48 protein-coding genes (2 of these 48 cut by a window edge) are annotated in these 57,671 nt (G+C 36.0%); 34 read left to right on the top strand and 14 right to left on the bottom strand.

What is annotated here, in order from left to right; all coding sequences use genetic code 11:
- The 4 genes from asd to H4J39_RS15580 form a co-directional block, all read left to right on the top strand.
- Positions 1–436, top strand: partial view of an archaetidylserine decarboxylase gene (asd, locus tag H4J39_RS15595; RefSeq protein WP_310649766.1) — the final stretch only. The gene continues 437 nt to the left of window position 1, outside the view; 436 of the gene's 873 nt are visible here — the last part of the coding sequence; the start codon falls outside the window, past its left edge; the stop codon is at positions 434–436.
- Between the two features lie 2 nt (positions 437–438).
- Positions 439–1,176: a glycerophosphodiester phosphodiesterase gene (locus H4J39_RS15590; RefSeq protein ID WP_182229308.1), complete on the top strand. Its 738-nt coding sequence runs from the start codon at positions 439–441 to the stop codon at positions 1,174–1,176.
- Positions 1,177–1,308: 132 nt separating this feature from the next.
- Positions 1,309–1,689: a BlaI/MecI/CopY family transcriptional regulator gene (locus H4J39_RS15585; RefSeq protein ID WP_182180635.1), complete on the top strand. Its 381-nt coding sequence runs from the start codon at positions 1,309–1,311 to the stop codon at positions 1,687–1,689.
- Between the two features lie 56 nt (positions 1,690–1,745).
- A complete protein-coding gene (locus H4J39_RS15580; protein WP_182229307.1) occupies positions 1,746–3,749 on the top strand; it encodes a M56 family metallopeptidase in 2,004 nt (667 codons plus the stop codon).
- A gap of 11 nt (positions 3,750–3,760) precedes the next feature.
- Here H4J39_RS15580 and H4J39_RS15575 read toward each other — a convergent pair whose 3' ends face one another.
- Positions 3,761–4,252 (bottom strand): Spy/CpxP family protein refolding chaperone, encoded by a 492-nt coding sequence (locus H4J39_RS15575; RefSeq protein WP_182229306.1) that lies wholly within the window; start codon positions 4,250–4,252, stop codon positions 3,761–3,763.
- Positions 4,253–4,488: 236 nt separating this feature from the next.
- On the opposite strand from H4J39_RS15575, the gene H4J39_RS15570 reads away from it, so the two are divergent.
- From H4J39_RS15570 to H4J39_RS15560, 3 genes are all read left to right on the top strand, one after another.
- Positions 4,489–5,202, top strand: coding sequence for a response regulator transcription factor (locus tag H4J39_RS15570; RefSeq protein ID WP_182229305.1), 714 nt, complete (start codon positions 4,489–4,491; stop codon positions 5,200–5,202).
- Entirely contained in the window at positions 5,202–6,593 is a 1,392-nt protein-coding gene (locus H4J39_RS15565) for an ATP-binding protein (RefSeq protein WP_182229304.1), read from the top strand. The genes H4J39_RS15570 and H4J39_RS15565 overlap by 1 nt, the downstream gene beginning before the upstream one ends.
- 70 nt (positions 6,594–6,663) lie before the next feature.
- Positions 6,664–7,704 carry an alpha/beta fold hydrolase gene (locus H4J39_RS15560; protein WP_182229303.1) on the top strand — a complete coding sequence of 347 codons (1,041 nt, stop codon included), beginning with the start codon at positions 6,664–6,666 and terminating at the stop codon, positions 7,702–7,704.
- A 14-nt stretch (positions 7,705–7,718) separates the two neighbouring features.
- Here the strand turns inward: H4J39_RS15560 and H4J39_RS15555 are convergent, their stop codons facing one another.
- Positions 7,719–8,615: a cation diffusion facilitator family transporter gene (locus H4J39_RS15555; RefSeq protein ID WP_182229302.1), complete on the bottom strand. Its 897-nt coding sequence runs from the start codon at positions 8,613–8,615 to the stop codon at positions 7,719–7,721.
- Positions 8,616–8,717: 102 nt separating this feature from the next.
- Here H4J39_RS15555 and trmL point away from each other — a divergent pair, with 102 nt between their 5' ends.
- A complete protein-coding gene (gene trmL / locus H4J39_RS15550) occupies positions 8,718–9,182 on the top strand; it encodes a tRNA (uridine(34)/cytosine(34)/5-carboxymethylaminomethyluridine(34)-2'-O)-methyltransferase TrmL (protein ID WP_182180649.1) in 465 nt (154 codons plus the stop codon).
- 47 nt (positions 9,183–9,229) lie between these two features.
- Here the strand turns inward: trmL and gpsA are convergent, their stop codons facing one another.
- The 4 genes from gpsA to H4J39_RS15530 are packed head-to-tail and all read right to left on the bottom strand — an operon-like array spanning position 9,230 to position 11,565.
- The gene (gene gpsA, locus H4J39_RS15545; RefSeq protein WP_182229301.1) at positions 9,230–10,237 is read right to left on the bottom strand and encodes an NAD(P)H-dependent glycerol-3-phosphate dehydrogenase; all 1,008 of its coding nucleotides are present in this window, start codon (positions 10,235–10,237) and stop codon (positions 9,230–9,232) included.
- 57 nt (positions 10,238–10,294) lie between these two features.
- Positions 10,295–10,810 (bottom strand): protein-export chaperone SecB, encoded by a 516-nt coding sequence (gene secB, locus H4J39_RS15540; RefSeq protein ID WP_182180653.1) that lies wholly within the window; start codon positions 10,808–10,810, stop codon positions 10,295–10,297.
- Positions 10,811–10,855: 45 nt separating this feature from the next.
- Entirely contained in the window at positions 10,856–11,110 is a 255-nt protein-coding gene (gene grxC, locus H4J39_RS15535) for a glutaredoxin 3 (protein WP_182180655.1), read from the bottom strand.
- Between the two features lie 26 nt (positions 11,111–11,136).
- On the bottom strand, positions 11,137–11,565 hold the full coding sequence (locus tag H4J39_RS15530) for a rhodanese-like domain-containing protein (RefSeq protein ID WP_182180657.1): 429 nt from the start codon (positions 11,563–11,565) through the stop codon (positions 11,137–11,139).
- A gap of 251 nt (positions 11,566–11,816) precedes the next feature.
- Between H4J39_RS15530 and gpmI the strand changes: the two genes are divergently transcribed.
- The 3 genes from gpmI (at position 11,817) to H4J39_RS15515 (ending at position 15,388) form a co-directional block, all read left to right on the top strand.
- On the top strand, positions 11,817–13,358 hold the full coding sequence (gene gpmI, locus H4J39_RS15525; RefSeq protein ID WP_182229300.1) for a 2,3-bisphosphoglycerate-independent phosphoglycerate mutase: 1,542 nt from the start codon (positions 11,817–11,819) through the stop codon (positions 13,356–13,358).
- Between the two features lie 22 nt (positions 13,359–13,380).
- Positions 13,381–14,532 (top strand): peptidoglycan DD-metalloendopeptidase family protein, encoded by a 1,152-nt coding sequence (locus H4J39_RS15520; RefSeq protein ID WP_182229299.1) that lies wholly within the window; start codon positions 13,381–13,383, stop codon positions 14,530–14,532.
- A 91-nt stretch (positions 14,533–14,623) separates the two neighbouring features.
- A complete protein-coding gene (locus H4J39_RS15515) occupies positions 14,624–15,388 on the top strand; it encodes a divergent polysaccharide deacetylase family protein (protein ID WP_182229298.1) in 765 nt (254 codons plus the stop codon).
- 13 nt (positions 15,389–15,401) lie between these two features.
- On the opposite strand, the gene H4J39_RS15510 is transcribed toward H4J39_RS15515, so the two are convergent.
- Positions 15,402–16,178: a serine protease gene (locus tag H4J39_RS15510; protein ID WP_182229297.1), complete on the bottom strand. Its 777-nt coding sequence runs from the start codon at positions 16,176–16,178 to the stop codon at positions 15,402–15,404.
- A gap of 151 nt (positions 16,179–16,329) precedes the next feature.
- Between H4J39_RS15510 and H4J39_RS15505 the strand changes: the two genes are divergently transcribed.
- The 4 genes from H4J39_RS15505 (at position 16,330) to H4J39_RS15490 (ending at position 19,991) form a co-directional block, all read left to right on the top strand.
- Positions 16,330–17,154, top strand: a complete 825-nt coding sequence (locus H4J39_RS15505) for a patatin-like phospholipase family protein (protein WP_182229296.1) — start codon at positions 16,330–16,332, stop codon at positions 17,152–17,154.
- A gap of 115 nt (positions 17,155–17,269) precedes the next feature.
- Positions 17,270–18,076, top strand: coding sequence for a PEP-CTERM/exosortase system-associated acyltransferase (locus H4J39_RS15500; RefSeq protein ID WP_182229295.1), 807 nt, complete (start codon positions 17,270–17,272; stop codon positions 18,074–18,076).
- A 220-nt stretch (positions 18,077–18,296) separates the two neighbouring features.
- Complete coding sequence (locus H4J39_RS15495) at positions 18,297–19,022, top strand: PEP-CTERM/exosortase system-associated acyltransferase (protein ID WP_182229294.1); 726 nt, start codon at positions 18,297–18,299, stop codon at positions 19,020–19,022.
- Between the two features lie 75 nt (positions 19,023–19,097).
- Positions 19,098–19,991 carry a ThiF family adenylyltransferase gene (locus tag H4J39_RS15490; RefSeq protein WP_182229293.1) on the top strand — a complete coding sequence of 298 codons (894 nt, stop codon included), beginning with the start codon at positions 19,098–19,100 and terminating at the stop codon, positions 19,989–19,991.
- A gap of 207 nt (positions 19,992–20,198) precedes the next feature.
- On the opposite strand, the gene H4J39_RS15485 is transcribed toward H4J39_RS15490, so the two are convergent.
- The 3 genes from H4J39_RS15485 to prsT (H4J39_RS15475) all read right to left on the bottom strand — a co-directional run bounded on the left by H4J39_RS15485 (position 20,199) and on the right by prsT (H4J39_RS15475) (position 26,906).
- Positions 20,199–21,050 (bottom strand): PEP-CTERM sorting domain-containing protein, encoded by an 852-nt coding sequence (locus H4J39_RS15485; RefSeq protein ID WP_182229292.1) that lies wholly within the window; start codon positions 21,048–21,050, stop codon positions 20,199–20,201.
- A gap of 228 nt (positions 21,051–21,278) precedes the next feature.
- Complete coding sequence (gene prsT / locus H4J39_RS15480) at positions 21,279–24,038, bottom strand: XrtA/PEP-CTERM system TPR-repeat protein PrsT (RefSeq protein ID WP_182229291.1); 2,760 nt, start codon at positions 24,036–24,038, stop codon at positions 21,279–21,281.
- Positions 24,039–24,137: 99 nt separating this feature from the next.
- On the bottom strand, positions 24,138–26,906 hold the full coding sequence (prsT, locus tag H4J39_RS15475; protein ID WP_182229290.1) for an XrtA/PEP-CTERM system TPR-repeat protein PrsT: 2,769 nt from the start codon (positions 26,904–26,906) through the stop codon (positions 24,138–24,140).
- A 197-nt stretch (positions 26,907–27,103) separates the two neighbouring features.
- Here prsT (H4J39_RS15475) and xrt point away from each other — a divergent pair, with 197 nt between their 5' ends.
- The gene (xrt, locus tag H4J39_RS15470; protein ID WP_182229289.1) at positions 27,104–28,498 is read left to right on the top strand and encodes an exosortase; all 1,395 of its coding nucleotides are present in this window, start codon (positions 27,104–27,106) and stop codon (positions 28,496–28,498) included.
- Between the two features lie 38 nt (positions 28,499–28,536).
- Here the strand turns inward: xrt and H4J39_RS15465 are convergent, their stop codons facing one another.
- Genes H4J39_RS15465 through H4J39_RS15455 form a run of 3 tightly spaced genes read right to left on the bottom strand, consistent with a single transcriptional unit; the run spans position 28,537 to position 32,147 of the window.
- Positions 28,537–30,081: a hypothetical protein gene (locus H4J39_RS15465; RefSeq protein ID WP_182229288.1), complete on the bottom strand. Its 1,545-nt coding sequence runs from the start codon at positions 30,079–30,081 to the stop codon at positions 28,537–28,539.
- A gap of 7 nt (positions 30,082–30,088) precedes the next feature.
- Entirely contained in the window at positions 30,089–31,087 is a 999-nt protein-coding gene (locus tag H4J39_RS15460; protein WP_182229287.1) for an endonuclease/exonuclease/phosphatase family protein, read from the bottom strand.
- Complete coding sequence (locus H4J39_RS15455) at positions 31,077–32,147, bottom strand: glycosyltransferase family 4 protein (protein ID WP_182229286.1); 1,071 nt, start codon at positions 32,145–32,147, stop codon at positions 31,077–31,079. The genes H4J39_RS15460 and H4J39_RS15455 overlap by 11 nt, the downstream gene beginning before the upstream one ends.
- Before the next feature lie 121 nt (positions 32,148–32,268).
- Between H4J39_RS15455 and H4J39_RS15450 the strand changes: the two genes are divergently transcribed.
- The 16 genes from H4J39_RS15450 (at position 32,269) to H4J39_RS15375 (ending at position 54,226) form a co-directional block, all read left to right on the top strand.
- Positions 32,269–33,366, top strand: coding sequence for a glycosyltransferase family 4 protein (locus tag H4J39_RS15450; RefSeq protein WP_182229285.1), 1,098 nt, complete (start codon positions 32,269–32,271; stop codon positions 33,364–33,366).
- Between the two features lie 34 nt (positions 33,367–33,400).
- Positions 33,401–34,396 (top strand): glycosyltransferase family 2 protein, encoded by a 996-nt coding sequence (locus H4J39_RS15445; RefSeq protein WP_182229284.1) that lies wholly within the window; start codon positions 33,401–33,403, stop codon positions 34,394–34,396.
- A gap of 297 nt (positions 34,397–34,693) precedes the next feature.
- On the top strand, positions 34,694–35,740 hold the full coding sequence (locus H4J39_RS15440) for an acyltransferase (RefSeq protein WP_182229283.1): 1,047 nt from the start codon (positions 34,694–34,696) through the stop codon (positions 35,738–35,740).
- 922 nt (positions 35,741–36,662) lie between these two features.
- The gene (locus tag H4J39_RS15435) at positions 36,663–38,177 is read left to right on the top strand and encodes an oligosaccharide flippase family protein (RefSeq protein WP_182229282.1); all 1,515 of its coding nucleotides are present in this window, start codon (positions 36,663–36,665) and stop codon (positions 38,175–38,177) included.
- Positions 38,178–38,203: 26 nt separating this feature from the next.
- Positions 38,204–39,283, top strand: coding sequence for a GNAT family N-acetyltransferase (locus H4J39_RS15430; RefSeq protein WP_182229281.1), 1,080 nt, complete (start codon positions 38,204–38,206; stop codon positions 39,281–39,283).
- Between the two features lie 45 nt (positions 39,284–39,328).
- Entirely contained in the window at positions 39,329–43,426 is a 4,098-nt protein-coding gene (locus H4J39_RS15425) for a VCBS repeat-containing protein (protein ID WP_182229280.1), read from the top strand.
- Between the two features lie 81 nt (positions 43,427–43,507).
- Entirely contained in the window at positions 43,508–44,836 is a 1,329-nt protein-coding gene (locus tag H4J39_RS15420; RefSeq protein ID WP_182229279.1) for an O-antigen ligase, read from the top strand.
- Positions 44,837–44,916: 80 nt separating this feature from the next.
- Positions 44,917–45,993, top strand: coding sequence for an acyltransferase family protein (locus H4J39_RS19355; protein ID WP_404842696.1), 1,077 nt, complete (start codon positions 44,917–44,919; stop codon positions 45,991–45,993).
- 4 nt (positions 45,994–45,997) lie between these two features.
- Positions 45,998–47,338: a phenylacetate--CoA ligase family protein gene (locus tag H4J39_RS15410; RefSeq protein WP_182229277.1), complete on the top strand. Its 1,341-nt coding sequence runs from the start codon at positions 45,998–46,000 to the stop codon at positions 47,336–47,338.
- Positions 47,328–48,449: a glycosyltransferase gene (locus H4J39_RS15405; RefSeq protein ID WP_310649765.1), complete on the top strand. Its 1,122-nt coding sequence runs from the start codon at positions 47,328–47,330 to the stop codon at positions 48,447–48,449. The genes H4J39_RS15410 and H4J39_RS15405 overlap by 11 nt, the downstream gene beginning before the upstream one ends.
- 88 nt (positions 48,450–48,537) lie before the next feature.
- A complete protein-coding gene (locus tag H4J39_RS15400) occupies positions 48,538–49,176 on the top strand; it encodes a polysaccharide deacetylase family protein (protein WP_182229276.1) in 639 nt (212 codons plus the stop codon).
- Positions 49,176–50,378 carry a glycosyltransferase family 4 protein gene (locus tag H4J39_RS15395; RefSeq protein ID WP_182229275.1) on the top strand — a complete coding sequence of 401 codons (1,203 nt, stop codon included), beginning with the start codon at positions 49,176–49,178 and terminating at the stop codon, positions 50,376–50,378. Before H4J39_RS15400 ends, H4J39_RS15395 begins: the two co-directional genes overlap by 1 nt.
- Before the next feature lie 2 nt (positions 50,379–50,380).
- Positions 50,381–50,905 (top strand): serine O-acetyltransferase, encoded by a 525-nt coding sequence (locus H4J39_RS15390; RefSeq protein ID WP_182229274.1) that lies wholly within the window; start codon positions 50,381–50,383, stop codon positions 50,903–50,905.
- The gene (locus H4J39_RS15385) at positions 50,905–52,077 is read left to right on the top strand and encodes a glycosyltransferase family 2 protein (protein ID WP_182229273.1); all 1,173 of its coding nucleotides are present in this window, start codon (positions 50,905–50,907) and stop codon (positions 52,075–52,077) included. Before H4J39_RS15390 ends, H4J39_RS15385 begins: the two co-directional genes overlap by 1 nt.
- The gene (locus H4J39_RS15380) at positions 52,077–53,240 is read left to right on the top strand and encodes a hypothetical protein (protein ID WP_310649764.1); all 1,164 of its coding nucleotides are present in this window, start codon (positions 52,077–52,079) and stop codon (positions 53,238–53,240) included. The genes H4J39_RS15385 and H4J39_RS15380 overlap by 1 nt, the downstream gene beginning before the upstream one ends.
- Positions 53,240–54,226 (top strand): polysaccharide deacetylase family protein, encoded by a 987-nt coding sequence (locus H4J39_RS15375; RefSeq protein WP_182229272.1) that lies wholly within the window; start codon positions 53,240–53,242, stop codon positions 54,224–54,226. The genes H4J39_RS15380 and H4J39_RS15375 overlap by 1 nt, the downstream gene beginning before the upstream one ends.
- A gap of 181 nt (positions 54,227–54,407) precedes the next feature.
- On the opposite strand, the gene H4J39_RS15370 is transcribed toward H4J39_RS15375, so the two are convergent.
- On the bottom strand, positions 54,408–55,811 hold the full coding sequence (locus H4J39_RS15370) for a TIGR03013 family XrtA/PEP-CTERM system glycosyltransferase (RefSeq protein ID WP_182229271.1): 1,404 nt from the start codon (positions 55,809–55,811) through the stop codon (positions 54,408–54,410).
- Between the two features lie 226 nt (positions 55,812–56,037).
- Here H4J39_RS15370 and H4J39_RS15365 point away from each other — a divergent pair, with 226 nt between their 5' ends.
- Positions 56,038–56,673, top strand: coding sequence for an XrtA/PEP-CTERM system exopolysaccharide export protein (locus H4J39_RS15365; protein ID WP_182229270.1), 636 nt, complete (start codon positions 56,038–56,040; stop codon positions 56,671–56,673).
- 63 nt (positions 56,674–56,736) lie between these two features.
- Positions 56,737–57,671 carry the 5' portion of an XrtA system polysaccharide chain length determinant gene (locus H4J39_RS15360; protein ID WP_182229269.1) on the top strand. The gene runs 664 nt beyond the window's last position, so 935 of the gene's 1,599 nt are visible here — the first part of the coding sequence; it begins with the start codon at positions 56,737–56,739; its stop codon lies beyond the right edge, outside the window.

Raw genomic sequence — 57,671 nt, 5'->3', positions numbered from 1 at the left:
TATTCATATGCCAATGGCGGCAACATTACGAGAAATGATTTTTGTGCCTGGTGATTTATTTTCTGTTAACCCATTAACGGCGAATAACGTGCCTAACTTGTTTTCTCGTAATGAACGTGTCGTTGCTATTTTTGATACAAAAGCAGGTCCAATGGCAATGGTACTGGTAGGTGCAACAATTGTTGCCAGCATAGAAACAACTTGGGCAGGCACGATTACCTCACCCAAAAAGAAAGGTATTTTTAGAGAAAGTTATCCTGCTGATGGCACTGACGCGATCACTTTTGAAAAAGGTGACGAGATGGGACGTTTCAAACTTGGCTCTACGGTAGTTTCGACCTTTGCGCCTAATATGATTGAGTTTAGTGTCGATGCTGGTGCTGGAACTGTTACGCGTTTAGGTGAGCATTACGCAAATATCGTTAACGCTGATTAGCCATGAAAATAATTGCTCATCGAGGCGCTAGTGGAGAATTTCCTGAAAATACACTATTGGCTTTTGAGCAAGCAATAAAACAGCAAGCCGATGGTATTGAGCTTGATGCTCAATACCATCGATCGTCAGGTCAGTTTGTTTTATTGCACGACGCCTTCGTCATCAATAACGCTGGGCAAGCTTTATCTTTTGAAGACTTTTCACTTGAAGCCCTTTTAGCTATCACACACAATAATCAAGCCACCACAACATTAGATAAAGCATTGGCAACGATTAACGGTCAGTGTTTAGTTAATATTGAATTAAAGGCAACGACTAGTGATAAAACACTCATAACAACGATTGTTGATGCATTAAAAAAACTGTTAAATGGCTTTATTGAGCGTAAGCAATTTACCTATTCACAATTAGTTATATCTGCTTTTAATCACCCGCTATTATTAAAAATCAAACGAGATATCCCGCAAGTAAGTACTGCTGCACTTATTGCACACTGCCCATTAACCTTTGATGAATTTAAACAGACATTGCAGGTAAAATCAGTAAACCCGTCTATACATTGCTTAAACCAAAACTTAGTCAATAGTATTCATCAGCAAGGCTTAGCTGTTTGGGTTTATACCGTAGACCGAGAACAAGACATACAACAATGTATGCAACTAGGCGTTGATGCTATTTTCACTAACTATCCAACTCGTACTAGGTTAATCGTTAACAAAAAACAAAAAAATAATAATTAAAAAACCTTTGTTATCAGCACTCTATTTCAAAAGATCATCAATAACTCGAAAAGTAGTTGCTCATTTTATCAACACAAGATACGATTACATTCGTATTTAACTCATAATTATTCACAGCATTAAGGAATTTCAATGGCTCGAGATAATACAAATATCAAGCCTACAGAAGCAGAGTTAACTTTGCTTAATGTTCTCTGGAAAGTTGGTCCAGCAACTGTTCGTCAGGTACATGACGTTGTTAGTAAAACTCAAAAAACGGGTTACACTACTGTTTTGAAAATTTTACAAATTATGCATGAAAAAACGTTGGTCATTCGTGACGAAAGTAATCGTGCGCATGTATACGCCCCCTCGAACAGTGAAACATTCACTCAGTCATCGTTATTAAAAGACTTGGCGACAAAAGCTTTTGGTGGTTCTACATCAAAGTTAGTTATGCGAGCTTTAGATGAGTCTACGAGTAAAGAAGAAATTGCCGATATTCGTCAATTACTCAACGAGCTAGAAAAATAATAGATAAAATAACCAGTATAGTCGTACGTTAAAATGTACATAAACACGGAAGGATAATGCCCGATAATTTAATGAGTAGTCCATTTTTATACAATTTATCGTTGACTCTTATCCATTTTATTTGGCAAGGGCTTTTTGTTGCGCTTGCCTTAAAGTTAGCATTAACATTTACGTCTTATAAAAAACCACAGTGGCGGTATGTATTTTCGTCACTGGCGATGGTTGCAAATCTATTACTGCCCTTCTTCACCTTCTACATCATTTCGCAGGCTGACTTTCAACAATTTAGCCCTTTGCTAAACAACAGCATATTATTAGCTGACATTATTAATGGTGATGCGCAAAGCACGGCGACTTGGTATGCAAATACTATTGAATATTTACCTTACTTATCATTAACATGGATAGTAATTAGTTTTGCTTTAGCGGTTAAACTATTTATTGAATTGTATAATGTTAATCAGCTTCCCAAAACAGGTACATCTCCAGCAGAACCTGAACTTGAAGCAAGGTTTCACCGATTAGTTCAGCAAGTAAAGTTAACATGTACACCACAAATTTTAATTTCACTAAAAAATGATGTACCTATGGCTATTGGTTGGATAAAGCCTGTAGTCCTTATTCCAGTATCTATGCTTTCAGGGCTAACACCAGCACAACTAGATATGCTTATTCTTCACGAACTAGCTCATATTCGTCGCCACGATTACTTAGTGAATTTTATACAAACCTTAGTTGAAATATTCTTGTTCTTCCATCCAGGTGTTCGTTGGGTTTCTAAGCAAATGCGTAATGAACGTGAGTATTGTAGTGATGATATCGCCGTTCAACATTGTGGCAACCCTGTTGCTTATGCGCATACTCTAGCGGATACAGCGTCGATATGTAACAGTCATCGACATCACTCTATTCCTGCAATGGCAATGGCAGCGTCTGGTGGCGATTTAAAACAGCGAGTGGTACGTTTAATTGATCAAAACCAGCATTGCTCAACGACGAATAATTCAGGAAAATGGTTAGCCTCTATTGCGGTTGTGCTTTCAATTATCGCTGTGGGCAGTAAGGAATTCATCCAAATTCCCACCTTAGATATAAGCACAGGTACTATTTCTTTATATCGTAATTCAGATGATAATTTCAACACCCATAGTGATGACAATACTAAAGTAACCTTACCCGCTTTAGCGCAACAATTATTACATCAAAAAAGTGACGGTATCCCCTTAGAAAACAAATTCCCCACAACGGTTTTATCGCCATTTATGCAGCGTATTTCCACGAATGATATGAGCGTATCAAAAATAAAACGAGCCGTTCCCAAAGCGTATGTAGAATTAGCCAACGACTTTAGAAATACGAGTGCTCAAGCTAACCTTAATGAAGTGAATACGTTAAGTCTTTCAGCTAAAGCAACAGAGAAAAAAATAACCGCTATTGAGGATGTGACGATTCAACCCGTGACCAATTTCACCGGAAATTTAGTTATTGAAGAAAATAAATCACCGCTTACTTCTACTCAGCAAACAGCGGATAAATCATTACCAGAATTAGTATTAACTGAAAGAGTAGTCACAAACAAATCAATCTCTGAATTAGCTTTTGAACGCACCGATTCAAGCAGAGATGGGGCAATATTAAAGAACCCATATGCCCAACAAGTCGCAAACTTAGCAAGAGCGCCTTCAATAGAAACTTCTCAATTAACGCTGCCAGCGAATATCAATTCAAAAACTGTAGAGCAGGTACTCTCATCAAAAAATGAGTCTCCTATTAACTTTATGCCTATTCGCTCACCAGCAAAACTACTGACGTCAACTTACCCAAAGTATCCATCGAACGCCAAACGTAAGGGTATTGAAACCGATATTGAAGTCACGTTCACAATAGATAAAAACGGCTATATTCGTGACATTCAATACGGTAGTGAAGGCAAAGTAAGCTATTTCCGTAACACTATTCGCGCATCATTAGAAAAATGGCGTTTCACACCTGCGAGTTATAACGAACAGCCGGTAGAAAGCACCATGTCTAAAATCTTTTCGTTTAGTCTTGCTCGATAACAAAGCTAAAACTATTCAAAGTGGTGAGGCCTTCTTTTCTCGGTAGCGCGACGTGACTTCATTTTCGCTTTTTGCTCTTCAGTTAATAATGCTATAAAGCGATGTTTTGTTTGTGCTTTAATCAACGCCATTTGTGCAAAACTATCTTGATACTGACTTTGTAAGTCAATAAAAGCTTGTTCGTTAAAGTCGTCTTCCATCATTAAAATTTCACTTTGTTGATGAAAATTTTGCAAGCTATCCTTTAACACTAAGCGACTTTCTTTTGCCTGTTGGTGAATAGCTTTTACTTGCTGTCGCTGTTCAGAAGTGAGATCTAAATACCTCATCATTTTTTTCAACTTATGCTGCATAAAACCTTCAGATTTTTGCATAGATTTAGTCGCATGCTTTTTATGTTTATGACCATGACCTTCATCATCATTCAAGGCAAAAGCGGAAGTGCTCGCTAATGACATCGTTAACACGGCACCGGCTAATAATACTGATAATTTATTTTTCATTGGGTAATCCTCATTGTTTATAGATACTATCAATTGAGTAAATGATTTTGCGGCTTAATGAGCTAAGTGGGCTAATTCATTAACTTAAGTGATATAACTATAAACTCTGCAATGCAAAGAAACGCAAGCCAGTGTAAATTTTATGTAAAGGCTCGAACAAAGTAAGTTTTCTACTAAGAGTTAAGTTAATATCAACACTAGCCAAATAAGCCTTCTAAGTATGATGATTCAAAATTATGAGTAAACAGAAAATATTGATCATAGATGACGACAAAGAACTCACTGAATTATTAGCGGAGTATTTATCATATGAAGGCTTTGAACTCGAGGCTTGTCATAATGGTGTTGCGGGTTTAGCACGTGCATTTGACGAATCGTTTTCTTTAATATTACTCGATGTCATGATGCCAAAACTTAATGGCTTTGAAGTATTAAAAGCCTTGGGGGGTCAGCATAAAACGCCTATTTTGATGTTAACGGCTAAAGGCGATAACGACGATAGAGTTTTAGGGTTAGAGCTTGGCGCTGATGATTATTTAGCAAAACCTTTTCAGCATCGTGAATTACTCGCGCGTATTAACGCAATTTTACGACGAATAAAAATAGTAAAAACCAGAGAAGGTAAAATTAACAATCAACTGATCAATGCCGTGAGATTAGATCACGCAACACGCCAAGTTTTCTGTCATCAACAATTAGTAGAATTAACTGGGACTGAATTTCAAATACTCGATTTATTGATGAATAATGCTAGTCAAATCGTCAATAAAAATGAAATATCAGAACAAATTCTAAAGCGAAAACTTAGTGCTTTTGACCGCAGTATCGACATGCATATCAGTAACATACGCCGCAAGTTGCTCGAATTTTCTCCAAGCGATAAATTAAAAACTATTCGTGGTGCTGGTTATATATTTCTTGCAGGAGAAAGCCTAGGGAATAATGAATAATGATCACTAAAATTAGACGTTCATTTTCATCTATTGGCTTCAAAATATTTTTATGGTTTTGGCTTTTCGCCTTAAGCTCTATTATAGCAACTCGATTCATCTCAGCACAATTAGCAGAAAACAGTATTATATTGCCTGCACATCCTAACGACCAAAAAAAATTAAACCGTCTCGCTAATCGTATTGAAAGCAAAAATATTACCGCCAGTGAACTTTTGCAATATCGACCTAAAATATCTCATGATGCCATTATTATTAAAGATATTGAAAGTGGTGAATTTACCACCGACAATAATCCATTTTTAAATAATTTAGTGAGCTACCTAGAAATAAATAGTTTTCCTGCAATTACCAGTATTCAATTCCCAAGATCTCGTATTACCGGCCCTAAAAATATTACCTTAGACAACAAGCCTGTAGCACTCTATTTAGTGGTTAAAGGTAAATCACGACACTTTAATTCTTTTATTATGCAGCTTCCAAATTGGTTAAAGTTAGCCATTCCTATTGCTGTTAGTTCATTACTCGCCTGGTTGTTAGCAAGAACATTAAGTAAGCCAATATTAGCAATAAGACGAGCGGCTACTGATATAGGTAACGGACAGCTCGATGCACGTATCAAGAATGCAGATAAAAGAAAAGATGAACTGGGTTCACTTGCGACCAGTTTCAATACTATGGCGGATAAATTATCACTTAACCTCACTGCTAATCAGCGTTTATTAGCTGATGTTTCCCATGAATTACGCTCCCCAATGACTCGCCTACAACTTGCCGTAGGCTTAGCGCAACAATCGATTAATAAGCCTGAACTTCAAAAAAAACATCTGGCCCGCTGCGAGTTAGAAGTCACGCGTTTAAATGAAATGATCAGTGATGTACTCTCGCTTTCTCGACTCGAAAATACCTTTCAAAAAATCAATTTGCAAACAGTTCACCTCGATGAATTGTTAACGGATATCTGTCAAGACTGCCAGTATATTGCTGATGAAAAACATATTTTAATTACCATGAATAATTTTTTATCACTGGACCTACTCGCTGATCAAAATTTATTAAGCAGTGCATTCAGTAACGTCATCATTAACGCCATAAAATATAGCCCAAAGAATAGCGAAGTGATTATTTCAATGCATCGCCTGATCAACAAACAACAAAACAGTATAAGTATTATTATCAGTGATAACGGTACCGGCGTACCTCAAAGCACCATAGAAAAGCTATTTCAGCCATTTTATCGTGTAGATGAAGCCCGAGATAGAAACAGTGGGGGTACAGGTTTAGGCTTAGCTATCGCACAACAAGCGGTATTGGCACACAACGGTAAGATAAGTGCTAAAAACAAAGACAGTGGTGGTTTATCGGTAAAAATCACCTTACCATTAACATAAATCACACATAATAAAAAAGTATAGCGTCAATCATCACCTTATCTGTACGCTTATTACAGGATTGAACAACATGACTTTAGCGCAAATCAGTACAGATGAATATTCCAAAGAAACAGCATTAATAACGCATTTATCCACCCGAATAAAAGCGTTTTGGCAACAAGGTGTTTTCTCATCCTTTAAAGGCGTTGATGACATTAGAATAAATTACACTGCCTTCATTAACACTCAATATCAAGAATGTCTTGTGTTGGTAACAGGCAGGTCAGAAAGTTACTTAAAATATCAAGAACTCGCCTTTGATTTACATCACCAAGGTTATAATCTCTTTATACTTGATCACCGTGGTCAAGGTTTATCAGAACGATTATTGAAAGATAAACACAAAGGATTTGTGAAAAAATTTGATGACTACGCTCATGACCTCAAACAATTCATCAGGGAGGTTGTAACGCAATATTGCACGAATAATTCAACTAAAAGTGCCACGCCACTCCCCCACTTATTAGCCCATTCAATGGGCGGTGCAATTGCGATTCGTATGATGCAATTATACCCAAACTCGATAAAGTCAGCTGTGCTATCGTCGCCAATGATTGCCGTTAACAATGGCAGTATTCCAAATTGGCTCGCTAAAGCTATTATTTACACCGCAGATAAGCTAAATTCATGGTTTAGTGATGAAGCTAATTACTTCATAGGACAAACAGGGTTTAGTAAAACACCTTTTACAGAAAATGAACTAAGTCATTCCGCGATCCGCTACCAAGTTTTTGTTGATGTTTATCAACAACACAAACAGATTCAATTGGGAGGTGTAACCGCGCATTGGCTTAAAGAAGCGATAATTGCCAATAAGCATATATTTGCGGATATACACAAGCTCGCTACCCCGATTATTGTGATGCAGTCAGGCAACGATACAATTGTTTCGAATACCGCACAAAATGCTTTCTGTCAGCAATTACACCATAAAGATTCAGCGCTTAACCCGCACAGCAAACCTTTTATATTTAAAGGAGCTTTTCATGAACTTATGTTTGAAAAAGACGAGTACCGCACACCGGCAATAAAAAACTCACTCGATTGGTTTAGAAAGCACTCGGCTTAATTTTCATGATTATTTTAGCCTTCAACAACTGAAGTAGGGTCATGATGAATGAAGACTTCGCAAGGTGAAAACTTCGCTTCTATTTCCTTCTCTATAGCTTCACCAATACTGTGAGCTGACAGTAAAGATAACCTGTCATCAAGCTCCAAATGAAATTGAATAAAGCGATGTGGCCCAGATTGTCGCGTTCTTAAGTCATGAACACCTAATGTCGAATCATGAGACAACACAATTGCGGTTATTTGAGTAAGTTCATCTTCACTCAATTCGTGATCCATCAAGTTATGGACACTTAGATAGATAATTTTTAAAGCGCCACTTAATAACAACAAACCCACAGCACAAGTGAATGCGCCATCAGCATATTGAGAATAACCACTGCTTAAAATTAAAGCGGCAAGTACGCCAAGATTGAGCAATAAGTCAGACTGATAATGTAAAGCATCGGCACTGATTGCAACTGAGCGTGTTTTTTTAATCACAAAACGCTGCAACAAAACTAACAAAAGGGTCATCACTATAGCGATAATTGTAACGATAATGCCGATTTCTGTTTTAACAACCAGCTTCGGGTTAATAATACGGTCAAAGCCATGAAATACCAGTAATAATGCAGAACCTGTAACAAAAGCCGCCTGTACTAACCCAGCCAAGCTCTCAGCTTTACCGTGACCAAATTTGTGTTTTTCGTCGGCGGGTGCCAACGCATAATGAATGATCACAACATTCATGAGTGAAGCAAATAAATCGAGCATTGAATCTGTTGCAGAAGCCAACATAGAACTCGCATCAGTTGCCATCCAAGCATAAAGCTTCAATACAACGAGTAATAAGGCTGTAGCTGTCGCTGCAAAAGCAGCAATTTTCACCCAGTAACTGTAGTCATCATTTTTTGCTAAAGCTTCACTCATATTCTTTACTTTTCCAATGTCACTCGTGAGGGTGTAAGTTGTACAATATATTAATTCGTTTGGTATAATAGCTTATCATCTTTGAATTCAAGTATTATTTATATGTTAGACGTTGTTTTATTTCAGCCACAAATCCCACCAAATACCGGTAATATTATCCGCCTCTGCGCGAATACTGGCTTTAGGCTACACCTAATAGAACCCTTTGGCTTTGATCTAGACGATAAAAAACTACGTCGAGCGGGTTTAGATTACCATGAGTTTGCCGCAATCAAGCGCCATAAAAATTACGAAGCTTTTATTGAAAATGAACAACCTAGCCGTGTACTAGCAATCACAACCAAAGCGACAAACTACTATGGAGATGTATCCTTTGAACAAGGTGACTATTTACTTTTTGGTTCAGAGACAAGTGGTTTGCCAGAAGAAGTAAGACAACAAATACCGGATAAAAACAAAATTCGTATTCCTATGGTAAAAGATAGCCGTAGCATGAATTTATCTAACGCAACGGCTGTTATTATTTTTGAAGCATGGCGACAAATGGGATTTGAAGGCTCAGTTTAGTGAACAGTAAGTTAACTTAAAAAGAGCTTCATTTGCAGTGTGTTAAGTTATTCGACAGTACGATCTCGGGAGAGTAAATCAGCGGCCGCTAACCTTGCTGATTTTCCACAATAGAGTACTTGATACACTTGTTCAACAATAGGCATTTCTACGCCCATGCGTTGCGCTAACATGTAAACTTCTTTGGTATTGCGGTAGCCTTCAACAACTTGACCAATATCAGCCATCGCTTTTTCAACATCAACACCACTGCCTAACGCTAAGCCAAACCGACGATTGCGTGATTGATTATCAGTACAAGTAAGCACTAAATCACCTAAACCGGCCATTCCCATAAAAGTACTGGGCTCTGCATTTAGTGCACAACCTAAACGGGTCATTTCAACTAAACCGCGGGTAATTAATGCCGTTCGAGCATTGGCACCAAAGCCAATACCGTCGGCCATACCTGCACCAATAGCAATAACATTTTTTACAGCACCACCGAGTTGTACACCAATAAAATCTTTATTTGCGTACACCCTAAAAGTCTTTTCGCAATGGAGTAAGTCAGAAATTTCAGTGACAAAGTCATCGTCGGTCGACGATAACGAAATAGCGGTTGGTAAACCTGCAGCCATCTCTTTTGCAAACGTGGGACCCGATAATACCGCTAATGAAATATCATCACCCAAAATATCACGTGCAACATCTTGGAGTAATCGACCTGTTTTATGATCTAAGCCTTTAGTGGCCCAAGCTATTTTAGCCTTAGGTAATAAAAATGGCTTGATCTGACTAAGCATTTCGCCAAAAGCGTGGCTAGGTACAACAACCAGAATGTTTTCACTCGCTTTAACCGCACTGGCAAGATCGTCTGTTGTTATGAGTGATGGTGGAAATTGGCAACCGGGTAAATATTTTTCATTCGAGTGAGTCGCTTGCATCTGGGCAATATGCTGAGGATCTCGTCCCCACAATACAGTTTTGTGACCATTTCTAGCAAGACAAATAGCAAGGGCAGAGCCATAAGACCCTGCCCCCAAAACTGTGATCTTTGCCGTTAATTCCGACATATCATCAATTCCATTTTATGGTGACTAATAACCGATTTGCATAAAAGCAAAAGGGGACTAGTGAGTTTCAGCGCTCGCAGGTGCTTGCTCAGCATTTGCTTGAGCGGCACGTTGCTGAACGTATGAAGCAAATAATGCTTCAAAATTCACTGGCGCTAAATTAATTTGTGGAAATGAACCACGGCTAACTAAGTTGGCAACTGACTCGCGTGCATATGGAAATAAAGTCGTTGGACAGAAAGCACCAATAGTATGTGCAAGTTGCGCTTCAGGTAAATTACCTATAGAAAAAATACCGGCTTGCTGAACTTCAGCTAAAAAGGCAGTTTGCCCTTCAACGGTAGCAGTAACCGTCACAGAAAGTACAACTTCATAAGTATCTTCCGCTAATTTATTTGATTTAGTATCTAAATCTAATTGAATTTCAGGTTTCCAATCTTTTTGGAATATAGCGGGAGAGTTAGGTGTTTCAAAAGAAATATCTTTTGTATAAATACGTTGAATAGCAAATTGTGGTGCTGCTTTATCAGTAGCCGCTTGTGCTACATCCGTGTTGTTGTTTTCATCAGACATGTTCTGTTTCCTATTGTAATTGCTATTATTATTTAATGATGACTTTTAATCTTTTGCTAAAAGTTCATCTAATTTATTTGCGGCATGTAGTGCGAAGAGTTCATCGCAACCACCGACATGCACATCACCAATAAAGATTTGCGGAACGGTAACACCGCCACTACGTTTGATCATCTCATTACGTAATTCTGTATTATTGTCGATCTTAATCTCATTAAAACTTATTTGCTTTTCATCGAATAAAGCTTTTGCTCGCACACAATAAAAACAAGTCACTTTAGTGTAAATATCAACAGTCATATCAAACCTTTATAAGTTATTAATCGTTATTTTTTAACGAGCGGTAAACCTGCATTTACCCAAGAATTCATACCACCTTTTAACAAGCTAACTTTAGTAAAGCCCGCTTTAAGTAATTGGTTAGCTACAGGTGTAGCTGTAATTCCTGCGGTACATACAACTATGATGGGTTTATCTTTATAGTTTTCAAGGGTAGCAAAATCATTATTTGTTACTTTCTCTTTAACTAAGTTTTTTGAATCGATAATACGACTCGCTTTAAATTCTTTTTCCGTACGAATATCTACAACAACACCTTCTTCACGATTTACTAAAAAAGTAAGCTCCTGTGTAGATATTTGCTTAATAGGTGACATTTGAATACGAATAGTCGTAATAATAATCAGCACGACAATCGCTGCCCAAGCTGCACTTAACACTGGATGATTACCAGCAAAAATAATTAATTGATCCATAAAAATAATAAATATTGGTTGAATAAAAAGTTGTCGATAGTATACAGAATTACCGAGCAAACCCAAAAAGAACTTTACCTGATGAGCGATTAAATCAATCAAAGTATAATTTTTGTTGGTACAACTGACGGATAACAAATAAAAGCACACAATTGCGTTGAATTATTTTGTCTAATAGCACACAAGCAATTCTTTATTTTGCTTGGTATACTGGCGAATAATTAGCTAATTTCACCTTTATGGAAACGACAATGCCAAATAAAAAACCTACCGTATTACTGATTTTAGATGGTTGGGGATACCGAGAGTCAACAGACTCTAACGCTATTTTTCATGCAAAAACGCCGGTACTAGACGATTTAAATGCGCGATATCCACATATGTTAATTGGAACATCGGGTATGGCAGTAGGTTTACCTGACGGGCAAATGGGTAACTCAGAAGTTGGTCACGTTAATTTAGGTGCTGGACGTATTGTTTACCAAGACTTCACTCGTATTACCAAATCGATAAAAGATAAAGAATTTAACAGCAACAAAGCACTCAATGATGCGGTTACGCATGCAATAGTGAATGATAAAGCAATACATGTATTTGGTTTATTATCGCCTGGCGGTGTTCATAGTCACGAAGATCATATTCTATCTATGCTAGAGCTCGCGAAAGAAAAAGGCGCAAGTAAAATCTATTTACACGCTTTTTTAGATGGTCGCGATACACCACCACGTAGTGCAGAAGCATCATTAATCAAAGCACAAGAAAAATTCAAGCAACTTGGCTGTGGACAAATAGCGTCGGTTATTGGCCGTTATTATGCGATGGACCGTGACCAACGTTGGGATCGTGTCGAGTTAGCCTACAACTTAATGGTCAGTGGTGAAGCAAAACATCAATATTCAAGCGCAACTGACGCCTTAACAGCGGCTTATGCTCGTGATGAAAATGACGAATTTGTTGCGGCGTCTGCTATTTTAGATAATAACGGCAATGCAATTGAAATTAATGATGGTGACTCATTAATTTTTATGAATTTTAGAGCCGACCGTGCTCGTCAATTTACCCGTTGCTTCACTGAAAAAGACTTTGCTGGTTTTAAACGTAAGAAATGTCCTGCTATTGCTGACTTTGTCATGCTCACCGAATATGCCGGCGACATAAAAGCCAATATCGCTTTCCCTAAAGTGGCACTTGAGAACGTACTAGGTGAATGGCTAGAGAAAAATAACAAGACGCAATTACGTATTTCAGAAACCGAAAAATATGCGCACGTTACGTTCTTTTTCAGTGGCGGTAAAGAAAGTGAGTTTGTTGGCGAACAGCGCATATTAGTGCCTTCCCCGCAAGTAGCTACCTACGATTTACAACCAGAAATGAATTCAGCCTTATTAACAGATAAATTAGTAGCGGCGATTGAAAGCGGCGAACATGACTTTATCGTGTGTAATTATCCCAATGGAGATATGGTGGGTCATACAGGAAAATTTGATGCTGCTGTAGCGGCTTGTGAAGCAGTTGATGCTAGCGTAGGTCGTGTTGTAGCCGCTCTAGAAAAAGTGGGTGGAGAGTGCTTAATTACCGCCGACCATGGCAATGCTGAACAAATGCTTGATAACAATTCAGGCCAAGCACACACCGCACATACCTGTGAACCCGTGCCATTAATTTATATTGGCCGACCTGCCCAACCTGCAAAAAATGGTGCATTAAGTGATATCGCACCCACTATATTGCAATTGATGGACATAGAACAACCTGAGCAAATGACAGGCCATTCCTTGATGAAGTTTGTTTAAGATTATTAACGTGAAAATCACCGTGAAAAAAATACTTTTATTTGCATCAATAGTTAGCCTTAGCGGCATGTTGATGTCGGTGAGCATTGCCCAACAATCATCAGGTAACGAGAACGACCAGAAAAAAACCAATCAAGCGCTGTCTAAAGTTCAACAACAAATATCCGATCAACAAAAATCGATCAAACAAACGAGCAATGAACGCTCGGCATTAGAAAAGCAATTACGCAATGACGACATTTCTATCGCTAAAATTGTAAAGGCGATGATTAAAACTAATACTGATTTTGAAGATACGCAGCTAACATTAAAAAATCTTGCACAAGAAAAAGTATCACTCACTCACAAAAAAAAACAGCAAGAAACAGTGTTAGCACAGCAGTTAAGAGCGGCTTATACGTCGGGAAATCACGACTATCTTAAGTTATTACTCAATCAAAAGAGTCCGGCTAGCGTTGAGCGAACCGTTACTTACTATAAGTATTTGAACGATGCGCGCATCAAAGAAATAGACCAATTTCAAATCGTATTAAGTGACTTACTCGCCGTAACGACACAACACCAAGAACAAGCTAAAAGATTAAATCTTCTAAAACAACAACAAACTGAGCAAAAGGTCGCTTTTCAAGGGAGTAAACAAGAGCGAAAAAACACCCTTCGCGCAATAAATAAAGAACTCCTTAACAGTAAGCAACTATTAGCCAAGCTAGTGGCTGAAGAAGAAAACTTAGTGGTTGCATTGCAACGTATCGCAACATTATCGCAGCAAAGTGCCGAACTGGTTGGCCTTAAAAAATTAAAAAGAAAACTTTCATGGCCGATCAAAGGTAAAATTAGTCACAGTTTTGGCTCTCGTAAACAAGGCTATTTAAAGTGGAAAGGCATTCTATTAGCCGCTCCTGTTGGCAAGCAAGTTAAAGCCATTCATAACGGCACAGTATTATTTTCTGATTGGTTAAAAGGTTATGGTTTAGTCACAGTATTAGACCACGGCGCAGGCTACATGAGCTTATATGGCCATAACCAAGCGTTATTGAAATCAGTAGGTGACCGCGTTGAAACAGGTGAACCGATAGCACTTGTTGGGCAAAGTGGTGGGCAAAGTCAATCAGGCTTATATTTTGAAATTCGCAGAGATGGTCAAGCGGTCAATCCTAAAGCTTGGTTTAAATAAGCGAAAACAAATGATCACTTCTGCTCGATTTTAACTTTTTCTCCTGATAATCTGAGTCAACTTCAATTCCTTTTTAAAATTAAGAGTTCTTTTGCGTTTATTTCCCCTATTACTTATTTTACTCACGTTGTTGAGCATCGCTCCGTTAACTGTCGCTAAAAACGCTCAAGTTGCGATTATTATCGATGATATTGGTTACCGAAAAAGTGATGCTGCCGCGCTAACGTTACCAGGAGCAATAACCTTTGCTATTCTTCCTCATACCCCGTTTGGAAAAATCTTAGCGGCACAAGCATATAACAAGAACAACGAAATTATTTTACACATTCCAATGGAAGCAGAAAATGGTAAAGCATTAGGTCCTGGCGCATTAACGGTACTTATGGATGAAAAATCTATTCGCCGTGAACTTACACGAGCATTTGCTGAGATCCCCTTTGCTATCGGCATTAATAACCATATGGGTAGCAAACTTACTAAACTTTATAGTCCAATGATGTGGACGATGCGTTTTTTAAAAGAACGAGATTTAATTTTTGTCGACAGCGTAACAACGAACAGAACGAAAGCAGAGCGTATTGCACTACAAATAGGCGTGCCTACAACACATCGACAAATATTTTTAGATAACGAATTAAGCAGTGACTATATTGATCAACAATTTATGCAACTCATTGACCATGCTCAACGATATCAGTCGGTTGTCGCTATTGCTCATCCTCACCCTGAAACCATCGTTGCACTCAATCGTTTACTTCCCTTGCTAACAGAGCTCGATATTGACCTAGTCTCAATTTCAACATTAATTGGTAAGCCCCAAAATATTCACGAACCTGCCGTAATAAGTGAAGATTAACAGAGAGCTAAAGTTAATTAGCCTTAAGGTAATCAATGTTATGTTCTTGTAATAAAGCTAATAAATATTTAACGGGAATAGCGTAAGTAATACCGCTGGGCTTACTAATAACAGCCTCTTTCGATTCCTGTACAAAAACCTTATTAATAATGCCAATAACGTCCCCTGTGCTTACATCATACAGAGCACTCCCACTATTTCCTGGGTATGCTGTGGCATCAAGTTGATAAACCAAATATGGGTTTCTCAGCATTTTCAGCATCTTAATACTAATTTGTTGTGCGTTATCAACGGGTATAATGGTTGGTGTAATACTGGCAATAATGCCACGATGAGATACAGGATATAACCCTAACACCGCGCCAATAGGAAACCCCGTAAAAGCGACATAGCTGCCTTCTCGGCGAAACCCTTTATCTGCGAGTTGCATCGCGGGCAGTGGCCCACCATGAATTTTCAAGATAGCTATATCATGAAGCTGAGAGCTTGCGACAATATCAGCCGTACGTACTTTGGCATTTTTCCCTGAGCCAGTAAAAATTGCCATTTGTTGTAAAATACTTTCATCGAGATCTTCTGGCAAAACATGATGATTAGTTACGACATATTGTCCATTACCAATAACAAAACCACTACCGTTTAAGCTATTTTTCTGCCGACCAGATGGAGTGTGAACTCCTATACCCACGACGGCGGGCTTTATTTTTTCAATAGTATCGGCCAAATCAGCTATAGCTAAGTTGGTATATAAAATTAAGTAAGCACTCAAAACCATTTTTATATAACGCATTGCAACACTCCGTTCATTATTAAATTACCTGCTAATAAGTTTACTGCGTTTTCCTCGCAAAAACAGTTATCTTTGCTCATAATTAAAATAATTAGAACAATATGTTATATCCCTGCGTGTCTTAATCACTCATTAAAGGTCGTTTAAAAATATGACAAAAAAAACAGTCGTTCCTATCTTTGCAGGAGGCGGTACACGCTTACCCGCACATGTTGGAATTTTACATGCGTTACAAGCGTTTGATATCGACTTTAATCACTTAGTAGGGGTTTCAGGAGGCAGTATTGTTAGCAGTTTATTTGCTGCTGGCCTAAGCCCTGCTGAGATTAAGGATATAGCCTTAAATACGAACTATAACCAGTTTAGAGAGTTTTCATTATTGAAATTAATTCGTAATGGTGGCTTAAGCTCGGGCGACCGCTTTGAGCAATGGATGGATAAATTACTGGGTGGAAAAACATTTGCCGAGCTTGATTATAATCTACATATTGTTGCCACCGATGTAGCTAAAGGTACACCAGTTATTTTTAACAAAGAACTAACGCCTGATGTAAAAGTATCACTCGCGGTAAGATTCTCAATGTCCATTCCCTTAATATTTAGTTTCAAGACCTTTGGCGAACATGTCATGGTTGACGGTAGTATTTTATCTGAAGATGCACTTCATCGTGATTGGGCAAAAGACGGCACACCGGTATTATGTTTTCGCCTTAAGGGTGAGCATGAAAATAACGAAGTTAATATCAAAGGTTTTTTCCCCATTTATAAATACGTGACTCTCCTTATTCGTACTTTTATGACCACTATTTCACGTGAATATATTAATGATGCTTTCTGGCACAATACCGTTGTAGTGAACATAGGCAACTATTCTGCCGTTGACTTTTCCATGACAATAGAGCAAAAACAAGCCTTATTTGATATTGGTTTAAAAACCGCAGAAGAAGTATTACCGATAAAACTTGGAGCGAAATAAAATTTTTTCACTTATTACTAATAATTATCTGATAATAGGTTATTATTAATAGTAATATCTATGGTGATGCGACAACTATTATCACTAAATGTGATGATGACAATTGGATGAGTAGATGAGTCTTAGTAAAATAATATTAAATTCCCCTATAATAGGCGATGTAGCAAAGAAAGTTGCTTCGATTAAGGTGAACCATGATGCCGGAAATATTGCCGAGCATTTTACTAAGTTTCTCAAGCCTCAATACGCCTCTACCGAAAGCCTTCGTAAAGAAGTGTTTAAAATTCGCCACAATGTTTACTGTGAAGAGTTAGCTTTCGAAAATCAAAAAGATAATGGTATGGAAATGGATGAGTTTGACCCACATTCAATCTTTGCCTTAATTAAGCACAAGCCTACTAATAACTACACCAGTTGTGTGCGCATAGTGTTATCAAGTAATGATGATGAATTATTACCCATTGAAAAGTATTGTTACGACGCTATTCAAAACAAAGACTACGATCCAAAGAACTTCAAACGTTCTGAAATTGGCGAGATTTCTCGCTTAGCAGTCAAAGCTGACTTTAGACGTCGTAAATCAGATCGTTTCAAAGGCTCTGCCATCGGTGCAATCAGCGAAACTAACTATTCTGAATCTGAGTTACGTTGCTTTCCTTTTATCGCTATTGGTTTGTATATGATCGCTTGTAACTTAGTCATTGAGAAAGGTGTCAAACACGCTTTTGTTATGATGGAGCCACGCTTAGCACGTAGTATGAAGTTTGTGGGGATTAAATTTGTTCAAATAGGTGAGCCCATTGAATACCATGGACTACGTGCGCCTTATTATATTAACCCTGAGATCTTTTTAGAAAATTTATCAAGTGGTTTCAAAAGTCTTTTTAAGGAGATACAAAAAGATATTCATGCCCAACTTTAGATATCTTGGTAAATCAGCAGTACTTAGTGTGATTGTTGATTAATACATTATCCATATCGTGCAGTATATTATTTATCTAAACATGGTGCTTTTAAGACCTGAGAACCTTTATTAGTAAGATAGCTTTAGTCACAGAACAACAAAAAACTTCGCAGTACGTTTAAACGTGTAACAAACTATTGGGAAGCGTTTATTTTTACTCCTAAAAAAGATTTATGTCATGAATACAATGGCTCTAGATATTAACCCTGAAGTAGATATAAAGCTATTTACTCAGTTTCTCAAACCACAATACGCTTCAACCGAAGATCTTCGTCGAGAAGTTTTTAAAATTCGCCATAACGTTTATTGTAATGAATTAGCCTTTGAAAATCCAAAAGATGATCACATGGAACTGGATGAGTTTGACCCACGTTCAACTCTTGCTTTAATTCAGCATAAGCCATCAGACAAGTACACCGGTTGTGTACGCATAATACACTCAAACTGTGCTAACGAACTATTGCCAATAGAAAAATTATGTAATGATGTCATTCAAAGTAAAGATTTTAACCCGCAAATGTTTAATCGTGCAGAAATCTGTGAGGTTTCTCGCTTAGCGGTTATGGCTGATTTTAGACGTTTCAGTGGCTCAACTATTGGTGAAACTAACTATTCAGAATCAGAGTTACGTTCCTTCCCATTTATAGCTATTGGCTTGTATATGATAGCGTGTATCTTAATGATCGAAAAAGGTATAAAGCACGCTTTTGTTATGATGGAACCACGTTTAGCTCGCAGCATGAAACTTGTGGGGATCAAATTTTTGCAAATTGGTGACCCGATTCAATACCACGGTTTACGTGCCCCTTATTATATTAGTCCTGAAATATTTTTAGAAAACTTAAGAAGTGACCTTAAAGATTTATATAAAGAAATAAAAAAAGATATTCGTAGCCAGTTTTAAGATCATATCCATAGCAACTTTATGACTAAGATGTAAATTGGCATAATTTCAATTAATGAGTATAAAAGGATCCTCATGTTTAACTATGAAGAAGCATTCTCGCGAAATATTGGCTGGGTAACGAAAGAAGAACAACAAAAACTTAGAAATACTAAGGTTGCTATTGGTGGTTTAGGCGGCGTTGGTGGAGACCATACAATAGTTTTAGCCCGTTTGGGTATTGGCAACTTCCATATATCAGATCTAGATGATTATGATGTCGCCAACTTCAATCGCCAAGCTGGTGCTAATATGTCAACGATAGGCCTTCCTAAAGCAGCGGTTATGGAAGAAACTATTAGAGGTATTAATCCTGAAGCAACCATAAAGAACTTCGACTCAGGTATCAATGAAGAAAACCTTGATGAATTTTTAGAAGGTGTCGATATTTACGTTGATAGCTTAGACATTTTTGTTTTAGAAATCAGACGTAAGGTCTTCCGTCGTTGTTATGAAAAAGGTATACCAGCCATTACTGCAGCACCAATGGGCATGGGCACTGCTTTTTTAGTATTCATACCAGGAAAAATGTCTTTCGACGAATACTTTGCCATTGTTGATGCCGCAGCAAATGCCACTGAAGAAGAAAAAGCGCTCATATTTAATGACAATATTATTCGGTTTGTTATTGGCGTGTCACCTTCTGTGCAGCAACGTCATTATTTAGTTGATAGCTCTTCTGTAAACTTCCTTAAAAAGAAAGTTCCGTCAACCTGTATGGGTATATCCTTAGCAGCAGGTACACTCTGTACTAATGTTTTAAAGATATTATTAAAACGTGGTGAAGTGATTCATGCTCCTCACGGTATGCACTTTGACGCTTATAGAAATAAGTTGATTAAAACTTGGCGACCTTGGGGCAATAAAAACCCTATTCAAAAATACATGTTTTGGCGAGTTAAGAAATTATTAGCCGAGAAAAAACAATAAAAGCCAGCAATGAATAAACCGCCAATTGGCGGTTTTTTATTAAGTTAAGCGCTCATGCTAATACTAGTGCTATAACCTTATTCAAAAATACATATATTGGTAAGTTAAGACGTTATGAACCGAGAAAAAACAATAAAAGCCAGACATAAAAAAACCGCCAATTGGCGGTTTTTTATTAAGCTAAGCGTTTAGGCTATAAGCTTTCGATTAAGAGTTGCGACGACGTGCGCCAGCAAAACCTAATAAACCTAAACCTAAAATTGCAAGAGTTGTAGGCTCTGGAACATCAATACTTAAACGTCCAGTGTGGTTTGCTGCAAGAACAGCTACACCATTTTCAAATACGATATCTAGCGGTGCAGAAGGGAATCCAGCAAAACCAGCAGAAACTGTTTGGTTTGTTGACCAGCGAATATTACCTAAAGCTGCCCACTCGTCCATAGTTTTGTCACGAAGTGAAAAATCTGAACCAGCATTGTTAGCAAAGTTATCTACTGTACCTGTAAATACTTGCTTAGCTTGACCAGCAACATTTTGAGGGCCGCCAGTACTAACGTTCAAGTCAAATAAGTTATGAAAACCGGCAGTTAAACCTGTATTAACAGCATTAAAAGACATAACACCAAACTGTAACGTACCTGCATTATATACGAAATCAGTACCGTTAAATGTACCCATTAAGTCATTGAAAAAGAAGGTAAACACGTAGTCACTTCCGTAAGCATCCATTGTCGGAAATGGGTTAGGTACGAAACTACCAATGTTATTGTTACCAATAGTACCCAAGCCTAGAGCTGATAAAGGAGTAGGAAGTAAATTAAAGCCATTAGCGCCAAAGCCACCGTATGACTGTATAGTATCGCCAATGCTTAATACACCATCACCGTTATCAGTAACTAAAGATTGTGAATTATAAGCGAATACCATTTCGTTTATAGCAGGAACTTGAACGCCACTTTGAGTGCTAGCACCAAAACCAGCATCCCATGAAATTTGGTCAGCAACTGCAGTACCTGACAAACTAGCTAATATAGCAACTGATGTTAAAAATTTTCTCATTGTATTCTCCATTTAAATTAGAAAGTGTTGTATTTCAGTTAACTCGTTTGCGGTAACTAAAAATCAATATTGTATAGACACAATGAGTAATGCAGACATCGTGCCACAATATTAAGCTGTTGATATACATACCTTTAAACAACAAGTGAAACTTCAAGCTTAAGCTAATGTAAAAAAACCTGACAACAGTATATTCACTCAATTTACTTTTTATAATAATACTTTTATTTAGCTCGAGCTTACTGTTGCTAATCTTGCCAACGAGTCACTACTGAGCATTTTTTTGTCAACTTTGAGAACTAATGAATCCACCAAGCTATATTGCTTATCAGCAAATAAGGCCTGAATATAATGAACCAGATAGTTCTGATTATTTATATCTGCTTTATAAGCTTTTGAAAGATATTCAACGGCTTCTGGCACATTACTTTTCGCCAACGCTATAAGTCCATAGGTATTAATAACCGCCGGAACATTCGGCGCTTTAGATAATGCCTTTTTTGCATAGTCGAATGCGCTAGGAAGATCGTTTTGTAACAGTAGTATATAAGCAATGTTATTCAACATTGCAAAATGATTGTTAGTTTTTTTGGCTATACGCTCATATATTGCCAACGCCTTTTCTGGCTCTTTTAAGGTGTAAAGTTCAGCTTTTTTAAGCATTAACTCAATAGTTAGTTCATGATTTTCTTCAAATGCAACAATTAACGCCAAAGCTTCTTTTTCTTGGTTTGATTTCTGCATCGCATCTACGAGATCAATTAAAATGGGTGCTGAAGGTACTCGCTCATATGCAGGTTTTAAATAGCGAATTGCTTGTGTAAAATTTGCTTCCATAAAAGCAAGCTTTCCCTTTACTACACTGTACTTAGGAGAAATATTCGACAAATCAGGTAGTGTAGAAAATAATTGGCTAGCTTTTTCTAAATTGTTATTTTGAATATATAAAAAGACTAAATTTAATCTTTCATTTTCCCCACCTAGCCCTTGCTTAACAATAATTTCCTGTTCTTTTACCGTATCAAAGCTTTGTTTTTTCCCATTAAATATGGCAACTTTAAGTTTTCTTGCTTCTAAGGCTTTAGGAAATGAAAGGAGGATTTGATCCAATTTTTCCAGTGCTAATTCCCCTTCCCCCTCAAACGCCAACATCTTTGCTTGTACAATACGTAAAGAAAAGTCATCAGGATTTTTTTCAAGAGATTTAGTTAAAACTGATTTAGCGGGTACGACTTTATTATCGCGCATATAAAAGCCAACAAGAATAAGCGTTTCACTAGCAGAGTACTCTTTTATTTCAACTAATTCAGTAAGTCGCTCATTAACCAGCGCATTGTACTTGTCATTTTTTCCGATACGATACATTGCATTTATTGCTGAAGTATTTTCATTATCGATCATGAGAACTTGTTGATATAACGTTACTGCGACGGTTATATTGTCGTTACTTTCCGCGATATTACCTAAATTAAACAGAGCAAGAATATTTTTTTGATCATGCTTCAATACTTCGTTAAATGCCTGCTCTGCAAGTATAAGGTCTCCTTTCATTTTATACGTTACACCCTCTAAAGTTTTAGACAATACAATATTATTGTCTACAGCAGAGCGGGCAACTTTTAGCGCATCATCAAAACGTTTTTGTTTTAAATGCTCCATAACAAGAAGAGAAATTGCTTGCTCAAACTCAGGGTTACTTTGTATAGCTTGTTCAAAAAAACCGATAGATTCAGGGTCGTTTACTGCCATTTTAAGCACCCCTTTTTGATAGGCTAACTGCCCACTAAAGGGTTCCATCTCTTGCGCTTTATCAAGTAAATAACCTGCTTTTTCTAGATCGCCCTGTTTAAATAATTGACTAGAAGATAGCGATAAAAAAGCAATATCTAGATCATCGTTAGGGGCATTTTTTATATCCTCATAAGATTCGTCGATATACCCCAGCTCTAAACTGATCGCGCTAAGTAATCTCCGAGCTGGATGTTGCAAAGACAATCTGTCTCGCACTTTACTTAAATGGCTGTAAGCCATTTCTTGTTGGCCTAATTTATAAGAGCTATAACCCGCAATAATTATTGAACCCAAAAGGTCTGCTTTACTTCTAAGCGCTAATTCTGAAAATTGCTTAGCACCTAAAAAATCACCTTCAATTAATCTATTTTGCGCTTTTACCTGATTAACCAGTGGGTTTTTTGGATAAATCGCTATAAGTATATCGGCTTGTTCTTCGGCTTCTTCAAATTTTGCAGCACTAACCAATGACATCATATAACGTAAGCGAATTTGTTCAGCTTGTGGGTGAATGTTAAGATATAAACTAAAAGATTGCGCCGACTCTTCTGCTCTTTGCGCGGTATAAAGCAGATACCCTTGATACTCAAGTGCCTCTGTAAAACCAGGATTACTGACTAACAGATCATCTATAGCCGCAAGCGCTTCTTCTAGCTTGTCTTCAGACCCAAGTTGTAATGCTTGGCCTAATAAGATGTACTTAGAAACAAAGTCTGTTGCTAATAAGTCAGCAAGCGCTATTTTTCCACGGGGAAGATCATTCTCTTTCAAATATGCCATAGCCAAAAAAGCTTTTACAGCGGTAGTTGTTTTATCACTAAATTCTCCACTGTAAACAAGTAAGTCTTTTACTGCTGCTGAGTCGCTCATATTATAATGGGCCTTTGCTAGCAGTAAAAATAGCTCTTCTTGCACATACCCATATTCTTTTGCTCGTGATAATTCTTTCTCAGCTTCTATCCATAAGCCTTGTTGAGCGTATATTGAACCAAGTAAAAACCGGACTTCAGCATTATTTTTTTCAGTTTTTAAAACATTCTTTAAATTGATTATCGCTTCACTACTTTTACCATCATTAAGCGCAGTTCTTGCTTCTTTTATATATTCAGCTGATGTTTTGTTATCGCCACACCCCAAGAGTATTGTTGTTAACAATAATGCTTGAACAGCTAATTTCGACTTAGTATTAATATACATATAAATTCCTTAATTTTTTATTGTAGAAACATCCAGTTTTCGCTTTTAAATAATGAATACTCAAACTGACATAAAATATTGTCAGTGAGACATGGTATTTTAATTAGCCAATGAAGTTAAAGATTTTGCTCTTTGCTTTTGTTTTAATGTTTTAGTCTTTATGCGTTTTAAGACAAAAAGTGCTTCCTTATTTTTGTTATTAGCAATAAGCACCTCTGCGTAGTTAAGCGAAATATCCACATCATGACCATTTGATAATTGATAGGCACTTATCAATGCGGTTAAGGCATTCTCTTTCTCGCCTGCTTTGAACAAAATCATTCCACGGGTGTCAAGTACACTAGGATGCTTAGGCGCTAAATTAACAGCTTTAGCAGAGTATTTTAATGCCGACTCTATATTATTACTTTCAAGGGTTAACCAGGCTAGATTGTTCAGAAAAACAATATCATCAGGTCTTTCTAATAACATTTTTTCATAAAGGGGAATCGCTTTGTCTTGTTGTTTTTCAAGATAATAATTAGCTAATAGAGAGCGCACCTTGTTATCTGTTGTATTTTTCTCAAGATAGTCTTCTAGTGTAGATATTGCTTCATTTCCCGGCTTAATATTTTTTTGCGCTATAGCAAGATAAATAACATTATTGCTTGAAGGAAAGCTTTCATAAAAACCTTTCAAAAGTGGAATAGCCTTTGAGTAATTTTTTTCTAGAAGAAAAATTCGACCGCTAACCCCTTCAACAACTTTATTATTAATATCACTCTTTGAAAATTCAGGATAAAAAAGTTTAGCCTCTTTTAGCATGCCGTTATCAAGGAATATTTGCATCTTTGCCGCTTTTAACATCATATTATTTTTTTGATGCCCCCCAAGCGCTTTATCAACAATATCGATAGCCGAATCCACTTCTTTCTTTCGCATATGTTGATCTAAAATTAATATAATAGGCTCTAAAGCATACGGATTAGCTTTAGTCCATTGCTCCAGAACAGTAAACAACCCACGCCCTTCATTAATATTTCTATGAGCAACAACATTTAATTGCCATAGCTTATTTGGAGAGTGTATTGACGTTTCAAATGAATCAATAACCGTTAAGGCTTCTTTATAGTTATTTTGATCAATTAAAACTTCTGCATACAATAGTCCAAACGCTAAATTTTCAGTGTTTGATTCAAATAAAGTTTTAATTTTTGACGTAGCAAGCGCTCTTCTTTTTATATCGGCTCTAGCAACGATGTAATATTGCTTCAGCATTTTTTCATTTTCAGGGAAAAGGCTAATACCCAGCTCTGATAAACGAATGGCTTCAGCTGATTCATCTTCTCTCAAAGCAATATTCATTAAATTTGAAAGGGCAAAATAATTCTTAGCTGACAACTCTAAACTCTTGTTTAAGTTTATTTTGGCTAAATCTAGATCACCTTTTTTTAAGTATATAGTCGCTAAAACATTAAATGTACTGGGTTTATCAGGATATTTGTCTTGCCATTTTTTTGAGATTTCAAGCGCTTTGTCAAAATCATTAACCTGTAAAGCAGCCGATACTAAAGCAAGTTCGGCTGAGAGCATATCAGGCTTAAGTGAAAGGGCATTTTCCAAATTAGTCATCCCTGAAGGATCATTTAACATCAACTTCAAAATACCTGTGCTTATATTTTCCTCTGCATTATCGGCATCCTTACTCGTTACTTTTTCTGCAAGTTGTCTAGCGTCGTCAACCGCGCCAATTTCAGCCAATTGTAAGCTCAATGTCGAAAGAAATTTGATATCCTCTTTACTGCTCACCGTAAAGTCATTTAGCGTCTCGTTAATATCGCCGATCAAACCCAATTGAAGCTGACTAATAGCAAACATTTTCAGAGCAGGGTGCTCTGCAGGTAAATATTTAACAATAGCGCTTAAATGATGGTAGCTTTGCTCAAAGTTTTCTAGATAATATGCACTGGCGCCGGCAACAAGCTTAAGTTTAGATGAATTAAAACCGAATAACTCAGCTTGCTTGGCATGCATATTAGCTTTTTTATAGTCTTGCGACTCAAACCTAACTATAGACTTTACATAATGTGCAAAGGGTTGGTTTGGCAAGCTTTTCAAAATAGAGTCAGCGTATTTTTCAGCACTTTCATAGTCATTTTCTTTTAATGCGGCATCGGCCAAAAGTAAAACAATAACTCTTGATTTAGGTTGAATTCTTAGATATTCACGATAATTTTCACTGACCTCAGAATATAGACCCAAAGCGGTATTAATTTGGCCTAGCAACATCACTGACTCTGGATTTTCTGGGAATAACTCAAGTGATTTATTAACCTTGATTTTTGCAGCATCAAGTTCATTTTCAAATAATAAAATATAGGCAGAGGCCAGGTAGGAATAGGTTGAAGCAACAGATAACTGTTCAGCAAGCTGCTCAGACAGTTTTGCTGAATCATTATCTTGAAGTCGAATATTGGCTAATATGTTATAGGCCAAGTATTGAGATTTTACATCGTATGGCAATTTAAGCGCTTGTTCGTTTAATGCTATAACGTCTTCGTCAGCATTGGTAAGTAAGTAAGCTCTTGCTAATAAAGGGATCACTTTACTACTCGCATATTTTAACTTATGCGCTTTTTCTAATTCTTTTGTCGCTTCAAAGCCACTCCCTTGTTGCAAATAAAGTCTACCCAGTAAAAAGCGAGCCTCCTTGTTTTTAGGTGCTTTCATAATCGCATTTTTTAATTCGATGATACCTTCATCAAATTTACGCTCAGCAACGTATACTTTTGCATTATCGAGATGAGTTTCGGCAGTTTCACTTTTGCTGCAACTTACAACCACCATCAATACACAGCAACGAACTATAATACTTAACCATTTCATCATTAAATCCCTTCAAGAGTTTACATAGCCTTTATACTTATGAATATACTACCTACTTAGCAAACCTCTTACAATTGTTAGTAAAATTAACTAATGGCAATATTAATTAAGCTTTTCTCCTCATAAATAAAAACAAGTATCACAAATAGGTAATTCTCGGTAGTATTAGATATTAAAAATATGGACATCAACGATTAACAATGAATAGAAACACCTTATTTGAACAGCCAAAAATAAATGCACCCTTCGTTGGTATATTAATACTTTTTACCACTATTTGTGCTTTAAATATCCCTATTTTAATCACGTTATGGCGACACGGTTTTGATGACGGTACCTATTCACACGCTTTTTTAATACCTTTTATTAGCTTATACCTATATTACGAATTAGCCCAAAGTGGCAAGCTACGATTCAGAGAAAAATTTGCAGTTCTTCCCACCATATTGTTGCTGCTCAGTTGCTACCTATTATTCATTACCAGTAACGCGCAAATAAGTATTGGGTATTGGTTAGCATTTTTAGCTGTATCAATTACCAGTGTAACAATGGTGTATCGTTTCAACTGGTATGTTGTTTTCCCTGCTGCCTTTCTAATTTTTATATTCCCTTTTTGGGGAGTACTTGTACCCTTATTACAAAACATATCTGTAGCTGCCGTAACCTACATGATGAGCTTCACCGGTGTTCCAACCTATGTTGAAGCAGAGATGATTACTATACCCGCAGGTGTTTTTGAAATAGCAGATGGATGTAGCGGCCTAAGATACATGATCGTTTCATTAGCCATTGGTTCTCTCTTTATTTTTCTTAATATTAGAGATACTAAGCGTGCGGCGTTATTTTTAACGATAACTATATTGGGTGCATTACTTACCAATTGGATCAGAATTACCGCACTAATATTAATTGGTGAGTATACCAATATGGAAAGTAGCCTGATGGAAGATCACAATACTTTTGGTTGGTATTTATATGTTCCGTTTATGATATTACTTTTTGTTTGGGGGAATAAGCTTTCGGAAGTGAGCTCTATTGCTCACAAAGAGAATGAAGCTGATATTAATAAAGTTAGTCCCAATAAAACGGTAATACTATGTTTTATTGCTTTAATAGTAACTTCATCAACTGCGCTTAATGTCTTTCTTTCATCTGACATTAAAACAGTGGCAAGTAATAGTGAGAATATAGTCAAACCTAATATCATTTATTATTCATCGGTAAAAAACACGTTATTACCTAATCATCCAGCTATAAACTATTCCATTTATAATTTTAACGGAGCTGATTTAGATGGGAAGCCAACCTTCTACGCTAATAGTTTAATTCCTGAAGGCTGGAGTTTGGAAGCACAAACAGAAATGAATAACTGGCTCATCTATACAATTTATAGAGGTAGCAAGAGAGCTCTTGTTTTTGTGAAATATGAAATAGCTGATCAAACATCAACAAATACAACTGAATTTAAAGTAAAAAGGTTGTTAAATGCACTCATTGGAATAAACAATACAAAACTGCATTGGCTTTTTATCTCTTGTGAAAATAATTGCGCTGAAAAAATAGTAAAAATACAAACATTGATTAGAGATCTATGAACACCTCTAAATAATAAGGCTAATAATATGGGAGAAAATCAATAACTATATTTTTGTCCTAACCATGGCAAATCACTCGTTGTAGAATACATCCAAGCAAAACGTCGCGGTGGTTTCAAAATCCAGTAATCTTTGACCCTCTTTTTATTGATGTCATTTTGAAACCGAGTATAGCTACTTTTGCATTGCTGAAGAAATGCAGAAAAGAGAGTTTTCATTAAAAAAACGTCGGTTCCTTTTTGATATTTTACATATACTGATTTTCCAATCAACCCAGCAACATCACAAACATGTTGTGGATTTGTCCATTGATTAAGCTCTTCCTGCTCAGGGTTTTCAATAGAAACAATATATTTCGGTATTACAATATTGTCGACTCTTTTATCACCATAAAATAATCCATAGTTCAAAATAAAATCTCCAAAAACATCTAATAGCGCTTCTGACCTATTATCATTCGTTAATTGATAAAAGCGCCATAGAGCATCCCCTAATAAAGCCATCATCCACGGCGAACATGTAGGAGAGTTATCTCCCCACCCTTCATGTGATTTAAAACCATGCTGCGGGCAACCGCGTAATGACCATTCATTTCCAGGATCAAAAGTCATTTTTACTGTTGCATCAATAATATTATTAATACGTTCAAGTGCTTTAGGGTCACTCGTTAATTCCCAATAAGAAATAGCAGTATTTAATGCTGCAGCTTGATTACGCTCAGTCCAAAAACCACGCCCGATACTATAACTTTCATCCCAATTTAATGAGCTTTCGTATAATTTTTTCAATGTGTTTTTTGCTGTTAAATCACCACTGAGTAAATACTGATATAGCAAACCTTTAGGCATCATAAATTTTGGGTCAAAACGCTTAATTAAATTTGACTCGCCATCGTCACCAATACTGTTTGCATAAAATTGTGAAATTTCTCTAGCTTTTATCAACCACTTTTCATCACCTGTCATAATAAAGAGCTGATATATTGCTTGTGGTCGGTCATAAAGCCACTGAGATGCTTTTTCAGGCGGGTAACCATTCTGCGTTAATAACGCTACATTGGTAACATAATTAGCATATTTTTCTTGTGGTTTTAGATACCAATCATTCTCACTGTATTCACTTTTTGGGTGCAATAATACACTGCGAGCTAACCAATTAGACGATGGGTAAACTAAACGCATATTTTGTGCATCAACACTGCCTTTTAAGAATGAATTTATATTAGTTTTACGACGACTATTACTAATATTACTTTCATTGCCCCAATGCAAAGTTAATTGGGTTAAGGTGTTCTGAGTATTCACTAATTCAACATGAAGCAAACGTATATATTTGGTATCTTTAACTGATGGCCAAGCATTCAAAATAGAGTAAACGGCATTCAATGGTGCTTTATTAGACGTTAGCCTTACTGTGCTCTGCGACGATATTAAATTATTAGGGATCGGGATTAACATTGTTATGTTTTTATCTTTCGACTTAATAGGAAATTTTAAATCAAATGATACTTGACCAACATTTCCATAGGTAAGCCAAGAAAACAATACTAAAAACAATGCAAATACATTATATAATTTTTTCATTTTGTAATTAATCACCCATAATTAATGTCGCCACAACAGGCCTGTGGTCACCTTTCAAAAAATCGATAGTTTGTACATCATTTATTTGAAAATCGTCTGTAAACAAAATATGATCAATCCGTACACCATGCCACGAAGTATGCTTTGTATAATTAAAGCCTATACCTTTTTTACCGATAGCATTATTTAATTCACTAAAATTACGCTGAAAAAGGTTATCGTCTTCAGGCATGTTAAAATCGCCAGCAATGATGGTGTTAGACTTATTATCCAACCATGATTTTAGTAAATTGGCTTCATATTCACGATTGCTTTCAATGCGTTTTGCTAAGTCGAAATCAAAATAACCATAAATAGCCCCCATTAGCGCAGAACGAGGGGTTTCTAAATGAATATTAGCTAACAATACCTCTTTACCTGAAATATCTATTTTATAGAAACGTGCAAACTGACCCCAGCCACCAAAAAGCTTTCGATCTAAAACCGCAATATTTTCAAAGCCGTATTTGCTCGCAATACAAAGCCCTGAAAAACATTCACTTGTATAACTCTTTCCTAATAATTCATTTAAATTAATTTTCAACGCTTCTTGTAAAAGTAATATATCAGGTTCTTCACTAGCAACTAATAGCTGTATAACTTCTTTAGAGCCACCACCACCGATGTTAGCACTTATAATTTTAATTTCTTTACCTACAGCATTACCATGAAAAAATTGTGGTAATTGAAAATCCAGATAATTGAGTGAAAGTAAAATAAGAATAAAAAATGTTATTTTTTGCCTTTTAGACAGAACGAACCAACCTATCAAAATAAAAAGAACAACACCCAATAGCCACCAACGCGGCCCAAACAATAATAGGTACTTAGGTAGAATCAAGCTATCAAATGATGGCCACCAAGGTAGTAGGGTAACAAGAATACAGGCGAGGCTACAAAAAATAACGTATGGCGAAATCAAGCGCCGAGTATTCGTTATTATCCATTTTTTGATTTTATTTTTCATACAGCTTGGCATATTTTTTTGCTGACGCTTCAATTGAAAAGTTTTTACTGATATAACTAAAGGCCACTTCTCCTAACTCATGAATGCTATCTCGTTCATCAATAATACTTTGAATAATATTGGCCAATTTTTTATCGTCATCATATTCAAACAGCCAACCTGTTTTGTCATTAATAACTAATTTTGGGTTACCACCAACATTAGTGGCAATAACCGGTATATTATTCGCCATTGCTTCAATAATTACCATAGAAAGACCTTCAGTTTCAGAGCAAACAACTAACACATCGAAGCTAGAATATATGAGTTCACGGTCACTAACCATGCCATTAAAACTAACATCCAATTCTGGTAAATTTTCTTTATGAAAAACTTTTAATGCCGTAGCACATTCGCCATCACCAAAGAAACTTACGTTTACAAGACTTTGTGACTGTTTATTTAATAAATTTATTGCTTTTAATAGACCTATTTGATTTTTTAGAGGGATCATTCTACCAACAGAGCCGATACGCAAAACATGACCACCCGATTTGACCTTGTTTACAGGGCTGATCAACACACCATTGTCTATCACTATACTTGGAATATCATGCCAAGCATGTTGTTGTTGAAAATTATCCATTCCTTCTTGAGAAACAAAGGTAATATAGTTTATATAATGCTTAGCTTTACGATGCAATTTCACCCATTTTTCATTAACCAATGGCGCAGCACCATGTCGAGTGTAAATAATAGTTTTATTAAAAAAGGGTAAAATCAGATTGAGAAATTGTAATACGTGCGGTGAGTGAATATGAATGACATCGAATTTCAATAAAACAATAAATACTCGCCATAACTTCCATACCCCCCCTCCTCCGTAACTTGCTACAGGAATATTATTAACAATACATTCTGTTACTAGCGGTTCATTAGGTTTTCCTAAAGAAATAACAGCTGGTTTAGTGCCTAAACGTTTTTGAACGTGACATAAGTCAATAACAAAACGTTCGGCTCCACCAATATGTAAACTACCCACAATATGAGCCACTTTTATCACTGCAAACACCTTTTTCATAGTTAACTTCTAAAAACAAATGAGTTATATTAAAGCTTGTAAGTAAATGATAATTGAGTTTCAAAACATTTGATACGCCGTTTTTAAAAATTATGATACGAGTCAAGGAAGTTGCACAAAAATGCCAGAGCAATTACGAATATTGGAAGTGGTACAAAGTCTAGAAAAAGGCGGTAGAACAACCCGATTTATTGATACTGTTTTAGGCTTACGAGAACAAGACTATTTTGTTGTACCTTTATGTCTTTCAACGCCTGAACCCTGGGTTAATATTCAACATTTAACCGTAATACAAAAAACACCTGGAATAAACTGGCAGCTTGTTTTTCAAATAAGAAAAATAATTAAACAAAACAATATTAATGTTGTCCACGCACATTGTGAATTTAGCCAACTGTACGCAAGTATTGCCGGTTTTACCTGTGGTATCAAAACTGTGGCAACTTTTCATCGTTCGGATTTATCAAAGTATCAACCTAATCTGGTCAATAAATTAATTAAATTTTTTGCATCATTTTATATTGCCGTTTCACATGATCGGCTGACATTACTGACAAACAATTTACAGTTACCCAAAAACAAATGCTCGGTAGTCCATGGCGGTGCTCATATTAATGAAAAGCCCAACGAAGATTCAATTAAGAGTACGCGTAATAAATTAGGTATTTCAGATAACGAAATAGCACTGTTAAGTATTGGCCATTTAGGTGCGATCAAGGGCCATCAAGACACCCTTCGAGCTCTCGCAAGGGTAGTTAAAAACAGTCCTAATATCCACTTGTATATTGCTGGTGACGGCACTCCTGCTGAGAAAAAAGTACTCATAGATCTAGCGACCACTCTCGACATTAATCAGTTCATTACTTTTCTAGGACAAATTAATAACGCGCCAAACTGGATAGAAGCATGTGATATATTCATTCAACCTTCAATAGAAGAGGCTTTTGGCTTGGTTTTTGTTGAAGCGGGTGCAAAAGCAAAACCTGTCATTGCAACAGCGGTTGGCGGTATAAAAGAAATAATAATATCAAGTGAAACCGGCTTATTGGTGGCACCTGCTGCACCACAAGAGTTAGAAAAAGCGTTAGCATTGTTGATAAACTCGACAGTATTACGAGTGCAGTATGGTGATAACGCCTATAAACGTATAACTGAAAATTTTTCTCTGACCAATATGGTCAATAAGTACATCGAAATTTTCAACAAAGTTGTAAAGTAAATAACAATTATAACCATCTGTAGGGCGACATAAAATGGAAGATGTTAAAGTAACAGTAGTAATCACGCCACGAGATAGATACTCCGGAGTGATTGAATGTATAGAAAATTTATATAAATTAACCCCTGAACCTTTTTTATTAAAAGTGCTTGATCTCGAGTACCCTCAAAAAATAAAGCAGCAATTAGTCGCGTTACTGGCAAGTAAAGAGAATGCTGAACTTATCGAAATGGGGCTAATAATTCCTATCGAAGCAATGCGCAGGGTACGAGATACTATCACGACACCTTACGTTATGTTTTTAGATAATGACTCTAATGTTACAGAAGGCTGGTTATCTCCATTATTAGCGGTTGCTGAAACCGATGCTAATATAGCAATTGTTAACCCCCTAACGTTAGAAAAAGCAGGTGTTGATATCGGAGCCCCGTTACGTAACCACTTATTTACTAATGAAATAAAAATATTAAGCGTAGAAGGCAGTGAATACCTAATTGAAGAAAAGCACTTTAGAAGAGCATTGCCTGAAGACATCCCTAAAAATGTTGTTCCTTCTGAAATGTTTGAACTACATGGCGTGCTGTTTAATACTAAAATTTTACAAGAAATTGAACTTCCACAAATGGTTATTCGTGAACATATCGATATTGCCATTCAACTTAAAAAATTAGGTTACAAAGTGTTTTCTCAACCTAACTCTGTTGTCATTTTTGATAACTTAGGCACAAGAATGGAATTAGACGATATGAAATTCTTTTTCTTTCGTTGGAATAAAACACTTACTTGGCAAGCTTCACGATTATTCGAACAACGTTGGGGCTATAATTTTTATGCTGAACAAGCCATGTATCATTGGGTTTTTCGAAGAAGAGTATTCTTATATTGTCGTTGGTTGCATATTCCGATTAGTCTTTCGAATCAAATAACACGCGTTTTTGCAAAAATAAAAACCACTTTCAAACCTGTTTGGGATCCATTAACAGATCCTGTAGGTGATTCTGTTAATTTTTTCTCTAATAGAGAAATATAACGTCCTATACAAACTCTTATTAGATATTAATAATACACAATGATTAAACCTGTTTGGGATCCTGTAAAACCCGGAGAAAAAACTATTAAGTTATTTGATAATAAAATAACATAGTTACTTTTAACATAGTTTGATTTTGATAAAAATGTTGCTCATTTATTATTAAATAATAAGTAGTGTTTTATACATAGCTCAAAAAAGTCATTTATAAACAGAAATTTCACTATAAATAATAATTTTTTGAGCTAAAAATCAAATACATCTTCAAACTGAGCAGTTTAACATGAAGGATATTAGATGTTTGGTACACTAAGAACAATATGGGCTCTTATGGTTGTAGTTGGCCATATATTTTGGGTAGGTGAGTTTGGTAGATTTGCTGTTTTTGGCTTTTATATTTTAAGTGGTTTTTTAATGACATATGTTATGCAAAAAAACTATGGTTACTCATTAAATTCAAAAACAAAGTTTGCAAAAAATAGGTTTCTTCGACTATTTCCAAGTTATTGGCTAGCCTGTATTATCACAATATTGTTGATCGCTTTATTTGGTAATTCAGATAACGGTAAATACGCTATCATGACAGTTCCAGATACAGTATTTTCTATAATAACAAATTTAACTCTAATTTTTCCTCATTGGATGCCAAATCAAATTGAACCAAGATTATCTCCTGCCACTTGGGCGCTAACAGTAGAGCTATTTTTTTATGCAGCTATCGCATTAGGTGTATCAAAAACACTATACCGCACATATGTTTGGGTAGCACTTTCAGTGTTATTTATTGTAGCCACATACGCGTTGGGATTATTCTGGCATGCAAGATATTTTTCAATACCTGCAGGGTCGTTACCATTCTCATTAGGCGCGCTTATTTTCTTTATGGTAAAAGAAAATAAAACTAAATTAATACCGCAAGTATTGATTAACTACCCATTATATTTATTTGGGGCAATGCTTTCAATTGCAATATTTGTTTCGATCACAATTACAAAAGGTCTACCAATATGGGCAATGGAAATTTTATTTTATTGCAGTTTATTTTTTAGTTTTTTACTTGTACTTTCTTTAGCGATGGGAAAGCCCTTTTTACCTTTTGTGTCTAAAACCATAGACAAAAAACTTGGGGATTTTTCATACCCTTTTTATTTACTGCATTATCAGGCAGCCATGATTTCTAGTTACTTAATATTAGGTAAAATAACTGTATTCCGAGGAAATACAAATTTACTATCTGTTTTAATGACTTTGGCGATTCTGATATTACTATCTTTGATAACTATCAAGTGGGTAGATAGTCCCATTGAAAAATTAAGAACCAAAATCAAAAACCAAAAATCATAGTCAACTAGAAACGCAGGCACTTCAATCTAAATAATATAAAAGAAAATTTAAGACTAGTCATTTATAAATTATAATCCAACATCTTTCTAATTATTGTACTGTAGTATTGGTTTTGAATATTATAATATATTTCTCAGAAATGCAGTTATGGTCATGTTGTTATTATCAATAACTTTCAAACATTTAAATTATTAAATTATTAAATGTTTGAAAGTTATTAAATAAGAAAACACAGCTAACCATGGCTAATCAATCCCCATTAAAATGTGAAGTAATCAATGATATTAAAGAACTAACACCTCTTTCAAATGAATGGTCTTCCTTAAATAATGCGGTAGAGCATTCCACACTTTTTAATTCGCCATATTGGTGACTTAATATAAGTAGAGAGTAGTGAAATAATAGAGCATATCATTATCAAAAAAAATTATGACATCTGCCGATGATAGTTCAATCCTCTTGTTTCGAGCTAAGGATAAACTACCTTGCTCAATATATTAATATCTAACAGGAATTTTATTTTTAAATTTTTTTACAACTTGCTCGGAGCCACTTTCAACTGGAAAATCAACATAATACAATGATGCTAAGTTTCCTGCTAATAATTGATTTTTTATATTGGGGAAACAATATCTACGCAATATTATGATTTTTCCATTTACACTTTATTGACTTTGACTTTGATTGTGAAGATTTCAACTTACAGGAATATATATGTAATAAATAATTTGGGGGTTATAAAGGCAGTATAACATCGATAAATCTATATCAATTTTTACCCTAGTAAATACACTTTTTACACGATTTGTTCAGAAATAAATGTTATAAACAACCTACTTAACGATTCGATACATGATTAAAGGTCACTAAAGACCTAATTTCATTATTATAACCTCTTTGTAAAAGCTAAGCATATCACACAATGAAAAAACAATTACTCACCAGCTCTATTTTCCTTTTTCTTGAACGTGCTATTGTTGTTATCACTTCTTTAATGCTCACCCCTTATTTAATTAGCGTATTAGGCACCAGCGACTATGGATTATGGCTATTAGTTTTATCGATTATGGGCTGGTTCAATGTTGTTGATTTAGGCTTTCCACAAGCCGTGCAACGACAAATAATTCAAGCACTGGAGATTAAAGATAATCACCGGGTGAATGTCGTTTTTTCAACAGGTTTAGTCCTTTTTGCCATTTTAGGCTTTTTGTCAGTACTAGCTCTTATTAGTTTGACCCAAGTCCCTGCTATTTTTGGTATTACTGGGCCTGATCAGTTAACCCTTGTACAAATATTACTCGTACTTTCTGTAAAAGTATTTTGGGGGTTTCTAATGAACCCTTTTCATGGCTTTTTCTCTGGTCTATTACGCTTTGATATTGACGCAAATTTATCGTCATTAAATGCCATCGTAAAAGCTTTATTGGTGTTTTGGTTAATAGCTGACTTAAATATATGGGGCGCTGTGGTAGCAACGTTAGCGTCTGATGTGATCACCAATATACTAAAAGTAATTTATGCGAAACGGCTATTTCCAAGTCTGTCTTTTAGTCTAAAATTAGCGAGCATAGTTGAAATAAAAGCACTATTCGCCTATTCAAAGCATTTAGTACTCAATGGTATTATACTCACCATTGGCTCAAAATCAGAGCCAATGATTATTACACGGTTGTTTGATTTATCCTCGCTTGCCATACAACAAATTGCTGCCAATTTAATTATGCACGCCCAAGCTTTTGTCGGAACTATCACCGGCGTTTTTGGTCCGGTTTATAATAAAATGGCCGCAAAGAAACAAGATATGGAAAAAATATTCATTCAAACCACCACCATCAATATATTTATTACCAGTGTAATGTTCACTTGTTTATTAATGTTTGGGAAAATTTTTATTATTTTATGGGTAGGTGACGAATTTGAATATGCGACCTATATTTTATATTTTTCCGTTTTTTCGATACTTTGTTCGAGTTTCACCACAAGCGCCAATAGTATTTTAATGGCACAGGCTAACCATAAACTGTTGTCTTTAATTAGCTTTTTCATTGTGCTTTTCAATATTCCTATGGCTATTTATTTAGGTTTAGAGTTTGGCCTGATTGGCCTAGCTATGGCGGGTTCACTGTCTAATTTAATCTTTAATGTTTTTGTGAAAATGACTCTTTTCAAGCACTATAATAACTACAAAACACGTGAGGTATATAAACGCTTAGCGATGTCAATTTTTCTTGTTTATTCATTAGGTTTTATTGGCTCTTCACTATTAGAAAGCTTAGCCGTAGATACCTGGTTAGAACTTGTATTATCGGCCACAGCTGCTTTTCCATTTATTGTCTTAATTTGTTGGGTATTATTACTAACTCCCAAACTTAAAGGCATGATATTTATCCTGCTTGTAGATAAAATAAAACCCAAAAAAAAAATTAAGCCAAGCTGATTAATAGCAACCAAGCCAATATGACTATGACGACAGCCTTAGATGTAGATGTAAAAGAAGTAAAAGTTACAACAGTCAGCTCTTTTGATGAGGTGTCAGCACTTTATCACGATATTCAAAAACGTAACGATCAACCACTGATGAATTCATTCGTGTGGCTAAATACTTGGTATAAAAATTATTGGCAAGATCAATGGCAATTGCATTGTTTTATCATTTATCAAAACGACAAGTTAATTGCTATCGCCCCTTTTTATATGCAAAAGTATACACGTTTTCCTTTCTTAAAATCTCTCCACCTTATAGGGCAAGGTGAGCCTGAAATTAAAGAAGTCGCCTCTGAATATTTAGATGTTAATATTAAGGGAAAATATCATCATGAGCTCTACCCTAAAATAGCTGATGCTATAACTAAGATTGATTTTGATATTCTAGTGGTAAGCGCGATATTGAAAGATTCGCATATTGCTAACATTGCAAAAATGTTATCCGAAAATCTGCAGATTAGGCATTGCTGTCGATATCTGGTCAATCGTGAAACCTGGCAAAAAAAGACTATATCAAAGAATACTCGCTCTCGAATTAAGCGCTCCAACAATCAGCTTAATCAACTGAATGCCGAAGTCCGCTGGTTTTCAAACGATGAAATTAAGTGTTACTGGCCTGCCCTAAAAGAATTTCATCAAAAAAGATGGCATAAATGTGGTCAAAGTGGCGCTTTCCTCTCACAAGAATTTAATAAATTTCATTTATCACTGATCGAGAAAAATAAAGACAGTGTTGCGATGAGCGGGATTTTTGTCAATGATGCTCCGATAGCAATCAACTATTACCTCGTGGATGAGACAACCTATTATTTTTATCAAAGTGGATGGGACGAAGAGAATTACGCAAAGTTATCGCCCGGTTTATATTTACATTATTGGTCAATAGAACATTGCCCCCATCAATATTATGATTTTATGATGGGCAGCTTAAAAGACAGCTATAAAGCAAAATTTGCAGGAGATAATATCCCCATGCAATCATTGCTATACATTAAAAACAAACCTAAATATTTTTTAAGCCAACTCGCGATGAAACTTAAACATAAGCTACGCTGGTGATTACTCATTTCAATACCTTAAAATGAAAAGGGACAAAGCAAACTCATGTTAATATCAAAGTTTAAGCGCTTAGCTCAAAAATTAGCTCTGATCGCCGCATTACTGCTATTAAACGCTTGTGAACCTCATGATGAAATTCAACCTGCAATAAAAAAAGTCATGTCAAATAAAGCCCCTATTGCAGTTACCGGAGATGATCTATTTGTCTCAAGTGGTGAGTTAGCCTTTCTTTATGGTGATAAAAGTACCGATCCCGATGGCAGTATTACGGGCTTTTTATGGAAACAATTATCAGGCGAATCAGTAACGATAAATACCCTTAGCGAAAGCAATATCAGCTTTGTTGCTCCCCATGTAGGTATACCCACAACACTTGAATTTCAGTTAACGATTATAGATAACTTAGCAAGTGCCGCGAGCCGTATCGTCAAGGTCATCATTTCTCCCTCTCCACGTAATGTCTTTCCTTTTGCCCATACTCTAGAAGACTTTACCGCCATTATTGGAACTAAGGTTAACTTAAGTGGCGTTAATAGCTATGATTCTGATGGAAAAATAAGTCGCTACCATTGGCAACAGTTAAAAGGTTACCCTGTCACAATAGTGGGTCAAAATAATAAAGAAGCCTCTTTTACCGCACCGGATATCACTAACCACGAACGCTTAGTCTTTTCATTATCGATTACAGATAATGACGGTGCCGTTTCAACCAATAACATAAAGATCATCATTGCGGATAAATCACCCAGAAAAACAGCCGAAATTACAGCCACTTCAAGTCAGACTATTTCAGGTTCTAAACAAACATTGAATACGAGTATGACATTAACGGCAGATAACAACATTATCCCACACGCTAATGAAATTATTACCTTTGGCCTTCCTATCGCGCAAGGTTTGGTTAAAAATACCGATGAGATCAGTATTTATCTGAATGGGATTGAGCAAGCTTTTTTTGTAAAAAAGGGCCTTTTATGGCACTGGCAAGATAATTCTATTCGCTCGATTACTCTTCAATTACAGGGTATTGATATGCGTTCTGGCAATCTAACCCTTTCAATTACCAACACTGGCCGTGATACCAGCAAAGACCTAACTGAGCAACCTCATCACAATGGTTGGGCAAAAGCGGGAGAAGATAAGGCATATATGCCATACCCTCGAATATTTGCCCTACATGACAAGCATTATTTAGCCACAACTGCACTTATTCCTTCTTACACCCCATCTCCTGCAGTACCTGATGATTTTGAGAAATATCAATTAGCACAATTTCAGCGATGGTCTAGTAAGTTGAATTTCAATAAATCTAGCGGCGTGAATTGGTTGTTTGATCGTTCTTCCGCCTATTTCAAAGTTTATATGACAACAGGAAGAGTTGAGTTCTTAAAAGAAGCCTTTATCAGTAAACAGTTTTATTTTTCAAAAGTTCGCAAGGATAACGTAAGACCAGCAAAGTCAGGTGGACGAGGGTGCTGGCAATGGAAAGGTGTCGCTTGTGCCGATGGAAAGTACATCGCTCCACAACAAGCAAAATTGGCTTGGGCATTATTAGGCGATAATAGCCAGTGGGACGACTCATTAATTATAGATATGGCACTACAAAGTGATTTAGGTTGGAATCAATACGCTAGCCGTGACCCTTATAATAAAGAAAATGAAGGTTTTACTGAGCGTGGAGCAGGTATGGCGGGGTTAGCCGAAATTTCAGCATTTGAAATAACCGCTGATAAAAAAATATTACAACACTTAAATGAACGAATTGAATCTCTGTCAGATATGCAGCAAACAGAAAAACCATGGGATATTTCAAATAACTGGATACCTAAAACAGGGGGCTTTGAACATAGTTTTGATGTTCATGAAGGCAACCATAATGAAAAAAGCGTTCCTTTAGGCGATTCAAATGACCGAGCTTTTTCACCTTGGATGAGTGAGAATATTGCTGATTTTTTATGGCAAAGCTATTGGATAACAAAGCATGAAAAGATTCCTGAGATTTTACGCCGGTTGGGCAATGCGGTAGAAGAACATGGCTTTACTACACGTTATAGTACTACACATCGTCGGTATCAACTTAAGAGTGCTTTTAGCCAGACCAAACAAACACATACCAAAAGCTGTAACAAATCAGCCCAAGAAACTGATTTAGTCTATTTCACCAGTAAATGGGCTGATGATAAAACCTTAGCGAGTGGTGACTTTTGGCCTTACTACTCAGACACCCATAACATTGAAACCGTACTTATTTTAGCGGCCGCTTATTATTTTGAACCAGATTATAATGTTCAATTAAAGCTATCCTCACGAATTGATAAATTAATTAAAGGCTGGGCTCATGAAGACTGTGCCAAGGTTTTTTCCAATGTTCACCGTTTGTTTAATTGGCAACATAGATCCAATTCAATTAGAACATGGCAATGGATAGAAAAAGAAAAAACTACAAATACATCGAATCTTGTTAATTTTACCAATGAACAAACAAAAAAAGCACTAAGGTCATCGCAAAAAATAATAAAACCATTCTCTAAAAAAATAGCGTCTCATTCTGATGCCGTTTCATTCTCAGACATGACACAAGTTGCCATAAGTTATGGCCCTATTGCTCATCAACCTTTTTGGATCGGCATGCCTGATGTTAATGGTGACGGCTGTTCCGATTTATTTGTTGGCACACATAGTGACAATGTAGGTAATAGCCAAATGTGGCTGCACGACGTCTTAGATGGTCAGTGTAAAAATTCATTTTCTTATTACTCTAATGCTTTGGGAAAGTATTCTCAAAAAGGCAAAGGCCGAATTTCATCCCGGTACATCTTTGCCAATATCACAGGTAAAAAAAATGGTTTACCTGATTTTTTCGGTTCAGATAGTGATGGGGGTGATTCTGTGATTTATCCTATTGCACCGACAGTAAATACCACTATGCCTCCAGTATACAATAGTGAAATTGTGGGCTGTCGAGGCGGTAAAAATAGATGTGTAACCCTCGATATAAATGGTGATGGTCGTTTAGAGTTGCTTACATCTGCATCAGTTACCGACCTGAAAAGGCGAATTTACGACCCAATATCTAATACCACCATTATCCCAAAGTTGACGAATAAATACCAACCAGGGTACAAGTCATCATCATATTTGATCGTTGATATAGATGGTGACTCCTGGCCGGATATTGTTAGCGGTGAAGCTTATGGATATTGGCGATATAACCCTATAACACAAACGTTGGATAACTTTGTTTATGCCTTCCAACAAGCAAAACGTGATTTTAGCCGCAGTGGTAGGAACCCAACCAGTAATTTTCAGGTGTCTTTTGACTACGACAATGATGGGGATTTCGATATATTATTTGGTAGTGGTCAATGGGGACCTAAAGATAAAGATAATGAATTTTACCTATCATTACAACGTAATAATGGCGATGGAAGCTTTACCAATGTAACGGATTTAGCCGGTGGTGGTACATGGACCGATGGTTCCTTGAAAAATACGAAATACTGGACCACATACGCAGGTATATACCCTGGTGATTTTAACAATGATGGTTACATTGATTTTATGACCATGGCGCAAAGTTACAGCGATTCTCCTCGATTATTTAAAAATAATGGTGATGGTACTTTTTCTCTAATTAAGAACTTAATTAAAAATGGCGGCGCCGGTGTTGATGTATTTAGACCATGGGGAAATGTTGCTGATTGGAATAACGATGGTTTTTTAGATGTTGCTATCTTAAGTGACGGTATTGGTGATGTAGAGGGGTTACGCTTATATAAAAATAATGCAAATGAAAATCATTGGTTAAAAATAAGAGCTCGAGGGTTAAATAAAAATACCGATGGTTATCATACAAAGTTTATTATTAAAGAGTCACAGACTAAACAAATTTTGGCGACACGCTATCATGGTAATTATAATGTAACCGATGCAAGGTTTATCGCGCATGCAGGTTTAGGAAATGCATCATCGGTTGATTTAGTGATAGAATTCCCTCATGGTGGCCCTGTTTTCCAATATCTAAATATTGCTGTTGATCAAGAACTTGTTGTATTTAGAGATGGGTGCTTATTACAAAATTGGCTACCTGGGCAAGGCTGGCCAACAGACAGTGATAATCAACGTTGTAAAAAGCCTGATTAAAAAGCAACAGTTATAATGATATAGTTAACTTTCTTAGCAGTATAACGTAAACAAAAATAACATACGGATTTGGATATAATTATGGCGCGTACCTTCCCTCCTGCAGAAAAAAATGCTTCTTTTGCGTTCTTTTTTCTGGCTCTGTATACTATTGCTGTATTTATTCGCCCTCATGAATTTAGTATTGAAACCTCCAAATACGTTGTCATTAAAGTCTTTGCTATTCTCGCTTTTTTACTCACATTAACCTCACTTCGCCCCATAAAAATCCTCCCGCAGCACTACATGTTACTAGGCTTCACCCCTTTAATAATGATATCTGCATTTTTAAATGGCTGGGGCATGGACGGTATTACTGAAGCTAATAAATTTTTTGTCGCTTCTATTATTCCATTTTTTTTATATAGCAGTTTGATCACATCTATCTCGAGACAAAAAATCCTCATGCTTATATGTATAGCAGCCGCATTAATCATGGTTTACAACGGCCATATACAGCAACAATCTTTTGATGGAAAATTTGGCTACGGCATAGGTGACTCTTTAACTGTCGGAAGAGCTGAAATGCGTATTACCTATCTTGGTTTTTTTGGCGACCCTAATGACCTTGGTATGTTTTTGGTGATGAACCTCGCTTTTTTAGGCTATTTCTATAGCGAGAAAGGTGCACTCTACAAACTTTTAATGCCCATATTTTTTGGTTTGTTCTGTTACGGCGTATTGATGACCGGTTCAAGAGGAACATTATTAGGAACGCTTGGCGTTATCTTCCTTTACTTTTTCATAAAAAAAGCAGGCGCAAAATTAATCGTATTCGGACTAATTATGGCACCTATTTTGGCGACGTTATTAACTAAATTTGGCGGAATGTCTTCTTCTGAGTCTTCAGCAAATGGACGATTAGAAGCTTGGTACTCAGGTATACTCATGCTAATTAATAACCCTATATTCGGTGTGGGTAAAGGAAACTTTATGGATCACCATGAATTAGTTGCTCATAACTCATATATACATGTTGCTGGTGAAATGGGCATTCCGGGATATTCATTATGGGCAGGCGTTATAATTTTAACCATGTTAGCTTCTTACCGGGTTATTAAAGAGTTCTCAATATGGCCAGATGATAATATTAGTGAAGAGACTAAAACTGACTATTTTGCCGAAGTGAAAATTAATCAAACGTTATTTTTTTCAATGCTCGGTTTTATAATCACCGCATTCTTTTTAAGCCGCCAGTTTACCTTATTATTATTTGTATTCTTAGGCATGCTAACAGCTAGTCACATCAGGCTAATGAAGTTACGACCCGAGTTAAAATCTTTATTTTGTAAAGATATGATCATAAAATCAATGACTTATTGCTGGGTTATCATCATTGCTGTTTATATGGCATTAAAGGTAGGGCTGTAAACTCAAGTTTTACACTAAATATTCCCATAACATTAGGACGTACATATATTTTGTTGAATACAGAAAAGCGATATTACTACATGGACTCGATGCGTAGCATCTTGATGATGTTGGGAATATTGATACACTCATCTCAAGTTTATAATCCAAATAAAAGTTGGCTAGTAACAAGCGACGATACGCACCCTATATTTAAAATATTGATAGACAATATTATATTATTCAGAATGCCTACTTTTTTTATTATTTCAGGTTTTTTTTGTTTAATGATTCTATCGAGAAAAGGTCTTACGTCATTTTTACTTAATAAATGTCAACGGATCTTATTACCTTTATTTACAACAGTATTTACTCTCAATTTATTACAGTTTTATTTATTTTCACAAAGTGAATTTTCACTTATCAGATATTTATCTTCTGGTGAGTGGGTTTCCCATTTATGGTTTCTCTTAAACTTATTATTTTATTTTATTTTAGCCGCAATATTAATCCCTAACACTCAAAAAGATTCTTATAATTTAGTAAATCGTATTGCAAAATTAATTTGTCGTACTCCCACATTAATTCTACTGTTGACTCTTCCATTTCTATCTATTGCAATTATTGCAACAAATAGTTTAGGAGTTTCTCTTTACAGCGATCTGTATAATATTATTACTATTTACAAACTATTGTCGTACTTGCCTTACTTTATTTTCGGCATATTTCTTTTTTCATCAAAAGAACTACTGCATAAGTTTACTTTAATCGATAAAACAACTCTTTTTTTCTGTTTAATCATTAGTGTCAGCTTGAAGTTTTATCCAATATTAAACAATCCATCGTTCAACAATATTATGCAAGTTTACGCAGATACTTTATTGGCGTGGACTATAGCTTCTTGTATTTTTAGATTTTTTTACCTATTTGCAAATAAACGTTCAAAAATATGGTCACAATTATCTAATGCTTCATATACGGTCTATTTATTTCACCATCTCATTGTAGCCTTGATAGGTTCACTAGCTATAAAGTTAAATTTAGCTCCGATTACAGGTATGTTTTTTTTATTAACCGCAACCCTTTTTATAACCATAATCATTCACAATAAGATAATAAGTAAACAACCTTTATTTAATTTATTATTTAACGGTAAATATAAAAAACAAAGGATTTAATAAGATGTACTCGAATATTTTTAGAAACTTCATAATGCCTGCCTATGAAAAAATTAGATGTAAAAATCTACTACATTTTTTAGATGCTTATGAATCAAGATTAACCTGGTCAAAAGAGCAGTTACAAGCTTATCAGTTACAACAATTGAAATCGTTATTACATCATGCTTATAACAATACTAGCTACTATAAAGACGCTTGGGCAGCAGCAGGCATTACTGATATTGATGATATCCAATCTTTAGCTGATTTTGAAAAACTCCCTGTGGTAACTAAAGATGATATTAGAAATCATTATCAAGATTTCATTTCAACAAAACATGCCAACAATATTAAAAAATCGACCGGCGGCTCAACCGGTCAACCTTTTCATTTTGAATTAGATTTAGAAAGTAACACTAGGCGTGAAGCCGTTATGTGGCGTGGCTATGGTTGGTTAGGCGCAGGGCTGGGACAGAAAACTTTATACTTGTGGGGCGCCGATTTAGGCCAGCCATCTCGTTTTAAAACGATTAAAAATGCACTATACCATGGATTCTACAACCGTAAAATGTTGAATTCATTTGAAATGAATAAACAAAACATGGTCGATTATATTGATAGTATTAATAGCTATAAACCTATAGCGTTTGTTTCGTATGTTAATCCTTTATATGAATTAGCCCGTTATATTATTGACCATAAAATAAAAGTTCATCAACCTAAAACGATGCTAACTGGGGCTGAGCCTTTACATCAATTTCAACGTGAAGTCATTGAACAAGCTTTTAACTGTTCCGTTTATGATACTTTTGGCTGTCGTGAATTTATGTTGATGTCAGCAGAATGTCGAGAGCACAAGAGTTTACATATTAATTGTGATCATCTTGTCGTAGAAACAGTGAATGAAGAGTTTGACACCGTTAAGAATGAAAGTGGTGATTTACTCATTACTGATTTACATAATTACGGATTTCCACTGATCCGTTATGTTAATGGAGATCGAGCCACATTAGTTGAAGAGCCTTGCCCATGTGGTAATCCCCTACCCATAATGAAAAGTGTTGATGGCAGAAAATTGGATATTATTAAAACACCTACTGGAGGCAGTATCCCAGGTGAGCTTTTCCCGCATTTATTTAAAGAATATAAAGGCATCATTAAATTTCAGATTAAACAAACCGTGATAAATGCACTCGATATTTTTATTATTACTAACGACCAGTTTACTGAAGACGATAAACAAAATATCCGCGAAGAAATAAATAAATATAGTAAAATGAGTTTACAGTTAAATTTTCATTTTGTTGATGAAATTCCCCTTACAGCAGCAGGGAAACATAGGGTAACTATTTGTGAAATATAATAAAAAAATGGTTATCATAACCAACCTTTATCCCTTACCTTGGCAGCAAAATAGAGCAACATTTAATAAGCAGCAGTTTGAACTGTTAAAAGATGATTATGATGTTTCGATACTCGTACCGATAGCTTTTCCTGATTGGTTTAAGCACATGAAACAAATCACTAACAATACCAATGTGCGATATGCCCCCTACTTTTACTTACCTAAGTTGGGACGTCGATTTTATAGTGTTTCGATGTTTTTATCCTTATTACTCCATTCAGGGTTTTGGCTAAAAAAACAAAATATACAGATCATTTTTGCGAGCTGGGCTTTTCCTGACGCGGTTGCCGCGAGTTGGTTAAGTAAACTATTTCGTACTAAATTCTTTTTTAAAGTCCATGGTAGCGACATTAACTTACACGGTAAAATTCCAGCGAGAGCCAAACAAATCGTTAAAGCTAGCATTCATGCAGATGGTATTCTTTGTGTTTCTAAAGCGTTATCACAAGAAATGGTAAGCTTGGGTATTAATGAGAGTAAGATTTCTGTGATCTATAATGGTGTTGATCATAGTAAATTTGGGGCTAAAATATATCCTGCTCCCGTTAATAGCTATGTTTTATTTGTTGGTAATCTCAAGCATGACAAAGGTGTTTTAGAGCTAGTAAGGGGTTTTGCTAAAATCAGCCATCAACATCCTGAACTGCATTTAATTTTTGCCGGTGATGGCGCTGAGAAAAATAACATCATTTCTTGTGCAGAAAAATTCAATATTTCAGCTAAGGTTTCTTTATTGGGTAGTGTTGAGCACAATGCCCTGCCTGAACTTATCTCATGCGCAAAAATATTAGCTTTGCCTAGCTATAACGAAGGTGTTCCTAATGTTGTTCTAGAAGCAATGGCGTGCGGCACCACCATTTTAGCTACCAAGGTAGGCGGTATTCCAGAAATTGTTGATGAGAGCATTTGTGGTACATTAATTACACCAAAATGCGAAGATGCTGTTGCTAATGGCCTAACACACATTTTAGCCCAAGAGTGGAGTGAAGATAAAATCAAACAACATAGTCAAAAATTTACCTGGGAAACCAATAAACAACAACTACTTGGCTTACTATCAAAAAATTGAATTTGAACAATAAAGTTATATTGGCAAAAAGGTAATTACTGTTACAATACCTATTATAACTCTTTTATTTTTCGACGGTTTAAACGTAATGTTCAATAAGCTTAGGTACTTCATTAGATCAAAGCTATTGCCTGATAGTTTATTTTTAATCGACCGAGCTAAAAAATCTAATACTCTTTATTTAACCTTTGATGACGGTCCGGTAAAAGGCATAACCACAGATTTACTTAATGTACTTGATGAGTTTCAGGTAAAGGCTACCTTTTTTATTATGGGAAAGTGTGCCGAAGCTCACCCTGAAATAATTAAAGATATACACCATCGTGGACATACATTAGCCAATCATACCTATAACCACCCGCCGTTTCATAAAATATCGCTAGATAAAAAAATAACGGAAATTATGTCGACCAATGAGCTACTTAAGCAGTTAACTTTACAAAGGTGTACTTTATTTCGTGCTCCACAAGGAAGATGGGATCTTAAGTTATTAGGCGCTTTATTTCGTATGAAAATGACGGCAGTCCACTGGAGTCGCGATTCTATGGATTTCCGCAAAGAGTCACCCGATATAATTACTAAGCGATTAGTTGATAATCCCTTAAAGTCAGGCGATATTGTACTATTTCATGATGATGACCCTCGTTGTATTGAGTCACTTAGAACTTTAATACCTCACTGGCAATCTCAAGGGTTCAACTTTAAAGCATTGGAGAATAAAAAATAGTGAATATTCTATTTCATCATAGAACAAGAGGCCGAGGTGCCGAAGGTGTTCATATTCGCGGTGTAGTGAAAGGTTTAACACAACTGGGGAATAACGTCACTATATTATCACTTCCAGGTGCTGAACCTGAAGTTGAAGACCAATTTCAAGAACCAACAGTACATATCAATAAAAACAGTGAAACACCTAAAAAAAGCAGCTTCTCTTGGCTTTCTGATATCACTAAACATGTACCTGAATTTGTTTTTGAAATGTTCGAATTAGCTTTCAATATAATTGCAGTATTTAGGCTTAGAAAATCCGTTCGAGAAAATAAAATTAACTTGGTTTATGAGCGCTATTCGTTGTTTATGTTCATCAGCGTATGGTGGGCAAAACGTCACAATATTCCTATTATTTTAGAAATTAATGACTCATGCCAGGTAGAGCGTGTAAGGGCTTTAACATTTAGAACTTTAGCAAGAAAAATAGAACGATGGATTTTTCAAAACGCAACAGGTTTAGTCTTTATTTCAAGCCGCTTCAAAGAAGTCGCTGAACAAGCTTATGGCCGAATAGCACCTTGTGTTGTTTCACCCAATGCCGCCGATTTAGATAAATTTATTATTAACGAGCAAGCTGGCATTGAGCTAAAAAAGTCGTTAGGCATTGAAGACAAACTTGTGCTTGGCTATGTGGGTGCTTTTGTTCATTGGCATGGTATTGACTGGTTTGTGGATTTAATTTGTGAACGTTTAGCTGATAATCCTAATTTGGTTTTATTATTAGTCGGTGACGGTGTTGCTTTTGAGCCAATAAAAGCTCGAGTTACCAACGCTGGCGTTGAATCTCAGGTGATAATGCCAGGAAAAGTAGAACACGCTAAAGTGTCTTCTTACTTATCCGCCATGGATTTTGGTATATTGCCAGACTCAAACGACTACGGTTCGCCGATGAAATTATTTGAATTTATGGCGATGGGTAAAGGTATGGTTGCCCCTGATTTTTCACCAATTGCCGAAGTAGTGACCGATAACGAAACAAGTTGGTTATTTCCTGCCGGTGATAAAGAAGCCTGTATTGAAAAAGTACTTACTATTGCTAATGATAAAAATGCTCACATTCAAGTTGGCTTAAATGCACGTGCTTATATAGAAAAAGAACGACAATGGAAACATAACGCTGAACAGCTATTATCACTTTTAATTAGAGATAAAATATAACGATGCGTAACATCACCGCAGATTTAAAAAGAAAACAGCAAATTTTCGCTGAAGATGGCGCCCAAGTTAGTATGCTAAGGATATGCATGGCTGACGGTACAAGTGCTAATGTAATTTACCGTTGTATGAGATGGTGTGCGAGCCACCACCTTGGCTTAATAGCTTATTTTTTTCAATGGCTTAACAAATTTATGAACGGTTGCATTATTGGAAGTGGTGCCAATTTTTCTGCAGGTTTTGTTATTATGCACCCAGTTGGAATTGTAATAAATTCTAAAGTAGTCGGAGGCATGAATATTACCTTAGAAAGCGGCGTTGTCATTGGTGACGAAAAAGGTCAATCGCCAATCTTAGAGAATAATATTTTTGTCGGCTCCGGAGCAAAAATTATAGGCTCTCTTACTGTCGCGGATAATGTAAAAATTGGCGCAAATGCTGTTTTAACTAAAAACGCTGAAAAGGGTGCTACTATGCTGGGTATTCCAGCTAAGCCTTATAAAAAGAAAACCTGTGGAGTAACAAGTTAATGGTAGTATTGTTTTGGACCAGTATAGCGTTAATAATTTATAGTTATTTCGTTTACCCGTTATGCTTATTCTTTTTCAGTGGTATCAAACAAGCTTTTAGTGACACAAAATACCTCTGGCGCAGACGCCAACGCCGTATTATTGACAGAGAAGACTTGCCCGCTGTATCCATTATTATTGCGGCCTACAATGAGGAATCCTGTATTAAATCGAGAGTAGAAAATTTACTTACGTTAGATTATCCCGCAGATAAATTAACTTTTTTAATTGGCTCAGATGGTAGTAATGATAATACCGCGGCAATACTTTCTCAATTTAACGTAAATAATTTACAGGTACACATTTTTCAAGAAAATCGTGGAAAAATGAGTGTACTAAATGAACTAGTTGAGCATGCGAAAGACGACTTTATTATATTTTCAGATGCCAACACTCATTTTAAAAAAGATGTAATTCAACAATTAACTCGGCATTTTAATAATGAAAAAATTGGTGCTGTTTGCGGGGAGTTGCATCTTGTTGATGGTGATTCAGGTGACAACAAAGATAATGTCTATTGGCGTTACGAACAAATATTAAAATTTCATGAATCACGATTAAATGCATTACAAGGTGCTAACGGTGCTATTTATGCTATTAGAAAATCGCTTTTTATTCCTTTGCCTGCTAATACCATCGTTGATGACTTTCAAATAGCCATGAACATAGCTAAACAAGGTTTTCGTTTAGTTTATGACCCTGAAGCAATTGCTATTGAAGAAATTGCGCCAAATCTAAAAGAAGAAGAAGGGAGAAGGATTCGAATCGGTCTAGGAAATTACCAAGCATTATTTAAAATGCCTTGGGCACTCAACCCCTTACTAGGCTGGCGATTTATTGCTTACATTAGCCATAAGGTATGTCGCTGGTTCGTTCCTCACTTTATGTTATTAACTTTCCTTAGTAATATTGCGCTACTTGAACAAACGTTTTATCAAGTAACTTTTTTAGGGCAAGTTTTATTTTATTTAATTGCGTTTTACGGAATAAAACGTCAATCAAATAACAAAAAAATATCCAGTTTAGTTGCACTGGTCGCTTTTTTCGTTGCGATGAACTTTGCTTTAATGCGTGGGTTCATCAAATATTTCAGTTCCAATGTACAAGGAACATGGCAAAGGACTACTCGCTAGTGTCTATATTATTATTACTAACTTTAGGTTTTTTAGGTTTTTTTCTTATTTTAAAAAAGAAAAACATGTTGGAGTGGATCCCTGAATATATTAAACAACGGATGAGTAAATCTAAATCTGAAAGCACGAATACGAAACATATTATTTTTTCATTTGTTGATCACTATGAACCACAATGGGGAAAGCCAAATGATATTGATGTAGAACGAAGTCGTGTAGACCGTTGGTGTAAAGATTATCCAGCAATGGCAAATAAACACATTGATGCAAACGGCGTTCATCCTCAACATACCTTCTTTTACCCTGAAGAAGAATATCGTGTAGAGCATTTAGACAAAATAGCGAAAATGTGTCGTGATGGTTTCGGTGAAATAGAGGTACATTTGCATCATGATGATGATACTTCAGAGAACTTACGTGCTTCAATTACTCAGTTTTGTCATGTTCTTCATAATGATCATGGCGCTTTATCTCATCACCCAGAAACAAACCAGTTAATGTATGGATTTATCCATGGTAATTGGACTTTAGACAACTCTGGCCATAACGGTAAACTTTGTGGTGTTAATGATGAATTAATTGTTCTAAAAGAAACTGGCTGTTATGCCGACTTTACCTATCCATCAGCACCACATGCTACACAACCCAAAACAATTAATAGCATTTACTACGCAAAAGATGATCCCCTAAAGCCTAAATCTCACAACACGGGTATTAACGTTGAAGTGGGAGGGAGCCCTTGGGGTGACTTAATGATGGTTAATGGACCATTAATGCTTAATTGGAAAAAACTTAAAAAAGGTATTTTCCCACAAATTGAAAATTCAGATATTCGAAAAGGCATGGAACCCACAAACGATCGCGTCGATTTATGGGTAGATGCTAATGTTCATGTGAAAGGAAAGCCCGATTGGATATTCATCAAGGTTCATACACATGGTACTCAAGAAAGAGATATGGATGTTTTACTAGGACAACCTGTTGACGATATGTTTACGTATTTAGAAGCTAAATATAACGATGGTGATGCACACCAACTTCATTATGTAAACAGCAGAGAAATGTATAATATGATCAAAGCCGCTGAGGCAAATGAAACAGGAAGCCCTCACCAATTTCGTGACTATATATTGCCCAAACCTAGCTTTATTGCTAAAAAATAATGATAATAAATAAAATAAAAATGCGAATTAGCCGTTATTTTGGTTTGACATCAATTTTATGGAAGAATAGAAAAAATGGTGTTTATTGTTTTAATTTTCATAGAATTGGTGATGTAAACAACTGCCTTTATGACCCCGGTGTGTTTTCTTGCACTGAAGAAGATTTTGAGAAATATTTAATATTTATTAAAAATAATTTTAAAATAATTGATCAAGACACCCTCATAAAAATGATTGAAAGTGGTGTTTCTCCCAATAATAGATTTGCTCATATAACTTTCGATGACGGTTACATAGATAATTACGTATTAGCTTTTCCAATTTTAAGATCGCACAATATACCTGCAACTTTTTTTGTGGCAACTAGTTTAATTGAATCTAATATCACTCCTTGGTGGGATGAAATCGCGTGGCACATTAGGAATTGTTCTAAAAAGACAATACAACTGTCTTCGTGGCAAAAATCTGTCTATTTAGATAAGTTAAACTGTATAAACAATATTAAAAAAGTGCTGAGTCAATGTAAATCTTCCTCACAAACCATTGAGGAACAATTAATTGAACTACGAACAGTTACTGGTTTAACATTATCGCAGGGGGAAAATGAATTTATGACATGGGCACAACTTCTTGAAATGGAGTTAGCAGGCATGACTATTGGCGCACACTCCCATTCACATCGTATTTTGTCAAGTTTAAGTCAGTCAGAGTTATCATATGAGCTGCGTTACGCAAAAGAATTATTAGAAGCGAAGTTAACTAAAAAGATTGTTTCTATCTCTTACCCTGTAGGGAATAAGACAACATATAATAAAGAAATGTTTAATGAAATAGAGCAACAAGGTTATGAAGTAGCATTCTCGTTTCGCTATTATCTAAATCAACATTTAGTACACAATAAATATCAACTAGCAAGATTATCAATTTCAGATTCGTTCAAGGAAACTAGGTTTATGGAACATTGCTTAAGTGCTCCAAAACTATAAATAAAGATTGAATTTCAAGCACGATTTAAAGATTATATTAGATGATAAGCTTAGTATGCCTCTATAGCTCGTTTAAGAACAATAAACTTGTGTAATAGTAGCTTTGTAACGAAACACTGCAACAAAGCCATGATGACTGCATTCTTAAAGATATTTCAAGCTCTCTGTATGTAAATATTAATTAACGACCTTTACCAAACAAAACAATTTCAACGGTTCTAATTAAAATTAATAAGTCCAACATAAAGCTACGGTGCTTAATATAATACAAGTCATATTTAAGCTTCTCTAATGAATCTTCTTCTGTTGAACCATAAGGGTACTTTAATTGTGCCCAGCCTGTTAAGCCTGGCTTAACATTATGACGTTCGTTGTAGTAAGGTAGGTTTTTAATAAGCTGCTGAACAAATTCAGGACGTTCTGGACGCGGGCCAACAAAACCCATATCGCCACGAATAACATTTAAAATTTGTGGTAATTCATCTACACGGTATTTACGAATAAATTTACCAATCGTTGTTGTGCGATCATCGTTTTCAGAGGCCATTTGGGCGCCATGTTTTTCGGCGTCGATACGCATACTTCTAAATTTATAAATATTGAACGCTTGGCCGTCAAGACCAACTCGCTCTTGAAGATAAAAAATAGGAGCTTTCATGCCTTCGTCTAATTTAATAAGTAGTGCGGTGATCAGCATAACGGGCCAAGTAACCAATATTAGAGCAATGGCGATACCCGCATTGAATACCCAATCTAAGGTATTACGTAAATGGTTACCTGAAGCAAAACCATTTGAATAGATAACCCAACTTGGATAAATAAGGTTTACCGCTATTTGGCCTGTTTCTCGTTCTATAAAGTCGAGTATTTCGGTAACTTCTACGCCACGTATTTTACAGGCAAAAAGTTCATCAACCGGTAAATTATCACGACGTTCGTCGCTCGCCACAACTATTTCGTCTATACCATGCTCTAACGCATAATTAACCAGAGAACCCTCTAATGCAATACGGTTTTCATTAACGATACCTGTTTCGGTATCACCCGGCATAATAACAAAGCCGTGCATGTAAAACCCTTGTCTGTCGACATCTCGACGCATACGTTTTTCAATGATAGAGGCTCGGTCTCCTGCGCCAAGTACTAAGACGACACGCTTACTAAAACCAAAAAAGTCGACTTTAAGCGTTATATAACGAAACGCACTATCAATAATGAGACTGAACAATGCAGCAAGAGCAAGTAATTCAATTTTTAAGGCATGTTGGCCATATAATGGATTAATTAACGTGGCAATGAAAAAGCCAATCGCCACTGAAACCAGCAAACGCCTGACAATACCGCGATAATTTTCACGGAGTTTAGAGTTGTATAAACCCAAAGCTAATAAAGATAACTGTACAATAAGTGCAAAAACGACGGCACAAATCATCAGTAAATCATGAGGAATATCTTGATGTTCAACAAACAAAAACAAGCTATTTAAATAGACAGTTAATAATAATGAACCTGCAAAAAAAATCATCTCGATAATAACTAAAGATTTACTACCAGAGGATAAATCTCGAAATTTTGGGCTAGACATATTTATTAATTATTCCCTTTTACGATTAACAACACTAACACTTGCTCGTTTATGATTTTCAATGCGAAACGCTTAAAATCCCAATAAACTTAAGCGCCTGAGATAATAACAAGAATTACAACTGATTTACACTTATTAAATGTTGTGCAAGAGCTGTAAAAATCACATACAATCATATAGCTTAGTACTAATTTAATAAATTCGACGTATAGAGAAGGTTATAACCATGGAAAAAAATATGTTCGCTAAACTAAAAACGGCCACGCTATTAATTTTGGCTTATGTTATTTCGGGTTGTAGTGCATTAACTTTGCCGCCAGCAACCATACATCAATCAAATACCGTTGATGTTGCTTCTTACAAATACTTAATTGGTGCCGGAGATGTAGTTAATATATTCGTATGGCGTAACCCTGAGGTTTCAGGCACATTTGTCGTGCGCCCCGATGGTATGATTACCACCTCTTTAGTTGAAGACATTCCTGTCTCTGGAAAAACGCCTACCGAGCTTGCCCGCACCATTGAAGAAATTTTGGCCACTTATTTAAGAGAACCGGTTGTTACGGTAACGGTTAATAACTTTGTTGGTCCGTTTAGTGAGCAGATTCGTGTTATTGGTGAAGCCGCTGAACCTAAATCAATTAATTATACTCAGCAGATGACGCTACTTGATGTGATGATTCAAGTGGGTGGGTTAACTGAATTTGCAGACGGAAATGATGCCGTATTAGTAAGAATTGAAAATGGCCTACAAAAACAATATGAAATTTATATCGAAGATTTAATTAAAAATGGCGAAATAGGTGCAAACGTTGATGTTTTGCCAGGTGATATTATTGTTATCCCTGAAACTTGGTTTTAGTTTTTAGTTGCTACTAAATAACAATCACCTATTTTATTAATCGCCTGTATTTAGAGGTCAGGAATGCAAGAAGTACTCGAACAAATTTTAGATTATTTAAAAGGTATCTGGATAAAACGCCGTTACCTTATGGTCGCCACATGGCTTATTTGCCCTATGGGTTGGTTTGCAGTTTCACAACTTCAAGATACTTATGAGTCAGAAGCACGTGTATTTGCAGATACTCAATCGATTTTAGGCCCTTTATTAAAGGGAATGACGGTTGAATCTAATCCTGATGAACAAATAAGCTTAATGGTAAAAACATTATTAAACCGCCCTAACTTAGAGCGCATTGCTAGAATGACTGATTTAGATGTTCAAGCGAATACGCCACAAGAATTTAATGATTTAATTGAGCGCTTAACAACCGGTATATCCATTAAAAAAACTGGTGGTAGAAGACAGAACATTTTCAATATCTCTTTCTCTGATAAAGACCCTGTAATGGCACGCGATGTTGTGCAATCAGTAATAACGGTATTTATTGAAACGACGCGAGGCGAAAATCGTAAAGATTCAGATTCCGCGCAAAAGTTCCTTGATAGCCAAATTAATGAATACGAAAACCGTTTATTAAAAGACGAAGCACGCTTAACTAATTTTAAACAAAAATACAGTGAAGTACTTCCTAATCAATACGGTGGCTATTACGACAAACTTAATAATGCTAAAGAGCAATTAAAGACTATTGAGTTGGTTTTATTGGAAACAAAAACCCAATTAGAGAGTTCAAAATCTAAACTAAACCAATCGTCTACTGCTGAATCTGCTCAGCAAAATAATATTGTTGATTCAAACAGTGTTAAAACCACCTATGACGATCGTATTGCTGAACTTCAAGGGCAATTAGATACATTACAGCTTAGATATACAGAGCAGCACCCTGATGTGCGAGAAGTTCAACGACGTCTGGAGCATTTATCGAAAAAAAGAGAAGCTGAGATAGAACAGTACTT

The sequence above is a fragment of the Colwellia sp. Bg11-12 genome (assembly GCF_014076955.1).
Taxonomy (GTDB): domain Bacteria; phylum Pseudomonadota; class Gammaproteobacteria; order Enterobacterales; family Alteromonadaceae; genus Colwellia_A.
Note: the sequence above shows the minus strand (reverse complement) of the source record. Positions and strands in the feature narration are given on the sequence as shown.

Coding starts and splice junctions, on each gene's coding strand:
- H4J39_RS15590 (WP_182229308.1), top strand. CDS start 439: ATGAAAATAATTGCTCATCGAGGCGCTAGTGGAGAATTTCCTGAAAAT.
- H4J39_RS15585 (WP_182180635.1), top strand. CDS start 1,309: ATGGCTCGAGATAATACAAATATCAAGCCTACAGAAGCAGAGTTAACT.
- H4J39_RS15580 (WP_182229307.1), top strand. CDS start 1,746: ATGCCCGATAATTTAATGAGTAGTCCATTTTTATACAATTTATCGTTG.
- H4J39_RS15575 (WP_182229306.1), bottom strand. CDS start 4,252: ATGAAAAATAAATTATCAGTATTATTAGCCGGTGCCGTGTTAACGATG.
- H4J39_RS15570 (WP_182229305.1), top strand. CDS start 4,489: ATGAGTAAACAGAAAATATTGATCATAGATGACGACAAAGAACTCACT.
- H4J39_RS15565 (WP_182229304.1), top strand. CDS start 5,202: ATGATCACTAAAATTAGACGTTCATTTTCATCTATTGGCTTCAAAATA.
- H4J39_RS15560 (WP_182229303.1), top strand. CDS start 6,664: ATGACTTTAGCGCAAATCAGTACAGATGAATATTCCAAAGAAACAGCA.
- H4J39_RS15555 (WP_182229302.1), bottom strand. CDS start 8,615: ATGAGTGAAGCTTTAGCAAAAAATGATGACTACAGTTACTGGGTGAAA.
- trmL (WP_182180649.1), top strand. CDS start 8,718: ATGTTAGACGTTGTTTTATTTCAGCCACAAATCCCACCAAATACCGGT.
- gpsA (WP_182229301.1), bottom strand. CDS start 10,237: ATGTCGGAATTAACGGCAAAGATCACAGTTTTGGGGGCAGGGTCTTAT.
- secB (WP_182180653.1), bottom strand. CDS start 10,810: ATGTCTGATGAAAACAACAACACGGATGTAGCACAAGCGGCTACTGAT.
- grxC (WP_182180655.1), bottom strand. CDS start 11,110: ATGACTGTTGATATTTACACTAAAGTGACTTGTTTTTATTGTGTGCGA.
- H4J39_RS15530 (WP_182180657.1), bottom strand. CDS start 11,565: ATGGATCAATTAATTATTTTTGCTGGTAATCATCCAGTGTTAAGTGCA.
- gpmI (WP_182229300.1), top strand. CDS start 11,817: ATGCCAAATAAAAAACCTACCGTATTACTGATTTTAGATGGTTGGGGA.
- H4J39_RS15510 (WP_182229297.1), bottom strand. CDS start 16,178: ATGCGTTATATAAAAATGGTTTTGAGTGCTTACTTAATTTTATATACC.
- H4J39_RS15505 (WP_182229296.1), top strand. CDS start 16,330: ATGACAAAAAAAACAGTCGTTCCTATCTTTGCAGGAGGCGGTACACGC.
- H4J39_RS15500 (WP_182229295.1), top strand. CDS start 17,270: ATGAGTCTTAGTAAAATAATATTAAATTCCCCTATAATAGGCGATGTA.
- H4J39_RS15495 (WP_182229294.1), top strand. CDS start 18,297: ATGAATACAATGGCTCTAGATATTAACCCTGAAGTAGATATAAAGCTA.
- H4J39_RS15490 (WP_182229293.1), top strand. CDS start 19,098: ATGTTTAACTATGAAGAAGCATTCTCGCGAAATATTGGCTGGGTAACG.
- H4J39_RS15485 (WP_182229292.1), bottom strand. CDS start 21,050: ATGAGAAAATTTTTAACATCAGTTGCTATATTAGCTAGTTTGTCAGGT.
- prsT (WP_182229291.1), bottom strand. CDS start 24,038: ATGTATATTAATACTAAGTCGAAATTAGCTGTTCAAGCATTATTGTTA.
- prsT (WP_182229290.1), bottom strand. CDS start 26,906: ATGATGAAATGGTTAAGTATTATAGTTCGTTGCTGTGTATTGATGGTG.
- xrt (WP_182229289.1), top strand. CDS start 27,104: ATGAATAGAAACACCTTATTTGAACAGCCAAAAATAAATGCACCCTTC.
- H4J39_RS15465 (WP_182229288.1), bottom strand. CDS start 30,081: ATGAAAAAATTATATAATGTATTTGCATTGTTTTTAGTATTGTTTTCT.
- H4J39_RS15460 (WP_182229287.1), bottom strand. CDS start 31,087: ATGAAAAATAAAATCAAAAAATGGATAATAACGAATACTCGGCGCTTG.
- H4J39_RS15455 (WP_182229286.1), bottom strand. CDS start 32,147: ATGAAAAAGGTGTTTGCAGTGATAAAAGTGGCTCATATTGTGGGTAGT.
- H4J39_RS15450 (WP_182229285.1), top strand. CDS start 32,269: ATGCCAGAGCAATTACGAATATTGGAAGTGGTACAAAGTCTAGAAAAA.
- H4J39_RS15445 (WP_182229284.1), top strand. CDS start 33,401: ATGGAAGATGTTAAAGTAACAGTAGTAATCACGCCACGAGATAGATAC.
- H4J39_RS15440 (WP_182229283.1), top strand. CDS start 34,694: ATGTTTGGTACACTAAGAACAATATGGGCTCTTATGGTTGTAGTTGGC.
- H4J39_RS15435 (WP_182229282.1), top strand. CDS start 36,663: ATGAAAAAACAATTACTCACCAGCTCTATTTTCCTTTTTCTTGAACGT.
- H4J39_RS15430 (WP_182229281.1), top strand. CDS start 38,204: ATGACGACAGCCTTAGATGTAGATGTAAAAGAAGTAAAAGTTACAACA.
- H4J39_RS15425 (WP_182229280.1), top strand. CDS start 39,329: ATGTTAATATCAAAGTTTAAGCGCTTAGCTCAAAAATTAGCTCTGATC.
- H4J39_RS15420 (WP_182229279.1), top strand. CDS start 43,508: ATGGCGCGTACCTTCCCTCCTGCAGAAAAAAATGCTTCTTTTGCGTTC.
- H4J39_RS19355 (WP_404842696.1), top strand. CDS start 44,917: ATGGACTCGATGCGTAGCATCTTGATGATGTTGGGAATATTGATACAC.
- H4J39_RS15410 (WP_182229277.1), top strand. CDS start 45,998: ATGTACTCGAATATTTTTAGAAACTTCATAATGCCTGCCTATGAAAAA.
- H4J39_RS15400 (WP_182229276.1), top strand. CDS start 48,538: ATGTTCAATAAGCTTAGGTACTTCATTAGATCAAAGCTATTGCCTGAT.
- H4J39_RS15390 (WP_182229274.1), top strand. CDS start 50,381: ATGCGTAACATCACCGCAGATTTAAAAAGAAAACAGCAAATTTTCGCT.
- H4J39_RS15385 (WP_182229273.1), top strand. CDS start 50,905: ATGGTAGTATTGTTTTGGACCAGTATAGCGTTAATAATTTATAGTTAT.
- H4J39_RS15375 (WP_182229272.1), top strand. CDS start 53,240: ATGATAATAAATAAAATAAAAATGCGAATTAGCCGTTATTTTGGTTTG.
- H4J39_RS15370 (WP_182229271.1), bottom strand. CDS start 55,811: ATGTCTAGCCCAAAATTTCGAGATTTATCCTCTGGTAGTAAATCTTTA.
- H4J39_RS15365 (WP_182229270.1), top strand. CDS start 56,038: ATGGAAAAAAATATGTTCGCTAAACTAAAAACGGCCACGCTATTAATT.